Origin of the sequence: Rhizobium sp. SL42, from assembly GCF_021729845.1 — a bacterium.
Classification (GTDB): Bacteria; Pseudomonadota; Alphaproteobacteria; order Rhizobiales; family Rhizobiaceae; genus Allorhizobium.
Genome location: NZ_CP063397.1, coordinates 2,530,751 through 2,588,421, shown reverse-complemented (window position 1 = coordinate 2,588,421; position 57,671 = coordinate 2,530,751). Strand labels below are relative to the sequence as shown.

The 57,671-nt window shown below is 59.9% G+C and carries 53 protein-coding genes (2 of these 53 running past the window's edge); 25 read left to right on the top strand and 28 right to left on the bottom strand.

The annotated features are described in order from the left end of the window. From eno to IM739_RS12230, 6 genes are all read right to left on the bottom strand, one after another. On the bottom strand, nucleotides 1–398 hold the 5' end (the start) of the coding sequence (gene eno, locus IM739_RS12255; protein ID WP_237368011.1) for a phosphopyruvate hydratase. It extends 877 nt beyond the left edge of the window; only the first 398 of its 1,275 coding nucleotides appear in the window; its start codon is at nucleotides 396–398; its stop codon lies beyond the left edge, outside the window. Between the two features lie 203 nt (nucleotides 399–601). Then, on the bottom strand, nucleotides 602–1,450 hold the full coding sequence (kdsA, locus tag IM739_RS12250; RefSeq protein ID WP_237368010.1) for a 3-deoxy-8-phosphooctulonate synthase: 849 nt from the start codon (nucleotides 1,448–1,450) through the stop codon (nucleotides 602–604). Beyond that, nucleotides 1,447–2,340 carry a VOC family protein gene (locus IM739_RS12245; RefSeq protein WP_237368009.1) on the bottom strand — a complete coding sequence of 298 codons (894 nt, stop codon included), beginning with the start codon at nucleotides 2,338–2,340 and terminating at the stop codon, nucleotides 1,447–1,449. Before IM739_RS12245 ends, kdsA begins: the two co-directional genes overlap by 4 nt. A 33-nt stretch (nucleotides 2,341–2,373) precedes the next feature. Then, nucleotides 2,374–2,916, bottom strand: coding sequence for a DUF1003 domain-containing protein (locus IM739_RS12240; protein ID WP_237368008.1), 543 nt, complete (start codon nucleotides 2,914–2,916; stop codon nucleotides 2,374–2,376). A gap of 158 nt (nucleotides 2,917–3,074) precedes the next feature. After that, nucleotides 3,075–3,557, bottom strand: coding sequence for a hypothetical protein (locus tag IM739_RS12235; RefSeq protein ID WP_007603983.1), 483 nt, complete (start codon nucleotides 3,555–3,557; stop codon nucleotides 3,075–3,077). Continuing rightward, entirely contained in the window at nucleotides 3,550–4,371 is an 822-nt protein-coding gene (locus IM739_RS12230; protein ID WP_237368007.1) for a helix-turn-helix transcriptional regulator, read from the bottom strand. Before IM739_RS12230 ends, IM739_RS12235 begins: the two co-directional genes overlap by 8 nt. Nucleotides 4,372–5,178: 807 nt before the next feature. Between IM739_RS12230 and IM739_RS12225 the strand changes: the two genes are divergently transcribed. From IM739_RS12225 to lexA, 5 genes are all read left to right on the top strand, one after another. Continuing rightward, nucleotides 5,179–6,882 (top strand): hypothetical protein, encoded by a 1,704-nt coding sequence (locus IM739_RS12225; protein ID WP_237368006.1) that lies wholly within the window; start codon nucleotides 5,179–5,181, stop codon nucleotides 6,880–6,882. Between the two features lie 131 nt (nucleotides 6,883–7,013). Then, a complete protein-coding gene (locus IM739_RS12220; RefSeq protein ID WP_237371057.1) occupies nucleotides 7,014–9,056 on the top strand; it encodes a hypothetical protein in 2,043 nt (680 codons plus the stop codon). Nucleotides 9,057–9,067: 11 nt separating this feature from the next. After that, nucleotides 9,068–11,269 (top strand): type I secretion system permease/ATPase, encoded by a 2,202-nt coding sequence (locus IM739_RS12215; RefSeq protein ID WP_237368005.1) that lies wholly within the window; start codon nucleotides 9,068–9,070, stop codon nucleotides 11,267–11,269. A 12-nt stretch (nucleotides 11,270–11,281) separates the two neighbouring features. Continuing rightward, complete coding sequence (locus IM739_RS12210; protein WP_237368004.1) at nucleotides 11,282–12,625, top strand: HlyD family type I secretion periplasmic adaptor subunit; 1,344 nt, start codon at nucleotides 11,282–11,284, stop codon at nucleotides 12,623–12,625. 324 nt (nucleotides 12,626–12,949) lie between these two features. Continuing rightward, complete coding sequence (lexA, locus tag IM739_RS12205; RefSeq protein ID WP_237368003.1) at nucleotides 12,950–13,669, top strand: transcriptional repressor LexA; 720 nt, start codon at nucleotides 12,950–12,952, stop codon at nucleotides 13,667–13,669. 80 nt (nucleotides 13,670–13,749) lie between these two features. Here the strand turns inward: lexA and IM739_RS12200 are convergent, their stop codons facing one another. Beyond that, nucleotides 13,750–16,236 carry a ComEC/Rec2 family competence protein gene (locus tag IM739_RS12200; RefSeq protein ID WP_237368002.1) on the bottom strand — a complete coding sequence of 829 codons (2,487 nt, stop codon included), beginning with the start codon at nucleotides 16,234–16,236 and terminating at the stop codon, nucleotides 13,750–13,752. Nucleotides 16,237–16,546: 310 nt separating this feature from the next. Here IM739_RS12200 and gltA point away from each other — a divergent pair, with 310 nt between their 5' ends. Next, the gene (gene gltA, locus IM739_RS12195; protein WP_113141305.1) at nucleotides 16,547–17,836 is read left to right on the top strand and encodes a citrate synthase; all 1,290 of its coding nucleotides are present in this window, start codon (nucleotides 16,547–16,549) and stop codon (nucleotides 17,834–17,836) included. Nucleotides 17,837–17,907: 71 nt separating this feature from the next. Here gltA and IM739_RS12190 read toward each other — a convergent pair whose 3' ends face one another. Continuing rightward, complete coding sequence (locus tag IM739_RS12190; protein WP_237368001.1) at nucleotides 17,908–20,520, bottom strand: cation-translocating P-type ATPase; 2,613 nt, start codon at nucleotides 20,518–20,520, stop codon at nucleotides 17,908–17,910. Between the two features lie 261 nt (nucleotides 20,521–20,781). Between IM739_RS12190 and IM739_RS12185 the strand changes: the two genes are divergently transcribed. Genes IM739_RS12185 through IM739_RS12165 form a run of 5 tightly spaced genes read left to right on the top strand, consistent with a single transcriptional unit; the run spans nucleotide 20,782 to nucleotide 26,259 of the window. Beyond that, on the top strand, nucleotides 20,782–22,671 hold the full coding sequence (locus tag IM739_RS12185) for a peptidylprolyl isomerase (protein ID WP_237368000.1): 1,890 nt from the start codon (nucleotides 20,782–20,784) through the stop codon (nucleotides 22,669–22,671). Between the two features lie 22 nt (nucleotides 22,672–22,693). Further along, the gene (trpD, locus tag IM739_RS12180; protein ID WP_237367999.1) at nucleotides 22,694–23,716 is read left to right on the top strand and encodes an anthranilate phosphoribosyltransferase; all 1,023 of its coding nucleotides are present in this window, start codon (nucleotides 22,694–22,696) and stop codon (nucleotides 23,714–23,716) included. A 9-nt stretch (nucleotides 23,717–23,725) separates the two neighbouring features. Then, nucleotides 23,726–24,541 carry an indole-3-glycerol phosphate synthase TrpC gene (trpC, locus tag IM739_RS12175; protein WP_237367998.1) on the top strand — a complete coding sequence of 272 codons (816 nt, stop codon included), beginning with the start codon at nucleotides 23,726–23,728 and terminating at the stop codon, nucleotides 24,539–24,541. Then, on the top strand, nucleotides 24,538–25,035 hold the full coding sequence (gene moaC, locus IM739_RS12170) for a cyclic pyranopterin monophosphate synthase MoaC (protein ID WP_237367997.1): 498 nt from the start codon (nucleotides 24,538–24,540) through the stop codon (nucleotides 25,033–25,035). Before trpC ends, moaC begins: the two co-directional genes overlap by 4 nt. Further along, nucleotides 25,036–26,259 carry a molybdopterin molybdotransferase MoeA gene (locus IM739_RS12165; RefSeq protein ID WP_237367996.1) on the top strand — a complete coding sequence of 408 codons (1,224 nt, stop codon included), beginning with the start codon at nucleotides 25,036–25,038 and terminating at the stop codon, nucleotides 26,257–26,259. Between the two features lie 6 nt (nucleotides 26,260–26,265). Here IM739_RS12165 and IM739_RS12160 read toward each other — a convergent pair whose 3' ends face one another. The 5 genes from IM739_RS12160 to tpiA form a co-directional block, all read right to left on the bottom strand. Next, nucleotides 26,266–26,871 (bottom strand): class I SAM-dependent methyltransferase, encoded by a 606-nt coding sequence (locus IM739_RS12160; protein ID WP_237371056.1) that lies wholly within the window; start codon nucleotides 26,869–26,871, stop codon nucleotides 26,266–26,268. After that, on the bottom strand, nucleotides 26,852–27,289 hold the full coding sequence (locus tag IM739_RS12155; protein ID WP_237367995.1) for a hypothetical protein: 438 nt from the start codon (nucleotides 27,287–27,289) through the stop codon (nucleotides 26,852–26,854). The genes IM739_RS12160 and IM739_RS12155 overlap by 20 nt, the downstream gene beginning before the upstream one ends. Nucleotides 27,290–27,404: 115 nt before the next feature. After that, nucleotides 27,405–29,042, bottom strand: coding sequence for a CTP synthase (locus IM739_RS12150; RefSeq protein ID WP_272911309.1), 1,638 nt, complete (start codon nucleotides 29,040–29,042; stop codon nucleotides 27,405–27,407). Between the two features lie 134 nt (nucleotides 29,043–29,176). Next, nucleotides 29,177–29,563, bottom strand: coding sequence for a preprotein translocase subunit SecG (gene secG / locus IM739_RS12145; RefSeq protein ID WP_237367993.1), 387 nt, complete (start codon nucleotides 29,561–29,563; stop codon nucleotides 29,177–29,179). Between the two features lie 104 nt (nucleotides 29,564–29,667). Continuing rightward, entirely contained in the window at nucleotides 29,668–30,438 is a 771-nt protein-coding gene (tpiA, locus tag IM739_RS12140; RefSeq protein WP_237367992.1) for a triose-phosphate isomerase, read from the bottom strand. Between the two features lie 256 nt (nucleotides 30,439–30,694). Between tpiA and IM739_RS12135 the strand changes: the two genes are divergently transcribed. Continuing rightward, a complete protein-coding gene (locus IM739_RS12135; protein WP_237367991.1) occupies nucleotides 30,695–31,870 on the top strand; it encodes a GGDEF domain-containing protein in 1,176 nt (391 codons plus the stop codon). Nucleotides 31,871–31,884: 14 nt separating this feature from the next. Here IM739_RS12135 and IM739_RS12130 read toward each other — a convergent pair whose 3' ends face one another. Next, nucleotides 31,885–32,760, bottom strand: coding sequence for an alpha/beta hydrolase (locus IM739_RS12130; protein WP_442981131.1), 876 nt, complete (start codon nucleotides 32,758–32,760; stop codon nucleotides 31,885–31,887). A gap of 225 nt (nucleotides 32,761–32,985) precedes the next feature. Here IM739_RS12130 and parE point away from each other — a divergent pair, with 225 nt between their 5' ends. Together parE and IM739_RS12120 are read left to right on the top strand one after the other, a co-directional pair. Beyond that, complete coding sequence (gene parE, locus IM739_RS12125; RefSeq protein ID WP_237371054.1) at nucleotides 32,986–35,064, top strand: DNA topoisomerase IV subunit B; 2,079 nt, start codon at nucleotides 32,986–32,988, stop codon at nucleotides 35,062–35,064. Nucleotides 35,065–35,285: 221 nt separating this feature from the next. Next, nucleotides 35,286–36,491 (top strand): AI-2E family transporter, encoded by a 1,206-nt coding sequence (locus tag IM739_RS12120; protein ID WP_237367990.1) that lies wholly within the window; start codon nucleotides 35,286–35,288, stop codon nucleotides 36,489–36,491. Between the two features lie 88 nt (nucleotides 36,492–36,579). On the opposite strand, the gene IM739_RS12115 is transcribed toward IM739_RS12120, so the two are convergent. Beyond that, nucleotides 36,580–38,307, bottom strand: coding sequence for an ABC transporter ATP-binding protein (locus tag IM739_RS12115; protein WP_237367989.1), 1,728 nt, complete (start codon nucleotides 38,305–38,307; stop codon nucleotides 36,580–36,582). Nucleotides 38,308–38,509: 202 nt separating this feature from the next. Further along, nucleotides 38,510–38,962 (bottom strand): GNAT family N-acetyltransferase, encoded by a 453-nt coding sequence (locus IM739_RS12110; protein ID WP_237371053.1) that lies wholly within the window; start codon nucleotides 38,960–38,962, stop codon nucleotides 38,510–38,512. 110 nt (nucleotides 38,963–39,072) lie between these two features. Here IM739_RS12110 and IM739_RS12105 point away from each other — a divergent pair, with 110 nt between their 5' ends. Next, nucleotides 39,073–39,480 (top strand): hypothetical protein, encoded by a 408-nt coding sequence (locus tag IM739_RS12105; RefSeq protein ID WP_237367988.1) that lies wholly within the window; start codon nucleotides 39,073–39,075, stop codon nucleotides 39,478–39,480. Nucleotides 39,481–39,484: 4 nt separating this feature from the next. Here IM739_RS12105 and IM739_RS12100 read toward each other — a convergent pair whose 3' ends face one another. From IM739_RS12100 to IM739_RS12090, 3 genes are all read right to left on the bottom strand, one after another. Next, nucleotides 39,485–40,624, bottom strand: coding sequence for a DUF2336 domain-containing protein (locus IM739_RS12100; protein WP_237367987.1), 1,140 nt, complete (start codon nucleotides 40,622–40,624; stop codon nucleotides 39,485–39,487). Between the two features lie 218 nt (nucleotides 40,625–40,842). Further along, nucleotides 40,843–41,457, bottom strand: a complete 615-nt coding sequence (locus IM739_RS12095) for a flavin reductase family protein (RefSeq protein ID WP_237367986.1) — start codon at nucleotides 41,455–41,457, stop codon at nucleotides 40,843–40,845. Next, complete coding sequence (locus IM739_RS12090) at nucleotides 41,457–42,038, bottom strand: nitroreductase family protein (RefSeq protein WP_237367985.1); 582 nt, start codon at nucleotides 42,036–42,038, stop codon at nucleotides 41,457–41,459. The genes IM739_RS12095 and IM739_RS12090 overlap by 1 nt, the downstream gene beginning before the upstream one ends. A 109-nt stretch (nucleotides 42,039–42,147) precedes the next feature. Here IM739_RS12090 and IM739_RS12085 point away from each other — a divergent pair, with 109 nt between their 5' ends. Next, a complete protein-coding gene (locus IM739_RS12085) occupies nucleotides 42,148–43,098 on the top strand; it encodes a hypothetical protein (protein WP_237367984.1) in 951 nt (316 codons plus the stop codon). Between the two features lie 3 nt (nucleotides 43,099–43,101). Here the strand turns inward: IM739_RS12085 and IM739_RS12080 are convergent, their stop codons facing one another. The 5 genes from IM739_RS12080 to IM739_RS12060 all read right to left on the bottom strand — a co-directional run bounded on the left by IM739_RS12080 (nucleotide 43,102) and on the right by IM739_RS12060 (nucleotide 47,500). Further along, on the bottom strand, nucleotides 43,102–43,941 hold the full coding sequence (locus IM739_RS12080) for a lysophospholipid acyltransferase family protein (protein WP_237367983.1): 840 nt from the start codon (nucleotides 43,939–43,941) through the stop codon (nucleotides 43,102–43,104). 123 nt (nucleotides 43,942–44,064) lie between these two features. Further along, on the bottom strand, nucleotides 44,065–46,065 hold the full coding sequence (gene thrS / locus IM739_RS12075; protein ID WP_237367982.1) for a threonine--tRNA ligase: 2,001 nt from the start codon (nucleotides 46,063–46,065) through the stop codon (nucleotides 44,065–44,067). A 116-nt stretch (nucleotides 46,066–46,181) separates the two neighbouring features. Continuing rightward, complete coding sequence (locus tag IM739_RS12070) at nucleotides 46,182–46,622, bottom strand: DUF2267 domain-containing protein (protein WP_237367981.1); 441 nt, start codon at nucleotides 46,620–46,622, stop codon at nucleotides 46,182–46,184. Between the two features lie 60 nt (nucleotides 46,623–46,682). Further along, a complete protein-coding gene (gene yidD, locus IM739_RS12065; protein WP_237367980.1) occupies nucleotides 46,683–47,051 on the bottom strand; it encodes a membrane protein insertion efficiency factor YidD in 369 nt (122 codons plus the stop codon). 2 nt (nucleotides 47,052–47,053) lie between these two features. Then, nucleotides 47,054–47,500: an iron-sulfur cluster assembly scaffold protein gene (locus IM739_RS12060; protein WP_237367979.1), complete on the bottom strand. Its 447-nt coding sequence runs from the start codon at nucleotides 47,498–47,500 to the stop codon at nucleotides 47,054–47,056. Between the two features lie 289 nt (nucleotides 47,501–47,789). Between IM739_RS12060 and folE the strand changes: the two genes are divergently transcribed. The 3 genes from folE (at nucleotide 47,790) to IM739_RS12045 (ending at nucleotide 49,915) form a co-directional block, all read left to right on the top strand. Further along, nucleotides 47,790–48,395: a GTP cyclohydrolase I FolE gene (folE, locus tag IM739_RS12055; RefSeq protein WP_237367978.1), complete on the top strand. Its 606-nt coding sequence runs from the start codon at nucleotides 47,790–47,792 to the stop codon at nucleotides 48,393–48,395. A gap of 23 nt (nucleotides 48,396–48,418) precedes the next feature. After that, nucleotides 48,419–48,871, top strand: coding sequence for a phosphoribosyl-AMP cyclohydrolase (hisI, locus tag IM739_RS12050; RefSeq protein ID WP_237367977.1), 453 nt, complete (start codon nucleotides 48,419–48,421; stop codon nucleotides 48,869–48,871). 84 nt (nucleotides 48,872–48,955) lie between these two features. Beyond that, nucleotides 48,956–49,915 carry a patatin-like phospholipase family protein gene (locus IM739_RS12045; protein ID WP_237367976.1) on the top strand — a complete coding sequence of 320 codons (960 nt, stop codon included), beginning with the start codon at nucleotides 48,956–48,958 and terminating at the stop codon, nucleotides 49,913–49,915. Nucleotides 49,916–49,999: 84 nt separating this feature from the next. Here the strand turns inward: IM739_RS12045 and IM739_RS12040 are convergent, their stop codons facing one another. Next, on the bottom strand, nucleotides 50,000–50,434 hold the full coding sequence (locus IM739_RS12040; RefSeq protein ID WP_237367975.1) for a CBS domain-containing protein: 435 nt from the start codon (nucleotides 50,432–50,434) through the stop codon (nucleotides 50,000–50,002). 98 nt (nucleotides 50,435–50,532) lie between these two features. After that, nucleotides 50,533–51,303, bottom strand: coding sequence for a rhomboid family intramembrane serine protease (locus tag IM739_RS12035; protein ID WP_237367974.1), 771 nt, complete (start codon nucleotides 51,301–51,303; stop codon nucleotides 50,533–50,535). A gap of 325 nt (nucleotides 51,304–51,628) precedes the next feature. On the opposite strand from IM739_RS12035, the gene IM739_RS12030 reads away from it, so the two are divergent. The 6 genes from IM739_RS12030 (at nucleotide 51,629) to IM739_RS12005 (ending at nucleotide 56,839) form a co-directional block, all read left to right on the top strand. Beyond that, complete coding sequence (locus tag IM739_RS12030) at nucleotides 51,629–52,240, top strand: PilZ domain-containing protein (RefSeq protein ID WP_237371052.1); 612 nt, start codon at nucleotides 51,629–51,631, stop codon at nucleotides 52,238–52,240. Nucleotides 52,241–52,755: 515 nt separating this feature from the next. Beyond that, nucleotides 52,756–53,367, top strand: a complete 612-nt coding sequence (locus IM739_RS12025) for a transglutaminase-like cysteine peptidase (protein ID WP_237367973.1) — start codon at nucleotides 52,756–52,758, stop codon at nucleotides 53,365–53,367. Between the two features lie 236 nt (nucleotides 53,368–53,603). Further along, complete coding sequence (locus IM739_RS12020; protein WP_237367972.1) at nucleotides 53,604–54,395, top strand: hypothetical protein; 792 nt, start codon at nucleotides 53,604–53,606, stop codon at nucleotides 54,393–54,395. 169 nt (nucleotides 54,396–54,564) lie between these two features. Next, nucleotides 54,565–55,968 (top strand): D-alanyl-D-alanine carboxypeptidase, encoded by a 1,404-nt coding sequence (locus IM739_RS12015; protein ID WP_237371051.1) that lies wholly within the window; start codon nucleotides 54,565–54,567, stop codon nucleotides 55,966–55,968. Nucleotides 55,969–56,017: 49 nt separating this feature from the next. After that, a complete protein-coding gene (locus IM739_RS12010) occupies nucleotides 56,018–56,290 on the top strand; it encodes a hypothetical protein (protein WP_007603904.1) in 273 nt (90 codons plus the stop codon). 18 nt (nucleotides 56,291–56,308) lie between these two features. Continuing rightward, entirely contained in the window at nucleotides 56,309–56,839 is a 531-nt protein-coding gene (locus IM739_RS12005) for a gamma carbonic anhydrase family protein (RefSeq protein WP_237367971.1), read from the top strand. Here IM739_RS12005 and IM739_RS12000 read toward each other — a convergent pair whose 3' ends face one another. Continuing rightward, nucleotides 56,840–57,235, bottom strand: a complete 396-nt coding sequence (locus IM739_RS12000) for a Fur family transcriptional regulator (RefSeq protein WP_007603842.1) — start codon at nucleotides 57,233–57,235, stop codon at nucleotides 56,840–56,842. Nucleotides 57,236–57,237: 2 nt separating this feature from the next. After that, nucleotides 57,238–57,671, bottom strand: partial view of an iron chelate uptake ABC transporter family permease subunit gene (locus IM739_RS11995; protein WP_237367970.1) — the 3' portion only. 382 nt of this gene lie beyond the right edge of the window; only the last 434 of its 816 coding nucleotides appear in the window; the start codon falls outside the window, past its right edge; its stop codon occupies nucleotides 57,238–57,240.

The window sequence follows — 57,671 nt, the reverse complement described above, 5'->3', positions numbered from 1 at the left end:
ACATAGCGGTAGAGCGGCAGGCCGGATGCCTGGGCGGCAGCCTTGGCGACGGCGAGCGAAACGCCGAGGATAGCGTTGGCACCGAGGCGCGACTTGTTGGCCGTGCCGTCAAGTTCGATCATCAGATTGTCGATCTGGATCTGGTTCTCGGCATCATGGCCGCCGATCGCATCGTAGATTTCGCCGTTGACGGCTTCGACAGCCTTCTCGACGCCCTTGCCGAGATAACGCTTGCCACCGTCACGCAGTTCGACGGCTTCGTGCGCGCCGGTCGAAGCGCCCGATGGAACGGCCGCACGACCCATGCTGCCGTCTTCGAGATAGACGTCGACCTCAACGGTCGGGTTGCCACGGCTGTCGAGAATCTCGCGGCCGATGATGTCGGTAATGGCAGTCATGTTCGCTCCCTGTAGAATGAAAGGACAAGGCTCCGGGGCAGATGCTCGGGCGTCAGTCGCGCCCGGCCCAGCCTGTGAGTCTTCCTCTCTTAGCCTATGATCCAGAAATTACAATGACAGGCTCCGGCCTAGAATTCCGAAAACCTAATCGATTTAAAAGAATTGAATCGATAGCCGAAGCCCAGCAATCGATTGAATGGAACTCAAGCCGCCTTGGCGATATCATCAAAGGCGATCAGCTTTTCCAGCAGACGGCGCATATCTCCGATGCGAACCATATTCGGCCCGTCGGACGGCGCATTGTCAGGATCCTCGTGAGTCTCGATGAAAAGTCCGCCGACGCCAACCGCAACAGCCGCGCGCGCCAGCGTTTCGACAAACTCCCGCTGCCCGCCGGAGGAACCGCCCTGCCCGCCGGGTTGCTGTACGGAATGCGTGGCATCGAACACGACCGGCGCACCCATGGCAGCCATGATCGGCAACGAACGCATGTCGGAGACCAGCGTGTTGTAGCCAAAGGATGCGCCACGTTCGCAGAGCAGCACATTCGGGTTGCCGCTGGCGTTGAGCTTGTTGAGGACGTTTTTCATGTCCCACGGCGCCAGGAACTGGCCTTTCTTCACGTTGACCACGCGGCCGGTCTTTGCGGCAGCGACAAGAAGGTCGGTCTGGCGGCAGAGAAAGGCCGGGATCTGCAGCACATCGACCGTCGGAGCCACGGCGGCGCACTGTTCCTCTGTGTGGATATCGGTCAGCACCGGAATGCCGTATTCCTTCTTGATGTCGGCAAAAACCTCCATGGCCTTTTCCAGGCCGATGCCGCGTTCGGCCGAAAGCGAAGTACGGTTCGCCTTGTCGAAGGAGGATTTGTACACAAGACCGAGGCCAAGCTCGCGGCAAAGCTCGACAAGCTTTCCGGCGATCATGAAGGCATGGTCGCGGCTTTCCATCTGGCAGGGGCCGGCAATCAGGGCGAAGCGACCCTTTTGCGAGAAAACAGCCTTTCCGGCGCCTTCGCCGACGATGACTTCGGAATTGGTCGGATTGCTCATGCTTGCTCCTCGAAGACGAATAGGACGCCCTGCCCCGGGGCCGGCGCCACGATCAGGCGCGCGCCCAGTTTTTGATAGGCGATGGCATTACCAGCGAGACAGGCTTCTGTCACGCCGATATCGCGGCAGTGAAACACGACGGCTGCACCTTCAAGGCCCCGCCCCTTGCGGCTCGAGACACCACCGAAATGCGCAGTGAACCCTTCCGGCGTCAGCGCATCAACGGTGGCATTTGCGGCGACAAGCGAGATGCCAAACGAATGGGCCATGACATCTCTCTGGCAAAGGCCGATTTCGAGAAGGTACTGGAAATCGCTGGGATTGTCCTCGACCAGCACGATGCGCGAAATGCCGACAACACCATTGTCATGCACCAGCAATGCGCCCCGATCGGTTGGCAGGGCATTGATCCTCTGGCAGGCGAACAGGAAGAAATCGGGACCGCGCAAATCTGCGGCGAAGGCAAGCGTGAAGGCCGCATTGATCTCGCGACCATCGGGAAAGCGCATGGGCCTGGCAAATTCCAGAATGTCACCTGCGCCGAAACCGTCGCGCCGAAAGCGACGATCATCTGCCGAAGCATCATCTGATTTCACGACAATGGCAGACAGCCCCTCACCCTTTCGGAACCGGAAGGCCTGATCTCGCGCCACAAAGACATTGCCTGCCTTGGCCGCGGCCTCGCAGTCCTCGCGACCGGCGACAGCCAGAGGCTCCAAATAGGTGTCATCCGCGAAAAACACGCAGGCGTTTTCGGTTCCGAACGGATGGACCGCATCAGCGGAGACAGTGAAGCCGAGCGCCGACAACCGCGCTCTTGCCACGTCCAGCGACCCTACCGGCAGGACAAGATGATCGATCGCCCTCGGCGCCTGATGTTGCGTCTCCATATCGATCTCTCCCGTTATCAGCATCCGCCCTACCTAGTGCTTGTGACGCCCTTGCGAAAGGGCGTCGATGCTTGCCTTCAGCTCGGCGATCTCCTGCCGGGTCTCCTGCAACTCCTTCAGAACATGCAGATCGATCTTGCGGTGCAGACCGAGCACCTCGATCTCCGCCTTCAGATTGATCTCATAATCCTTGGCGGCCATGAACCGGTCGCGCTCTGCCTGGCGGTTCTGGCTCATCATGATGATCGGCGCCTGGATGGCGGCGAGCATGGAGAGAATCAGGTTGAGAAAGATGAATGGATAGGGATCCAGCGCTTCCGTTGCCAGGACGACGGTATTGAGGACGACCCAGACCGCCAGGAACAGCAGAAACCCGATGATGAAGTTCCACGAGCCGCCGATACGGGCGATCGCATCGGCCAGACGCTGGCCCGTTGTGGACACAGCCAGGAAGTCCTGCCCGGCATCGGTCGAAAGGGTGCGTTGTTCACGCGCGTGGCGCAGCACCTTCTTTTCCGCCGGATTCAGTTCATGCACAGCCTTGCCGAACAGCGTCTTTTCCGTGTCCACCGACATCAATCACGATCTCCATTGCGATTCGCGGTCAGTTCTTGCGCCAATAATCGGCAAAAACAATGGGCGACGCCGTCACATACAGCCAGTCACAGGATTTCGGAGCGATTCGGCCGAACTCTGTCGGCCGGTGACCTGCAGCCGTTCAGATCAAGAGATGTCTATTTGGGAAATCCATACTTCTCGGTGATGCTCCAGAAAGACTGGTTGATCCTGATCAGTGACCGGATGCTCTCACGGATCCGCTCGATTTCCTGATCGTCGAGTTCTTCGATCTTGCCGTATTTGATGTCGTCCCGGCCTTCGAAGATTCGCATGGACTGGGTCAAGCCGCGACCGCTGTCGGGATCAAACGAATAGATACAATGGTTGTATTTGTTGCGAAGCTTTGCCTCTTCCGACAAGCGTCTCGTTGAATCCAGCACATCGGCGCGACAATCGGCCGGTGTCTTTTGCATCTTGGCCAGACGCTCTACGAGATCAATGCGCGCCCGTGGCGTATTCAGCGTCAGAAAGATGACGATCGCCGTCTCCTTGTCCGATTGGGCAAGGCCGGCAATCATATGGATCAAGAGGCTTTCGGTGTTGGTCCACGTGTAGTTCAGCTGCCCGATCAGCAGCAGCACATCCTGGAATCTACGCATCTCCGCCTGAGACGGGATTGCTGCCCGGCCGTTGGAACTCGCCGGAGCCTGATCCGCCTCCCTCCCTGTCCCTGTGTTCGAAATAGAGCGCGACCGCTTCGGTTCGATTGTGGACGCCAAGCTTGGTGATGATGTTGTGGATATGGATCTTGACCGTGTGTTCGGACAAGCCGAGTGCCGCGGCGATGATCTTGTTCTGGTTGCCCAAGGCTATCCTGGCCAGGATCTCGTTTTCACGTTTGGTCAACTGGTGCATGATCTTGCCTTGGATTTCTTGCACAGGGTGCGGTTTCGCCTCGTCGTATGAGCCTTGCTCCTCGTTTCGCCAGCTGAAGCTTTCTTGATTTCGATAGGCGATCGACGGGAAGTACGTTCCTCCCCTCAGGATGATCCGCAGCATTGAAAGCAGAACATCGAGGCTGACATTGAGAGGCAAAACGCCTTTGACGTGGCTGGTATCGACGAGGTGAAAGCGCTCCACGCTGCCACGCAGATCACTGTCCGTGACGATGGCGATAGCGGCGTTGGGATGCTGTGCAAGCAGTTCGCCGGCACAATCACTCAGTTCGTGTGCATGCAGCAGATCGACAAGCACGAGCCGTAGCGGAATATCGAACTCCCCCAAAGCCGATAACAGGCTGACGCTGTGCGAAACCCTGATGAAGGGAAATTCTCGTTGAATGGCCGCAGCCATTGCCCCCGAAATAACATCCGGCGGACCAACATACAGAAGTGTTCGAAGATTTGGCATCGCCTCCAGAGAAGCCGCCAAATCCGCGCCACCGCTTCCGACGTGAGGCGCAAGTTGTTTCATGCAGCATGCCTCCCCGAAAATACAATCACAGAGTGCACAAGCCGGTGCCACCTCCGTTCCTTTAGAAAACGGTAAACCAAACGGCAACGGTTGGGAATAGTCCGAACGATCTACTGGGCGCGCCACTAGACATCATGAGCGACAACATTGGCGCAGCATATTGCAAACGAAGCGGATTCCAGCGCGCGTCGACAAGTACAAGTCTAGATCATCTACACAAAACGAGGGGGATTCGGACCGCAGCCTACCTCTTTTGATCCTGATCCACGACCAAATGCCAGAGTCGCGCGACACAATCCGCACAGCGCGCTTTCTAGGTATGTCAGGTTTTTCCCGCGGGTATCAACAAAATTGCTCAACTCTGAGAAGAGTATCGATCAAGTCTGTTTCATTGTGAACCACAGACAAGATTAGACTGACAATCGCGCAAAGCATGTCAGCAACGATCGATTGCACGGATTGTCTAGACCTCCGCAAACAATTGCTGCACTGCACATTACTAGCTCCATGTATCAGCTTATCTTCTGGCGCCAACAGGCACAGACTTGAGTTGAGGCGGCGACTTGGTTGTTCGCGTTGGGCATGCCTTTCCAAGAGACGGCCCGAACAGAGATCGGCACCTCACAACCACAGGCAGGAGGAGAACTTCACCAACATCGACAATCGTCGCACAGGCGACAGTGAAAATGGCCTCGTGAGGCAAATCGTCTTTCAACCGCAGATCAATCCGGAATTCGCATGTGAAGACCGTATAGAAGATGAATAACGGTCAAACAGTCGCGGAATCCGATGACGGAGGATACGACTATGGGTAAGCCGAAGAATAACTACTACGATCATGACGACGACAGTCAGGATCAGGAACAGTCCGAAGCGCAGGCACAGGCCCAACTTGAAGCGCAAGCTCAGTTTGAGGCTCAAGCGCAAGGACAGGGCCAAGGTCAGGGACAGGGGCAAGGTCAGTACCAGTCCAGTGAGTCCGAAAACCTCAATGGCAACGGCAATGGCAACCTGAATGGCAATGGCAATGGGAACCTCAACGGTAACCTGAACGCCAATCTCAACCTCAACGAAAACGTCAGCACCACGACCGTTACTGTCGGCGTGACCGTCGATGCCGGGCTTGAAGGCTATGTGCCCAGCGACGATGACTTCGCCGATATCGACGTTTCCAAAGGCTCCTCGGTGGAGGGCCTGTTCAACGTCCAGTTCAAGGACATCATGAACGATGCCCTTGACGGCGCCGGCAATGACGTCGGCAATGTCATGAACCAGATCGCCAATCTCCAGGACAATGACAAGCTGGAGGAAGCCGAAGTCAAGAATGATGCCGCCTTCACGGTGAACGCCAAAGCCAATGGCGGGATTGCCAAGGCCGAAGACGGCATCAATGGCGGCGGTGAAGGCGGAAACGGCGGAGGCAATGCAGACGCGGACGGCGGCAACGGCGGCGACGGCGGCAACGCTCTCGGCGGCACTGCTCTCGGCGGCATCGGTCTCGGCGGTCTGGCGCTCAGTGGCGCTGAAGGCGGCGAAGGCGACGGCGGCGATGCAGACGGCGGCGAAGGCGATTCCGGCAGCGCGGACTCAGGGGCCGCACTTGGCGGCATCGGTGTCGGCGGCAAGGGCGGCAACGGCGCTGAAGGCGTTGGTGTCGGTCTGGGCCTCGGTCTTGGTCTGGGTGCCGGCCTGGCATTGGCTGGCGACGGCGCCAGCGGTAGCAACACCACGGGTGACGGCGGTGAAGGCGGCAACGGCGGTGACGCCGATGGCGGCGACGCGGACGATGCCGGCGACAGCGAAGCAACGGGCGGCGAAGGCGGCAACGGCCTCGGTCTGTCGCTTGGCCTGATCAATCCGATCCTCATCGACAACGAAGGTGGTGGTGCCGGTAGCGGAGCCGGTGGCAGCAATACCGGTGGCGCAGGTGGCGGCGGCGGTGCCGGCGGTGCCGGTGGCGGCTCTGGTGCAGCAACCGATTCCGGTAATGGTGGCGGTGGCGGCGATGCCGGTGGACTGGGCCTTGGCCTCGGTGCCGGTACAGGCGCTGGCCTTGGCGTCGGTGGTGACGGCGGTGCCGGTGCAGCTGGTACCGGCGGCGGCGGGACTTCTGGCAGTGCGACCAGCGGAGATGCTTGGGGCGGGGATGCCTGGGCAGAAGGTGGTGACGGCGGCAGCGCTCTGAGCGGCGCCTGGACAGCCGGCACCGGTGGCGGAGCAGTCGGTGGCTGGGCTCTCGGCGGCAACGGCGCTCTTGGCGGCGACGGTGGCACTGCGACTACCGGTTATGGCGGCGCAGGCGACGGCGGTTCTTGGGGATCGGGCAATTCCGATGACGGCTATGTCACCGGAACCAGTTCGGCAAGTGCTGACGCTGGCATCGACACCAGTGCCTTCAACCAGGAAATCGTGATGGGTGCCAACCTGCAGCAGAATGCAATCGACATGACAATCGTCGGCGGCAGCCTGACCAGTACGGTTGTTGGCGAGGACGGCGACGACGGGGTGTAAGGGCCGGGATCGCATTTAGCCAATTATAGCAAAACGTCACGGGGCTGCGCAGGCTTCCTGCGCAGCTCGCTTGTGCCTCATGACAGGCGGTCATTGAGGCACCTCAGGAACAAGGAGTTACGGCCTTGACGATGATGGACAAATTCACCGAAGAGATCAGCCACTTTATCGGCTTCTTCCATATCAGCGTCGAGAATGCTCGGGCTCGGGAGGCTTATAACGAATTCGCCTTTACCAAGGCCGATGTCGATGTGGAGAAGCTGCCGGTCCATACGAGCGATTTTGCGGCGCCCTTCGATCTTCTGGGGTTTGAGCCTGATTTCGGCTATCGTGCCCCGGCACCAGACCACTGGTATGTCCTGACCAAACCGGTCCAATCACAGTCGTTTTCCGATGCCAGAACCTTCGGCCATCACATTGACGGCCGGGTCCTGCCGGATACGCCAAACTACGGTTTCAATACACCGATCGACTCGGTGCACTATCTCTATCCAACCCCGGAAATTCTAGCGCCCGGCTCGGTCGTCAACCATTTCAACCAGGCCATCTCGCTGTCCGACGACGATTACTTCAGCGTTGGCGGGCACGGACTGGCGTTCAATCCGGAACCCGTCGGTGACGCTGCCGTGCTCGAAGGCTTCGAAGAGGCGGCTGCGCTATCGCCTCTGGGCGACCTCGAACGGCCCGGATCAAGCGCGGACATGATCGGCGTTATCCAGACAGTCATTGACCAGCTGGAAGACGTGCCCGCAGACAGTGACGCGGTTCAGATTAACCTCAGCGCGACGTCGATCGACGGCATCTATGTCAACGGCGAACTTGTCGAGGAGGCTCCGAATCTCGACGACTATCATTCCTTCGACAAGGATGAGAGCGACGGAGACGATAGCGCAGAGGATGACAGCGAGGGAGAAGAGGGCGCAGACGGCGAAAGCACCAATACCTGGACCCAGGACGATGGCACGGTCGCCATCGAGGTGTCGGTGGAAGTCCATACCGGCGGCAACACCCTAATCAACAATGTCGTGCTACAGAATTTCTGGACCGGTGCGACCATTACCATCGTTGCCGAAGATCATGTCGAAGTGAACGCGATCGTTCAAATCAACGCGCTGTGGGACACCGACGCGATCACGTCAGCGGTCAGCGACTGGACCCATGACGCCGCCACGAACGAGATGTTCAATATCGCAACGTTCGATCATCTCGACACGTCGAACGGATCCGAGCCTGGCGCGAGCGGCAACGACGACTATCCGGCTTTTTGGGCGGTTACCGAGATCCATGGCGATCTGATGATCGTCAACTGGCTCGAGCAGATCATCTTCATGAGCGACGACGATGTCGGCATTCTCTCCTCGTCGGGCGTCACAACAAGCGTGATCGCCGGCGACAATTTCGGCGTCAACCACGCTTCAGTCTTCGAACTGGGTTTTTCCTACGATCTGATCATCATTGGCGGTTCGATCTTCGACGCGAACATCATCCACCAGATGAACGTGCTGTTCGACAATGACTATGTCGGCGCGACGGCTGATTTCCAGACATCAGGCGAAGGCTCCGTTTCCTCATCCGGCAACCTGCTCTGGAACCAGGCTCGCATCGGCACGATCGGCGATGCCGACCGGTTCGACAGCCTGTCGCAGGACCAACTCGGCACATTGGCCTCGTTTGCAAATGGCGATGGCAGCATCTCGCCGGATCTAATGTCCGATGAGGCCTTTGCGGGACTGCAGGGGTTGCGGGTCCTCTATATCAGCGGCGACCTGATCAACCTTCAATATATTCGCCAGACGAACATCCTTGGCGACAGCGACCAGATCGCGCTGGCGATGGATGCCATTGCACCCAATCTCGATGCGAACTGGACAATCGAAACCGGATCCAATGCACTGCTGAACAACGCCACGATCATCGACCTGGATTCCGTGGGGAAGACCTATGTCGGCGGTGAGCAATATTCGCAGGAAACGCTCTTCCAAGCCGAGTTGATCTCCGGGCAACCGGACTTCGGCAACCCGGATCCCGATGCGCTGGTCAACGAAGCCATACTTTTTCTCGACGATTCCATGCTCGCTCCAGACGATCACTCGACGGCATCCGATGCCTCCTGCATGCCGTCCGACTATGACGGCCACACGGGTGATGGCGTGAACGGCATGATTGGACATTAAAGGGGACATAAATGTCGGAAATCCGCAAACGCCTGGAGCCACCGATTGAACCAACAGAAAACAGGGCGGGACCGAGATCGCCACGGCTGGAAGCATCGAATGATACGGATGGAACCTATGCAAGGCTCGAACGGGCCGTCGAAGATTATCTGAAAGCAGAGGTCGGCAATCCCAAGCCGCAATCGGCGACGTCGGCCCAGCCGATCCGCCCCCCGCAAAACCTGCGGGTCGCCTACAGCCAGACAGATACGCCAGAAACGCCCTCGCCAGAAACTCCCTCGCCCGAGCCGACCACCGAGATCAGGCAGGAACCGCAGCCCGAACCTGATGCACCGCAGAGCCGCCCGCTCGAATCGAGAGCCCCGGACGGCATGAAGGTGATCGATGGAGATTGCGGCCCGGTGAAGGCCGAAACAACCACCACGGACAATCCGGCATCCCCCCGGGGCGGCAAGGGATCGGGTGGCGGTGGCGGTGCGTTCCACAAGCGGCTCGGCCAGGTCGATTTCAATGCCAGCCTGAAGGCCGGCATCCATGCGGTCAAGCGCAACCTGTTGATCGTCATGGTATTCACTGTTGCGAGCAATGTGCTGGTGCTGGCCATACCGATCTATCTGTTCCAGATTTCGGACCGGGTGCTGACCAGCCGCTCGACCGATACGCTGATCATGCTGACGATCGTGATCGTCGGTGCCATCATTCTCCAGTCGGCCTTCGATGCATTGCGCCGTTTCATACTGATGCGAACCGCCGTGGAGGTTGCAGCCCAGCTCGGGGCGCCGATCCTGAGCGCGGCAGCGCGGGCGTCCCTGCAGGGCAATGGTCGTGAATACCAGACGCTCGGAGACCTGCAGCAGGTCCGCTCGTTCCTCGTCTCGCGGACGCTGCTCGCCTTTCTCGATGCCCCGATCGCACCGCTTTTCCTGCTCGCGGTTTTCCTGATTCACCCGCATCTCGGCTACATCGTCGTGGTCACGGCGATCCTGCTGCTGATCTTCACCCAGATAAACCAGCGCATCACGGCCGTGCCATTTGCGGACGCCAACACCGCACAGATCAAGGCCAACCTGCATCTTGATTCGATGACCCGCAATTCGCAGATCATCAATGCACTGGCGATGATACCGGAGGCGGTGCACATCTGGGGCAAGGATACGGCCGCATCGCTGAAGGCGCAGGTGATTGCGCAGGACAGGAACATCGCAATCGCTGCGGTCTCCAAAGGAATCCGTCTTCTGACGCAGGTCACGATGCTCGGCTGGGGTGCCTACCTTTCGATCCAAGGTGAACTCACCGGTGGCATGGTCATCGCGTCCTCGATCATTGCCGGGCGTGCGCTGGCGCCGATCGAAGGTGCGATCGAAGGATGGAACCAGTTCAGCCAGTCGCGCGCCGCCTATGGGCGGATCGCTGCGCTGCTGAAAGCCTCACCGCTCAATTTCGAGCGCCTCAACCTGCCGAAGCCCGAGGGGCGGCTGGACGTGGAGCGGCTGCTCTATGTGCCTCAGGGCACCAAGCGGGTCGTGCTGAACGGGATTTCGTTTGCTCTCCAGCCAGGCGATTCGCTTGCCGTCATCGGCAATTCCGGTGCGGGAAAGACCACGCTCGGCAAGATGCTGGTCGGCTCGATCCTGCCGACATCCGGAAATGTACGGCTGGACCTGATGGACCTTCGCAACTGGGACCAGCGGCAGTTCGGCGAAAACATCGGCTACCTGCCGCAGGACGTGCAGCTCTTCCCCGGAACCATCAAGGCCAATATTGCCCGGATGCGCTCCGATGCCGATGACGAGCAGATCTACCGCGCCGCCATGCTGGCCGATGTGCACGAAATGATCGCGGGCCTGCCGCATGGCTATGAAACGATGGTGGCTGCCGACGGCTCACCCCTGTCGGGCGGCCAGAAGCAGCGCATTGCACTGGCCCGGGCCTTTTTCGGCGACCCGCATCTGGTGGTTCTCGACGAGCCCAATTCCAACCTCGACAGCGCCGGCGACGTGGCCCTGATGCGCGCGCTTCAGCATGCCAAGGAGCAAAAGATCACCATGATCACCGTGACCCAGCGCCCTGCCCTGCTCAACAGCGTCGACAAGATCCTGCTCTTGGTCAACGGCACCGTCGCCTTGTTCGGCATGCGCATGGATGTGCTGAAGGCATTGCAAGCCCGCGGCATCGACATCGAAGGCGGTTCATTCGGCCATCAACTGCAATAGGAGGCGACGTGCATGGTAGACATCGCCAAAGTCCACGATATCGAGTGGTATTCCGACGTGCCACGGTCGATCAGCAAGCAGACGATTATCGGCCTCGTTCTGATGGCCATCGCCTTCGGCGGGTTCGGCACTTGGGCATCGACCGCGCCGCTTGCCGCTGCGGTCATTGCCCAAGGCAGCTTCGTCGCGACCGGCCAGAACAAGATCCTCCAGCATCTGGAGGGTGGCATTATCGAGCAAATCCTCGTCAGCGAAGGCGATCAGGTGGTCGAAGGACAGGCTCTCGTGCAACTGGACGAGACTGCGGCCCAGGCGAAAAAACGTGAACTGTTCCTACGCCGCATGCGACTGGATGTGACGGCGGCGCGGCTGACCGCGCAGTTCGAGACCGTCGAGAAACTGGATCTTTCCTCGTTGCTGAAAGAACACCGCGGCGATCCCGACGTCTGGGCGATCCTGGTCAGCCAGCAGCTGAATTTCAGGGCGCAGCGGCAAAAGCTCTCCAGCGAGAGCGCCTTGCTGCAACAAAACATCCGGGCACTCGAATTCCGCGAAATTGGCTATACAAGGCAACGCGATGCGTCCATCCGCCAGCTCGAACTGCTGAAGGATGAATATGCCGCAAAGCAGATCCTGCTGGAAAAGGGCGTGGCCCGGGCCAACGAGGTCAAGGCTCTGCTGCGGGCCATCGCCGAGGCGGACGGCCAGATCGGACGGCTTGAGGCGGAAATCGCCGAGACCCAGGCACAACGGACGAAGGGCGAGCAGGAAGTGTTGCGCGCGGAAAGTGCCTATCGCGAAGATGCACTCGAGCGGCTGCAGGCCATTCAGAGCGAGCGCGACATGGTGCGGGAGCAGTTGCGGGAAGCGGCCAATATCCTCGAGCGCGCGACAATCAATGCGCCGGTTTCCGGCACCGTCGTCCGGATCCACTATCACACCAACGGCGGTGTCATCGAAAGCGGCAAGGCAATCCTCGAAATCCTGCCCGCCGGCGTGCCGCTGATCATCGAAGCTCAGATCCCGCGCAACGACATCGACAGCGTCAAGCTGGGCCAGTCGGCCACCATTCGGCTGGTTGCCCTGAACCAGAGAACGACGCCCGTGCTCAAGGGCGATGTCTTCTACCTGTCGGCGGACGCGCTGCAGCAATCCGGCAATACGTCGACCGCCCCGCATGACGTCTATCTCGCCCGGATCAACATTCCACCAACGGAACTGGCACGGGTTCATGGCTTCACGCCGACACCCGGCATGCCGGCCGAAGTGATGATCCAGACCAACGAGCGCACCTTCTTCAACTATATCGCCAGACCGATTACCGACAGCATGTCGCGCGCCTTTTCCGAACAGTGACCCATCAGCGACCGGGGGCTACACCAACCCCGGTCCAATACTTGCGCCACAGGACAGACCGCTGCCGTGAGCCCTGTCCGCACGGACTTATCAACGCACGATGCCATCGACCCGGAACACCGCACCGTCGCTACGATTGAAGACGGTGTCTATGCCGACGGCTTTGGTGCGCCGCGGCCACCCGAGTAAATTGGCATTGGCGATTTTTTTCGCAGTCGGTCAGCAAATCACATGCAAAGTTCACGGAAATTTATCCCCTTGCGGAACACATATGGAACATATAGTGTCTGTTCTGTATTTGTTTCACCAATTGGGGCATCGCATATGCTGACGCGCAAGCAACAGGAACTGCTTCTATTCATCCATGAACGGATGAAGGAATCCGGCGTGCCTCCCTCTTTCGACGAAATGAAGGACGCACTCGATCTGGCGTCGAAATCCGGGATTCACCGGTTGATCACGGCACTGGAGGAGCGCGGCTTCATCCGCCGCCTGCCGAACAGGGCTCGAGCGCTTGAAGTCATCAAGCTGCCGGAAGCCTATACGCCGAGCCTGCAGCCACGGCGCGGCTTTGCGCCCAGCGTGATAGAAGGCAGCCTTGGCAAGACACCGCCGGCACCAGCTGCGCCGAGCAAGTCGTCCCCTGACGGCGGATCCGCATCGGTGAGCGTTCCGGTCATGGGCCGGATCGCCGCAGGTGTTCCAATCTCTGCCATCCAGAACAATACCCATGACATCACCGTACCGGCCGAGATGATCGGCTCGGGCGAGCACTATGCGCTGGAGGTCAAGGGCGATTCGATGATCGATGCCGGCATTCTCGACGGCGACACCGTGATCATCCGCAATGCATCCAACGCCAATCCCGGCGACATCGTCGTGGCCCTGGTTGACGACGAAGAGGCTACGCTGAAGCGCTTTCGCCGGCGTGGGGCATCGATCGCGCTGGAGGCGGCCAATCCGGCCTACGAGACGCGCATTTTCGGGCCAGACCGGGTGAAGATCCAGGGCAAGCTCGTCGGCCTCATCCGCCGCTATCACTGACGGGTCGTGCCGGCGTCTGCTCGTCTTTTCGGTCGCGCCATTTGGCCTGCTCTCCCCCGGTTCCGCTCCATGTTGCCAGACTACTGCTGGGAAAGCAGGTCGGCCGAATGGCTTTCGGCTTGCGAACCGTTTTGCCAATCATACAGGCGGTGACGCGTCCAGGGACGCGACGGACCGGCAAAGGAAGGGACGATCGTCAGCGTGCGGCTGGAGCGATCACGAAGGAAGATTTCGAGGGTTCCGCTACTGCGCAGACTGTCAGCCGAAATCAGCCGCGCGCCGGACCGGCAGTCGTCAAAACCCGGGCGCTGGGAAACGATGACAAGATCGGCTAGATCACAGGCGATGCCCGTCACCTCGTGGCGGTCGAGCGTGATGATGCGCCAACCGTCAAGCACGGCGGCGCAGGCGCTCTTGGTGCAGGTGAAATACCGGTTGCCGGCTGAGGCGAGAAGATCTTCGAGCCGTTGACGGGCCACAGAGATTTCCATTTCCGACAGAGGCGTGCGCCTTGGCCTGTCCGGCGAAACAGCGTCGACTGCAGGACCGGACATTGTCTGTGGCGCAATCGCGGCGGTAACGCCGAGCGCGGGCTGCCATTGATCGAAGATGAAAGCGGGCGGGCGGATGCGGTTGGTGGCGATCCGATCACCCTCCGTCGGCGTTGCTGTCGTGCCCGGCCAGAATCCTACCAACCGCCCGTCTTCACTGACGACCAGATCGGCCCTCGGCTTCTGGTTCGAAAGGGCCGCCGCCAGCAAGGTGACGGCCATCACGACGGTCCCCGCATGACGCAAAGGACTGCGCAAAAGCGTCAACAGCAGAAAACCGGCAACGGTCAGCGGCAGGAGCCAGTCCGGTTGACGCGTGAACGCGTAACCGTCACCCCATCCTGCAATCTCCCGGGCGACAAGCAGGACCCATTCGAGGCCGTAGCCCATGACAATTAGGAATGGGGCGTCGAGCCCGAGCGGCATGAGAATCATCGCAACAAAGCCTGCCGGCATCACAATCAGAGATATCAACGGCATGGCAATCAGATTGGCCTCGAGGCTGTGGGTCGAAAGCCGATGAAAATGGTTGATTGCAAATATCGCCGTCGCCAGTCCGCCGATCAGGGAGGTCGCCAACGTCCCGCCGAAAAAGCGCCCCAAGGTCGCAAGCACGACGTATTTGCGCGCGCGAAAGCGTGGAAGCAGGTGTCTGGGTCTCGATCGCCAGCCAGCGTAACCGGCGATCAGCGCCGCGGTGGCCGCAAACGACATCTGGAAACTGGGGCCCAGCACGGCAGAGGGCTGGACGATCAGGATGATGGTCGCGGCCAGAGCAAGGTTGCGCAGGCTGATCGCGGGACGGTCAACAAGCACAGCCACCAGCATGATCGAAGTCATCAGATAGGCCCTCACTGCCGAGACCTGATAACCGGAAATCAGCACATAGCCGGTTACCGCCAGAAGTGCGCCAGCCGCAGCGATCTTCTTCACCGGATAGGCCTGGGCCAAGACCGGAAACAGGCTGAGGCTGGCGCGCAGGCCGACAAAGAAGATCCCGGCAGCGAGCGCCATATTGAGGCCGGAGATCGCCGTGATATGGGCAAGGCCGGACAGACGCAGCGCTTCAGTTGCACCCTTGGACATCGACCGCCTCTCACCGGTGATGATCGATGCGGCAAATGCGCCGGGATCGCCTGGCACAACGGTTCGAATGCGGGTGGAGATCTGGTCGCGCAGCGCAAACAACTGCCGATCCAACACCTGCCAGAATTCACCCCAGTATTCGTAGCCGGTTTGCGGTCCCGATTCAGTCCATGGCGGCCCCGAAAGCGAGGGCGTGAGCCGCGGCGGAGTGACCGCCGCGGGTGGGCCGAGAAAGAAGCCAACGGCACCGATACCGGAAAAATAGCTGGCAAATGCGAAATCGTTCATTCCGGGCAGCGCGGGGCCTGACGGCGGCGACAGGCGGGCACGTCCGGTTGCCGTAGCACCAATCGGCAGCGGCTCATGGCGGCTGCGGGCAAGGATGGAGATGCGCTCGGGCGGGCGGCGCAGTTGCGGCTCAAGTGTACCCGTTAGCCGCATGACATAGCGCCATTCCCCGGCGGCTCCCGCCTCCCGACGTTCGACCACCCCGGTAACGATCGTCACCACCGGCTGGTCGAGCACAGTGGTTGCGACGCTCCGCGTCTGCCATTCCGCAAGCAGCATGCCGGCACAGAACAATGCTGCAGCGCAAAACATGGCATGTGCTGCCGATGCAGGCGCATTCTTCACCCCGATGCCGGACAACAGCACTGCAAAAATGCAGACTGTAACGGCTGCCGGTGGTGGCGCAGGGAGGACGAACCAGAGCGCGGCCCCCGTCCCGAGGCATACCGGTACGAAGTGAAAAAAATGGCCGTGGCGCGCTTCAAGCGCGAGGGCGGCCGTGCATACCGCGGGAAGCCTTTCACAGCGTGCGCGCCAGTAGATCAGAGGCGAGTTGGTCCGTCTTGCAGCGACTGCCTGCCGTTCGACCGCAGGCGACCTATCGGGCAGCGCCGCACCGCCTTGCGCGACTGCGTCGGCCATTGCGGTCTCGCTCTGCGCCAAGTCAGACACGTGCAACCCGTCCCTCGCCACTGCCGGGAAAAAGCCCCGTTAAAGCCCAGAGACTAAAGGTTTTTCATCAACAATCAATGCGTGCATAAAGGCCAGGTCGGAAAGCCTTTGCAACTTCAAACGATTAGAACCGATCGGTTCGATTGTTGCCGATTTCGCGATGCACAATTTGCCCTTTGGATAGCTTGGCATTAACTTCCGTATCATATAGCTACATCCATACGCTTAACCGATGGCGCCTTTTATCGAGACGCCGTCCCGCCAATTCCGGAGGATTAGCATGACGGACAAGAGCGCTTCTTTGAAACTCGGCGAACAGACGGTTGACCTGACCGTCAAGGGTGGAACCATCGGCCCTGACGTGATCGATATCGCTGCCCTGTACAAGCACACCGGCGCCTTCACCTACGACCCGGGCTTCACCTCGACGGCGTCGTGCGAATCCAAGATCACCTATATCGACGGCGACGAAGGCGTTCTCCTGCATCGCGGCTATCCAATCGAGCAACTGGCCGAGAAGGGCGACTTCCTGGAAGTCTGCTACCTGCTTCTCTATGGCGAACTGCCGACAGCCGCCCAGAAGAAGGACTTCGACCATCGTGTCACGCATCACACCATGGTGCATGAACAGATGAGCCGTTTCTTTACCGGCTTTCGTCGCGACGCCCATCCGATGGCGGTCATGGTCGGCACGGTCGGCGCGCTCTCGGCCTTCTACCACGACTCGACCGACATCACCGATCCGCACCAGCGCATGGTCGCTTCGCTGCGCATGATCGCCAAGATGCCGACGATCGCCGCCATGGCCTACAAGTACCATATCGGCCAGCCCTTTGTTTACCCGAAGAACGACCTGGACTATGCGTCGAACTTCCTGCGCATGTGCTTTGCCGTTCCTTGCGAGGAATACCAGGTGAACCCGGTTCTCGCCCGCGCCATGGACCGCATCTTCATCCTGCACGCCGACCATGAGCAGAACGCATCGACCTCGACCGTTCGCCTGGCAGGCTCCTCGGGTGCCAACCCGTTCGCCTGCATCGCGGCCGGAATCGCCTGCCTCTGGGGCCCTGCACATGGCGGAGCCAACGAAGCGGCACTCAACATGCTGATGGAAATCGGCACCGTTGATCGCATTCCGGAATACATCGCCCGCGCCAAGGACAAGAACGACCCGTTCCGCCTGATGGGCTTTGGCCACCGCGTCTACAAGAACTACGATCCGCGCGCCAAGATCATGCAGAAGACCATGTACGAAGTGCTGGAAGCGACCGGTCATGGCGACGATCCGCTGATGCAGGTCGCTCTGGAGCTCGAAAAGATCGCGCTCAGCGACCCGTATTTCAAGGAAAAGAAGCTCTACCCGAATGTCGACTTCTATTCCGGCATCACGCTTCGCGCGCTTGGCTTCCCCACGACCATGTTCACCGTTCTGTTCGCGCTCGCCCGCACCGTCGGCTGGATCGCCCAGTGGAACGAAATGATCGAGGATCCGCAGCAGCGCATCGGCCGCCCGCGCCAGCTCTATACCGGCTCGCCGCAGCGCGACTACCTGCCGGTGCCCAAGCGCTGATCGTCAGCAATTCTGGACTTCAATGCACGAAGGCCGGCGGAGATGATCCGCCGGCCTTTTCCATTTTCCAGTCAGTGGTTGGAGCGGCGGCATTCGAAGGCCTTGTCCATTTCGCTGACGGCGAGAACAAGCAGGGAGATGCCGAAAAGTAGAAGCCAGTCGGTTGCCGCGATCGGGGCTATGCCGAGCACATCGCTCAATCCGGGCAGATACATGGCCGCAAGGTGCAGCGCCTGTGAGCCAATGATGCCGAGCAGCAAATACGGATTGGTAAAGGGCGACTGGCCGAAGACAGAGCGCCGTTCGGAGCGGCTGGCTAAGCACTGGACATTCTCGAAGAGGATAAACAGGACGAGCAGGAGATTGCTTGCCTGGATCGGTGCCATGCCGGTATTCAGAAGGGTATAAAACACGGCAAAGCCGCCGAGGCCCATGACCAAGGTCGCCACGACCAGACGGCGCAGCATCAGACGGTCGAAGAGTGCCTCATCCGGCCGGCGAGCCGGGCGGGTAAGCTCATCGCCTTCCGCGGGCTCTGTCACCAGTGCCACGTCCTGGACGCCATTGGTGACAAGGTTCAACCACAGAAGTTGTACCGCACTGAGCGGCATGGGCAGACCGAGCACCATGGCAAGCAGGAATAGCAGGACCTCTGCTGCACCGGTCGCAACGAGCATGAAGACGACCTTGCGGATATTGCCATAGGCTACCCTGCCCTCGACAATGCCGGCAACGATGGAGGCAAAATTGTCATCCGTCAGGATGATGTCGGCACTCTCCTTGGCGACATCCGTACCCTTCATGCCCATTGCCACACCCACATGCGCATGCTTGAGCGCCGGGGCATCGTTGACCCCATCCCCGGTGACCGCAACAAAGTGACCGTTGCGGGCCAGCGAGCGAACGATGGAAAGCTTCTGCTCGGGCTTCACACGGGCGAAGACACGGATGCGGCGTGTCAGCTGATCCAGCACACTTTCCGCCTCTGCCAAAGCATCCGCCACCTCGTCGCCCGTTGCCACGGAACGATCATCGACCGGGATACCTGCCCTGCCGGCGATCACCCTTGCCGTGCGCGGATCGTCACCGGTCACCACGACGACACCAATTCCGGCGGTCTCGCAGGCGGCGATAGCGGTTGGAACCTCGGGCCGGATCGGGTCCTGCATGCCGGCCAGTCCGAGGAAAGTCAGATCCACCAGCAGATGGCCGCCGAGACCATCGCGACCGACATGCTCCATCTCGCCTTCGGCAAAGGCGAGCACGCGCAGACCATCGCAGGCCATTTCGGCGATCTGACGCTCCAGCAGATGCGGATCGAGTGCGACCACCTCATCGCCGAGTTGCATGCTGGAACACATGGCGATCAACCGCTCCGGCGCCCCCTTGGCAAAGATGCGAAGCCGGTCTTCTGAATGATGAAAGGAAGCTGCATATTTCTGCTCCGGCTCGTAAGGCAGGCGCCGATGCAACGGAAATTCTTCTAACAGACTGGCTTTCGACATGCCGGCCTTGTGGGCGGCGGTCAGCAGGGCGATATCGACCGTGTCACCGCTCGGACCCCACAAGCCGTCACGGCCCGCGAGCTCGGCTTCATTGGGCAGACTTGCAGCCCGCAACAACAGCGATACGGCTTCGCTTGCCTTGACATGGTTGCCATCCCGGCTGCGGATCGCGCCATCGGGAGCATGAGCACCGGCATCGATCACCCAATGGGTTTCATCGGGCAGTCGGATGTCGGTGACGGTGAGTTCGTTCAGCGTCAACGTTCCCGTCTTGTCGGTCGCGATCATCGTGCAGGAACCGAGTGCCTCCACGGCCGGCAAATGACGGACTATGACATGGGCTTTCGCCATGCGACGCATGCTGATGGCCAGCGCCACGGTGATCGCGATCGGTAGCCCCTCGGGTATGGCACTGACGGCCAGGCCGACGGACATGGTCAACAGGTCCACCAGGGGCATCCCCCGCCAAAGGCCGCCCAAGACCAGAACGACGATCGCCACACCGACCGCATAGGCGATATGGCGGGTAAACTGCTCCATCCTGATCATCAGAGGCGGCCTGACACTGGCGGGAGCCTGAACGGCCCCGGCAATGCGGCCAAGTTCGGTGCGGCTGCCTGTCGACCGAACACAGCCCGTCGCCCGCCCGCGTGTTATCATGGTCCCGGCATAGGCGAATTCGCCGACAGATTTGGACACCGGTCTTGATTCGCCCGTTAGCGAGGCCTCGTCACATTGCAGCCCTTCCGCCGCAAGCAGTTCGATGTCGGCCGGCGTCCTCTCGCCGCTCTCCACGAGCGCGATGTCTCCCGGCACCAGTTCAACGGCATCCAGCCTTTGGCGCACGCCATCCCGCATAACGGTCGCCTGTGGTTGCTCCAAGGCTCTCAACGCATCCGCCGATTTTCCTGCAGAATACTCCTGAAAGGCGCCGATCATGCCGTTTATCACAAGCACGATCGCAATGAAGCCGGCGTCTGTCGCCTTGCCAAGCACAAGAGAAAGACCTGCGGCGGCAAGCAGGATATAGATCAGCGGACTTAAGAACTGACGCAACAAGACGGTGAAAAATACTGGCGGCGGCGCAACGGGAAGACTGTTTACGCCCCACCTTGCTCGCGCATCGGCCACCTGAGCGTCATTCAGGCCGCGGGAGACATGCGGGGCGACCTCACGCATTCGTGTGTCCGTCACGGCATTCCAACCCCGGTTTCGACCATCTATCCTCGCAGTATAAATGCGCCACGCGCCGGCCGCTTTGCGCGATGTCAAGCGGTTGGAACTTGCCGGTGTCGGAGACGGGCCGGCCGCGCCGCTGGCCCTTCGCCAGAGGTTGCAGGCTTTTCGCCAAACGAGCCTTCATTTCCTCGACGGTTTGATTTAAGGAAGTCCACCCGCTTCGCCCGATGCGAAGATTTGTCATGAGGTAATTGCGTTCCGATGCTCGTCATTTTGAGAAAAGCTTCCCAAACCCTGGTCGCCAAAGTGCTTATGTCGATGCTTGTCATCTCATTCGCAGTCTGGGGCGTTTCCGCCTCCCTGTTCAGCACAACCTCGAATTCCGTGGTTACCGTTGGCGACCAGACAGTATCGGCAAGCGACTTCGCATTTGCCTATCAACGGCAGGTCACCGAACTCAGCCGACGCTTCGGCACACAGCTGACCACGGAACAGGCACGCGCGCTCGGCATCGAAAGCCAGGTATTCTCGCAGCTTGCAGCCGGCGCAGCACTTGACCAACTGGCATCCGACATGAATCTCGGACTGTCACAGGATCGCCTGGCGCAGCTGATTGCCGAAGATCCGGCATTCAAGAACGCTGCCGGTGCTTTCGATCGCCAGCTGTTTGCCTCGCGTCTCGCCAATGCCGGCCTTCGGCAGGACGACTATATCGAGGAGCGCTCGAAAGTGGCGATCCGCAGCCAGATCGTCGACGCGACGGCAGATGGCTTCACCGCACCGAAGGTCCTGGTCGACGCGCTGAAGGCCTACCGCTACGAAAACCGCGACATCAATTACGTCCTCCTGACCAATGCCAATATCGATCCTGTCAAGGCACCAGACGATGCAACACTTTCGGCATGGTTCCAGACGGCCAAAGCAGGATACCGCGCGCCCGAATATCGCAGCTTCACGTACGTGAAGCTGGAGCCTGCCGACATTGCCGACAAGGCTGCAATCACTGACGACGCGATCCGCGCCGACTACGAAAAGCGCAAGGCCAGCTATGAGATTGCTGGCACGCGCACGATCGAGCAACTCACGTTCGAGACGCGCGAGCTTGCAGACGCCGCTGCCGCTGAACTCGCGTCCGGCACTCCGTTCGACCAGCTTGTGTCCGACCAGGGCAAGACCGCAGGCGATGTCCTGCTCGGCGACTTCTCGCGCGACAAGCTGCCGGATGTCACGCTGGCCAACGCCGCCTTCGCTGTCGCCAAGGAAGGCGGCACGACGCCTGTGGTCGAGGGGGCACTGGGTCCGGTGATCCTGCGCGTTACCAATATCAAGGAAGGCCGTACCCGGACGCTGGACGAAGTGAAGGAAGAAATCCGCGAGGCGCTGGCGGAATCTGCCGCGATCGCCGATATCACCACGGTTCACGATCAGTTCGAAGACCTGCGCGCCGGCGGCACGACGCTCAAGGAAGCGGCCGAACAGCTGAAGCTCAAGCCGATCACGGTCGATATGATCGACCGTCGCGGTCTGGACGCTCGTGATACGGAAGTTGCAGGCATTCCGGAACGGGATGCGCTGCTTGCCGAAGTCTTCCGGACCGATATCGGGGTCGAGGCTTTGCCGGTCAATGTCGGCAATAGCGGCTACATCTGGTTCGACGTGACAGACATCAAGACGGAACGCGATCGCGAGCTGGCCGAAGTGCGTGAAAAGGCCGTTGCCGACTGGACCGCGGAACAGCAGAAGATTGCACTTGGCGCCAAGGCCGAGAGCCTGCGCAAGCGGGTCGCCGATGGTGGAAAGCTGGAAGATGTCGCCGCTGAACTTGGCCTTGCGGTTGAAAGCAAGGCCGGCCTGACACGCCGCAGCGAAGACGCCGTTCTCGGTTCAGCCGCCATCGTTGCCGCCTTTGGCGGCCCGGTTGGCACCGTTGCAAGCGCTGCGGGCGCCGACCCGACGACGCAGATCCTGCTTACGGTTACCGCCGTACGCGATCAACCGAGCGGTAGCGTGCTGAACAATGAGGACGAACAGATCGTGTCCATGGCCAATGCCGCTGGCGACGACATTCTCGACCAGATGGTGACCCAGTTGCAGTCCGACTACGGCGTGACCTTCAATCAGGCGCTGGCCCAGCAGGCCATGGTCCGCTAACAGCAGCCCGGGGGGAGCAAAAATGTCCGGCTTGAAGCCCTTCATCGCGAAGATCGCCACCCGTCAGTCGCTGACACGCCAGGAAGCGAGTGATGCCTTCGAGATCCTGATGTCCGGCGAAGCCAGCGCGGCTCAGATCGGCGGCTTCCTGATGGGGCTTCGCGTGCGTGGAGAAACCGTCGACGAAATCGCCGGCGCCATCTCCATCATGCGCCAGAAGATGGTGACAGTGGAAGCGCCGGCGGACGCAATCGACATTGTCGGGACCGGTGGCGACGGCACCAATACCTACAATATCTCGACGCTTGCAGCCCTGATCGTTGCCGGTGCGGGCGTCCCCGTTGCCAAACATGGAAACAGGGCCCTGAGCTCGAAATCAGGAACGGCCGACGCCCTTTCGCAACTTGGCGTCAAGCTGGACATCGATCCCGACACGATCGCTCGCTGCATCCGGGAAGCGGGCATCGGGTTCATGTTCGCACAACTGCACCATCCGGCCATGCGCCATGTCAGCCCGACACGGGTTGAGCTTGGAACTCGGACGATTTTCAACATCATCGGACCGCTTTCCAGCCCGGCCAATGTCAAGCGGCAGCTGTTCGGCGTCTATTCGCCGGAATGGCTGATACCGGGGGCGGAAGCGTTGCGCGATCTCGGACTGACGAGCGCGTGGGTCGTCCATGGCAGTGGCCTCGATGAAATCACCACCACCGGCCCGTCGCAAGTGGCAGCGCTGAAAGATGGCGAGATCACCACGTTCGAACTGACGCCTGCGGACTTCGGCGTGCCCACAGTGGGGCTGGACGCCATTCGCGGCGGTGATGGTGCCGTCAATGCGGCAGCGCTGCTCGATGTGCTGAACGGTGCAAAGACCGCCTATCGCGACGTGGCTTTGTGCAATGCTGCAGCCTCGCTGATCGTGGCCGGCAAGGCCGCCGACATCACCGAGGGCATGCATCTCGCCAGCCAGTCGCTCGACACCGGTAGCGCTCGCGCAGCGCTTGACAAGCTGATTGCCATTTCCAATTCCGCCGTGTCGAGCTAAGCTTCAATCATGACCGACATTCTCAAACGCATCGAAATCTACAAGCGCGAAGAAATTGCAGCGGCCAAGGCTGTTCGCCCAATCGACACTCTCAGGGCGGCCATCGAGACACAGAGCGCACCCCGCGGCTTCTACCGATCTCTGGTGAAGGCACAGGCCGAAGGGCGTTTTGGCCTGATTGCCGAAATCAAGAAGGCAAGCCCCTCAAAGGGTCTGATCCGCCCCGATTTCGATCCGCCATCCCTGGCCGCGGCCTACGAGGCCGGCGGTGCCGCCTGCCTGTCGGTGCTGACCGATACGCCGAGCTTTCAAGGCGCGCCGGAATTTCTTGGTGCGGCCCGCGATGCCTGCTCGTTGCCGGCGCTGCGCAAGGATTTCATGTTCGAGCCATACCAGGTCCTGGAAGCTCGCGCCTGGGGCGCTGACTGCATCCTGCTGATCATGGCATCGCTGTCGGATGACCAAGCCGCCGAGCTCGAGGCTGAAGCTGTGGCACTGGGCATGGACGTGCTGGTCGAAGTGCACGACGCCGAGGAAATGGAACGGGCCCTGAAGCTCGCCTCACCGCTGATCGGCATCAACAATCGCAATCTTCGCACGTTCGACGTCAGCCTGACGGTCAGCGAAGAGCTCGCGCCAATGGTTCCGGCCGAAAGGCTGCTGGTCGGCGAAAGTGGCATATTCACCCATGCAGACTGCAAGCGCATGCAGGCGGTCGGCATCACGACGTTCCTTGTCGGCGAAAGCCTGATGCGCCAGGATGACGTCGCGGCAGCGACACGGGCCCTGCTGACCGGCACGTCCGGAGCGCTGGCCGCCGAATGAGCAGCGACCGGCCGGGCCTCACCCATATCGGCGCATCCGGCGAAGCGCATATGGTCGATGTCGGAGACAAGGCCGAGACGGTTCGCGTGGCGATGGCCGAGGGCCAGATACGCATGGCAGCCGAGACGCTGCAAATCATCCGGGACGGCAATGCCAAGAAAGGCGACGTGATCGCCACGGCGCGCATTGCCGGTATCATGGCGGCAAAACAGACCTCAAACCTCATTCCGCTGTGTCACCCGCTGATGCTGTCGAAGATCACCCTCGACATCAGCGAACTGCCACTGCTGCCGGGCCTGCGGGTCGTTGCAACCGTCAAGTTGACCGGCAAGACCGGTGTCGAGATGGAAGCGCTCACGGCCGTTTCCGTGGCATGCCTGACGATCTATGACATGGCAAAGGCCGTCGACAAGACAATGGAAATCGGCAGCATCCGCGTGCTGGAAAAGACAGGCGGAAAATCAGGCCCATTCCGCCACCCGGAGGCTGAATAGATGTCACTTCTCCCGGTCGAGCAGGCGCAGGCTCGACTGCTGTCCACGGCCAGACCGATCATCGATGTCGAACATCTCCCTCTGCATGCCTGTGATGGCCGTGTGCTCGCGAGCGATCTGGAAGCGCGGCTGACACAGCCTCCCTTCGATGCGTCCGCCATGGATGGCTATGCGCTCAAGGCAGCGAATGCGGCTGACCCCGGCGCTGTTTTGCGCGTTGTCGGCGGCTCCGCTGCCGGTCATGCCTTTGCCGGCGTGGTGAGTGATGGGGAAGCGGTGCGGATCTTCACCGGCGCCCCCGTACCCGAAGGGACGGATGCCGTTCTGCTACAGGAAGATGCTGAAAAGCTGGATGGGGGTCTGATCCGGACCACCTTTCCGGTTACCGTTGGACGTCATATCCGGCCACGTGGTCAGGACTTCCGGCAAGGCGATATCGCTCTGACCGCGAATACTGCTGTCGATTTCACCCGCATCACGCTCGCCGCTGCAATGAACCACGCATCGCTGCCTGTCTACCGCAGGCCACGCGTGGCGATCATTGCGACGGGCGACGAACTTGTCTCGCCGGGCAACCAACCGGGCCCGAGCCAGATTATCGGCTCCAACACCTTCGGCATTGCCGCACTGGCGAGGGCGATCGGTGCAGACATAATTGATCTTGGCATTGTCGCCGATGATCGCGACATGATCACCGATGCCATTGTAAAGGCACAGACGGCTAAGGCCGATGTCGTGGTTACGCTGGGTGGTGCATCGGTCGGTGATCACGATCTCGTCCAGTCGACCTTTCTGGCGGCCGGTATGACGCTCGATTTCTGGAAGATCGCCATGCGACCGGGCAAGCCATTGATGGTCGGCAGTCTGGGGGAGACACACGTACTCGGACTGCCTGGAAACCCAGTGTCGAGCATGGTCTGCGGATTGCTTTTTCTCGAGCCGCTTCTGGCCAAGCTCGGCCATCGACCAGCGCACAATCGCATGACGATGGCCCGTCTTGCCGCTCCGCTCGCCGCAAACGACCAGAGACAGGACTATCTTCGTGCAAGTCTCTGCCGCGGCCCCGCAGGTGAATTGCAGGTAAAGAGCTTCGGCAAGCAGGATTCGTCGATGATGAATATCTTCGCGCAGTCGGACTGCCTGATCGTGCGCCCGCCGCATGCACCGGAATTGGCCTCCGGCGAACTCTGCCCTATCCTGACGCTCCGGCCGTTTTCCGGCTAGGCCCGCTCATGATTTGATGGCCGTCACATGGAGCCATGTGGTGCTTTCTCCATCATAGCCGCTACCAGAGTTCGAGGTTAGATCAAGATTGCTCCACGGCGACCTGCGGTAGATGCCTCCGAGTTCCATCGCAGAAGGATTATTGTAGTAGCGACCGAAACGATCCCTGCCCTCAGCCTCACCCGATTTAAAACTGGCATAGAAGCGACCCTGCGGTTTCAGAGCGGTGTTGATGCGGGCGATGACATCGGCAAGATCCGGCAGCGGGACATGCAGCAGGCAGGCGCTTGCCCATATCGCGTCAAACTCCGAAACTGCGGACAGGTCTCCGGCCGCCAGGACCGTAACCGTACGAGCAAGGCGGCTTGCAGCGCGTGCTGCTATTTCAGGAGAAGCGTCGGTCGGGGTCACGTCGAAACCGCGTGCAATCATGGCGGCGCTATCGTTGCCGGCACCACAGCCGAGTTCGAGAATGCGCGCATTCGGCTTGAGACGCGACAGGAACAGATCAAGGCGACGGCTTGGCTCCGTACCGGACCATTGGACGTAGGTTGTCGCCTCCCGCGAGTAAAACTCCAGCGTCTCAGGATCCTCAGGCACGCGCCGAGCCATCCTCAGCATCGGCATTCTCATCGAATCCCAGCTGGCGCTTGATCGCCTGTTCGATCTCCGCCTCGATCGCCTTGCGCTCTTCCTCCGGCAGTGCCGCAAGATCCTCTTCCGTCATGCCGTGGCTCTCAAGATAGTCCTGTCGTATTTTTTCGGCCACGGTCATATCCGAAAGTTCGCGAAACTCGTTCGCAAGATCGTCTTTGCCTGCAGCTGCCTTTTCGGCATCCTTCGAATAATAGATATCTGTTTGAAGCAGCCAGAGGTTGCTGCTCAGGCTTTTTGCCGAGGCATCCGTCTCAACCCCCACCGTAGGCGCTGTCGCCGCTGGCGCTGCCGTGGGAAGTGCCGCATCGGCGGAACTCTTCTTCGTCTGTACGGCGTATGAACTGGAATAGATCGAATTTTCACCGATTCGCATGGCAATCTCCTTGAATATCGGCGGAGATTGCGGCGCAGAACTTGTGCGGAGCTTGGACCGAGCAACAAAAAACCCGGCACAAAGGCCGGGTTTGTCGAATTCTGTCGGTTGCGCCTCAGACGAGGCGGCTCTGGTCGACCGCCGCACCAATGAAGCTTGCGAACAGCGGATGCGGGTCAAGCGGCCGCGACTTCAGTTCCGGGTGGTACTGAACGCCGATGAACCACGGGTGATCCGGATATTCCACCGTTTCCGGCAGAAGTCCGTCCGGCGACATGCCGGAGAAGACCAGGCCGCAGCTCTCCAGCCGGTCCTTGTAGTCAACATTGACTTCGTAGCGGTGACGATGACGCTCGGAGATATCGGTCGAGCCGTAAATCTCGGCAATCTTGGTGCCCTTCTTCAAAGCCGCCTTGTAGGCGCCGAGACGCATCGTCCCGCCGAGATCGCCGGATGAGGCACGCTTCTCGAGCTGATTGCCCTTCATCCATTCCGTCATCAGGCCCACGACCGGCTCATCGGTCTTGCCGAACTCGGTCGACGAGGCTTTTTCGATGCCCGCCAGATGACGCGCTGCCTCGACGACCGCCATCTGCATGCCGAAGCAGATACCGAAATACGGGACCTTGCGTTCGCGGGCAAACTGGGCCGCCAGGATCTTGCCTTCGGAGCCACGTTCGCCGAAACCGCCGGGCACGAGAATGCCGTTGACCTTTTCCAGCCACGGCGCCGGATCTTCTTTTTCGAAGATCTCCGACTCGATCCACTCGAGCTTGACCTTCACACGGTTGGCAAAGCCCCCATGGTAAAGCGCCTCGATCAGGGATTTGTAGGCATCCTTCAGGCCGGTATACTTGCCGACGATCGCGATCGTGACTTCGCCTTCCGGTGTATGGATGCGATTGCAGACCTCTTCCCACTGGTCGAGACGCGGCTTGGGCGCAGGCTCGATACCGAAGGCGGCCAGAACCTCGTTGTCGAGGCCTTCCTTGTGATAGGCCATCGGAACGTCGTAGATATTGGCGACGTCGAGTGCCTGAATGACGGCGGTTTCGCGCACATTGCAAAACAGCGACAGCTTGCGGCGTTCGGCCTGGGGGATTTCCCGGTCGGCACGCACCAGCAGGATGTCTGGATGGATGCCGAGCGCCTGCAGTTCCTTGACGGAATGCTGGGTCGGCTTGGTCTTCAGCTCGCCGGCCGCCGGGATATAGGGCATCAGGGTTAGGTGCACGTAGACGGCGGTGCCGCGCGGCAGATCGTTACCGAGCTGGCGGATCGCCTCCATGAACGGCATGGCCTCGATGTCGCCGACGGTGCCGCCGATCTCGCAGATGACGAAATCATAATCGTCATTGCCTTCGATGACGAAATCCTTGATCTCGTTGGTCACGTGCGGAATGACCTGCACGGTCGCGCCGAGATAGTCACCGCGACGTTCTTTGTCGATGATGTTCTTGTAGATGCGTCCAGTGGTGATGTTGTCGGTCTTGGTGGCCGAGCGACCGGTAAACCGCTCGTAGTGGCCAAGGTCGAGGTCGGTTTCGGCACCGTCATCGGTGACGAAGACTTCGCCGTGCTGAGTCGGGCTCATGGTGCCCGGGTCAACGTTGAGATAAGGGTCCAGCTTGCGCAGACGCACACGGTAACCACGTGCCTGCAACAATGCCCCGAGAGCCGCGGCCGCAATTCCTTTACCAAGAGAGGAAACCACGCCGCCAGTGATGAATACATATCGCGCCATGGGCTTCACCGGATACCGTTTCGAATTCGATTCCGCCAGTCCTTAATGACTCTGTCCCACATATTTTTATGAGATCGGCGGAATTCAGACAAAATAAAACCGGCGGACCCTAGAGCCCGCCGGAGCGATGGGATGCGTTCCGATCAGTTATTCGGAACAGCGTTAGGGTCGACAGGCGCCGGAGCAGCCGGCGTGGTGGCCGGTGCCTGGGTTGCCGGAGCAGCACCCGGAAGCTGGTCAAGAACGCTGCCGCCGCCCTGAGTCGTGCCATTGCCCGCCGGGATCCGGTCGAGAATATCGGTCGGCTTTGCCTCGTAGCGGGCAAGAATGCCAAGCGCCAGGGAGATGACGAAGAACAGCGTCGCCAGGATCGCGGTGGTACGGGTCAAAGCATTGGCCGTGCCGCGAGCGGACATGAAGCCCGAGCCGCCGCCGATGCCGAGACCACCGCCTTCAGAACGCTGAATCAACACGACGCCGATCAATGCGACGACGACCATGAGGTAGATAACAAGCAATACGGTCTGCATGGAATGTCCATCCTGCCCGAAAAGGCAAAATCAATAGGGTTGGCGGCTCTTTACATGAGAGATGCAGGCAAAGAAAGCCCCTTGCCTGCTTTTCCGGCCCGCTTTCAGGCGGTCAGCTCTTCATAGACGCGGTATATGGCGAGGAAGTCGCTCGCCTTCAAGCTCGCACCACCAATCAGAGCGCCATCGACATTGGCGACGCCCATCAGCTCCTTGGCGTTCGATGGCTTGACCGAGCCGCCATAGAGCAACCGCATGATCTTTCCTTCTGCGCCGAAGCGCTTGACCAGTTCGGCGCGCAGGAAGGCATGCGCCTCGGCGACATCCGCCGTTGTCGGCGTCACGCCCGTGCCGATAGCCCAGACCGGCTCGTAGGCGATCACCGTGCGATCAGCCTTGGCGCCATCGGGAACCGAGGCCGCCAGCTGGCGCTTGAGAATGTCGAGCGTCTGGCCGGCCTGGCGCTCATTGGCTGTTTCACCGATGCAGATGACGGCTGTCAGGTCAGCCGCATAGGCGGCTTCCGCCTTGGCACGCACGAGATGATCCGTCTCGGCGTGATCGGTACGGCGTTCCGAGTGCCCAACGATCACATGGGTGCCGAAACAATCGGCAATCATCTCGGCTGCGATATCGCCCGTATGGGCGCCAGAGGCATTCTGATGGCAGTCCTGCGCACCGATCTGCAGGGGGCTGTCGGTGCACAGCGCGGTGGCGACATAAAGCAGTGTGGCCGGAGGGCAAATGAGCGTTTCGACCTTTTGCGACAGCGGGCCTTCTACACCTTGTGCAATCGCCTTGATCTGGTCGAGCGAATCCCTCGTCCCGTTCATTTTCCAATTGCCTGCGACCAGCGGTCGAACATCTGGCGTCATATCTTCACCCACCTCTATCCAATCAAGCGGAACTAGCAAATTGCTGCTTCAAAAGAAAGATTGGCCTTCGCTTTTGGCCCGATTTTCGGGCTGTATGGTGAAAATGTGAACCAGAAATGCAAGAATTCACGGCAGAAGTCCGAGTATTAGTAATTTCAACTTTAGGTTTTACACCAGACGCGAGAACTCGACTTTTTACTTCCTTTCAGAATCATGCCTTAAAGTTGTGGATGTATCGTAGAAGCGGAGAGCAAGAATGCATGATGCTGTGCTTGACCAGGTGAACCGGCAACTGAAGTCGGGGTTCCGCTGGTTGCGCTTTTCGCCGGCGGTCGAAGCCGAGTTTCTCAAGGAATTTGCTGCGTCAAGGATCCGTATTGTCCATGTATGGGCAATTGTCGGTACATTGATCTACGACATGGTTTGGGTCGGCGATGCAACAATGATTCCGGATATGTTGCCTCAACTCATATTCGTGCGTCTTGCCATATTCACACCATTCGCCCTGTTCGCCACACTGGCAATCCGCAAATGGCCGTCACCACGAAACTACGACATCCTTTCCATTTGCGTCGTCGTACTTGGTGCGTTCTTGCCAATGTCCGTTGCCGTATTCACCACCAGCCCGCACCTCTTCATCTACCAGAATGCCAATGTTCTGGTGTTTCTCTTCCTTGTCATCGGGCTGCGTCCCCGCTTCCGCGCAACGCTGCTCGGTCTGCTCCTGCTGACCTGCATTCAATTGACCACCACCAAGCTCAACGGTTCGCTGGATGACGTCACCTATGAGGCGCTGGTCTCGTTCTATGGCACCGTCTCGGTGTTCCTGGCACTCGGCGCCTACTTCCAGGAACATTCCGAGCGGCTCAACTTCCTCAATCAGCTTCGCGGCACCCTCCTTCATCGCGTGGTCACCGCACAATCTGAGCAAGACGAACTGACCGGGCTTCTCAACCGGCGCTCCCTCACCCGTATCGCCGACGATATTTGGAAGAACCCCGGCAAGAATGCGTCTGTCTCCGCAATCATGCTCGATATCGACAATTTCAAGCTGTTCAACGATGTGCATGGCCATATCGAGGGTGACACCTGCATTCGTTCGGTCAGTCGTTGCATATCCGACGCTGTAGGCGACCAAGGGGTGACCTTCCGCTTTGGTGGAGAAGAGGTTCTTGTTCTCTTGCCAAACGTTCAACCAGCCCAGGCATTGGCAATGGCGGAGACGATCAGAAGCGCGATCGAGGCGCAGAACATTCTGCATCGGGGCACTTCAGGTATCGTAACGGCAAGCCTGGGGATTGCTGGCGGCCCGACCCTCGATATCGGGCTGGAGGATCTGCTCAAACATGCCGATACGGCGCTCTACGAGGCCAAACGCCTGGGGCGCAACCGGGTTGCCTGGTTGGGTGACGCGTTGCAGCAGACGGCCTGACACCGGTCTGTGGCCTATCGGATCAGCCAGGACAGGATTGCGCGCCAGTCGCTCATGCGCACCGGCGTGCCATGAGCACCGGTCTCAAACAGTGTGAAACGGGCCGGATAGCCTGACGTGTGCAAGCGGTCGTAGAGCGCAATCTGATCCGTTGCAGCATAAACGCTATCGCGACTGCCATGTGTGAACCAGAGTGGCAGCTTGCGCTTGGCGGCAATGCTCTTGGTGAAATTCGCATCCGTCGCGCCCCCAAGGATGGCCATGCCGGACAATTGCGCTGCGGCCTTCGGATCGCGGGTGATCCCCCAGCAGATGAAGCTGCCCATCGAAGCACAGGCAAGCACGACCGGGCGGCCGCCGGAAGCTACATAGGCATGATCGATCAACGCCGCGACGGTGGACACGCCATCATCCGCAAAACTCTGGACGGAGGGCGCATAATATGTGCCGCCGCTGGCGACGACGAGGTTTTTCAGCCGATTGAAATTGCCGCCAAAGGTGATGTCGTTGACACCCAGTCTCCTGTCGCCACCCCGCCCGTGAATGAAGATGACGGTAAAGGCCTGGCCCGTATCCTTGCCGACACGGGCAACCTCCAGAGGTCCACTCGCCAATTGAAGCGTCTGATTTTCCTGTACCCGACGGACGGCCAACGACACATAACGATCCTTGACCCGGCGTTCGGGAATGCTGTCGCGACCGTTGATGTCACGTAGCTCTTGATAGTCAACGATGGTAAAATCGCCACCATCACGGCTATCCAGCACAGTCTGGCTTGAGAACAGATCGTCCTTGAACGGCTTCAGCGGCTCTGTTGCAAAGGCTTGAACCAAGAGAAACGGAAAGAGAACGCACGAAATCGCCGCGGTGCGGAAATGAGTTGTGGACATCTGCATCGAAGAGGAGCTTCCCTTTGGCTCGCGCCTTGCCATCGGCAAGTCAGGCACGCAAAGCTTGACCGATTTCACCATGTACCGGCCGCCAAGCCCTTCGCGCATGCGCTGCTTTTCTGGCACATTCCCGGTGATTCGCAAGAGCGACCGGGCAAGCAGATGCGGCAGTTCGAAGCGAGCAGGCTGATCCGGCACAGCAAAGACAAAGTATCGAACGACGCCATGGACGACAACGATCTCTTTTCCGCCCTGCCCGCGGCGCAGAAGGTTGAGGCCGATCCGGCCCCTGCCACCACTGCTGCGGCCCAACCGCGCAAGACAACGGTGCGGGCCCCGGCCGCCACACCATCCGCACCACCGTCGACCAGTGGTGGCGACGAATACGGCGCGTCCTCCATTCGCGTGCTCGAAGGGCTGGAGCCGGTGCGCATGCGCCCGGGCATGTATATCGGCGGCACCGACGAAAAGGCGCTGCACCACCTGTTTGCCGAAGTCATCGACAACTCGATGGACGAAGCCGTTGCGGGACATGCCAACTTCATCGACGTACATCTCGACGCCGAAGGCTTTCTTACCGTGACCGACAACGGACGCGGCATCCCGGTCGAGCTGCATCCGCAGGTTCCCGGCAAGTCGACGCTCGAAGTGATCATGACCAAGCTGCATGCCGGCGGCAAATTCGACGGCAAGGCCTATGAGACCTCGGGTGGTCTGCACGGCGTCGGCGTTTCGGTTGTCAACGCGCTCTCGGACCTGCTCGAAGTCGAAGTTGCCCGCAATCGCAAGCTCTACCGCCAGCGCTTTTCCCGCGGCGTGCCGATCGGCGGTCTGGAAGAACTGGGTGAAGTCCACAATCGTCGCGGAACGCGCGTGCGTTTCCATCCCGATCCGCAGATCTTCGGCGACCATGCGAAATTCGATCCGGGCCGGATCTTCCGCATGGCCCGCTCCAAGGCCTATCTGTTCGGCGGCGTCGAGATCCGCTGGTCCTGCGATCCCGGCATGGTGGCGGAAGGCGGCGACATTCCGGAAAAGGCGGTCTTCCACTTCCCGGGCGGCCTGAAGGACTATCTGGCGGCGACGCTCGGCAAGGAATTCACCGTCACGCGTGAAATCTTTTCCGGCAAGACGGAGAAGACGGGCGGCCATGGCGCGATGGAATGGGCAGTCACCTGGTATGGTGGCGACCCTGCCCTGCATTCCTATTGCAACACGATCCCGACGCCCGAGGGCGGCACGCACGAGGCCGGCCTGCGCATCGCGCTGACCAAGGGCCTGAAGAACTACGCGGAGCTCACGCAGAACAAGCGGGCCCGTGAAATCACCACCGACGACGTGATGATCTCGGCCGTCGGCATGCTCTCGGTTTTCATTCGCGAGCCAGAATTCGTCGGCCAAACAAAAGACAAGCTGGCAACGGTCGAAGCTCAGCGGCTTGTCGAAAACGCGCTGCGCGATCCGTTCGACCACTATCTTGCGGACAATCCCAACGAGGCGGCAAAGCTGCTGGACTGGGTGATCGAGCGCTGCGAGGAACGTCTGCGCCGCCGCAAGGAAAAGGAAGTCAACCGCAAGACTGCCGTGCGCAAGCTGCGCCTGCCGGGCAAGCTGGCGGACTGCGCACAGAACACGGCCGAAGGCGCGGAACTGTTCATCGTCGAAGGGGATTCGGCCGGCGGCTCGGCCAAGCAGGCGCGCAACCGTGCCAACCAGGCGATCCTGCCGCTGCGCGGCAAAATCCTCAACGTCGGCTCCGCCAGCCGTGAAAAGCTGATGGCCAACCAGCAGATCGCCGACCTGATCCAGGCGCTGGGTTGCGGGACGCGGACGAAGTATCGCGAGGAAGACCTGCGCTACGAGCGCATTGTCGTGATGACCGATGCGGACGTCGACGGCGCGCATATCGCATCCCTGCTGATCACATTCTTCTATCAGGAAATGCCGGAACTCATCCGTGGCAACCACCTGTATCTGGCCGTTCCGCCGCTCTATGTCATCCGCCAGGGTGCCAAGACCGTCTATGCGCGCGACGACGCACATCGCGCCGAACTGATGGAGACCACCTTCAAGGGCAAGAAGGTGGAAATCGGCCGCTTCAAAGGCCTCGGCGAAATGATGCCGGCGCAGTTGAAAGAAACCACCATGGATCCGGCCAAGCGCACCCTGCTCAAGGTCGAGATCGACGATGTGGATTTCGAAGGCACACGTGATGCGGTCGATGCCCTGATGGGAACCAAGCCGGAAGCCCGTTTCAGGTTCATCCAGGATCGTGCCGCGTTTGCGGAGAATCTGGATATCTGACGATCAAGCCTCCTTGCGAGCGCCCCAGGCCAGCCGAGCGGGCATAGTCCCGCGTCTGGCCGGTTTTCGCATGCGGTGACACAGCTGCGACATTATCGAACACTATGGTGGATTTGCGCTGGTGTACGATGCACACTATGTGAGAGCAACCATGGTCGGGCTTGCATGGCGTTGCCCCAATCGCCCATAGTGTGAGACTGAAACAACCGGAAAGTGTGAACGTGCGTAAGAAAGAGGATCGCAAGCTGCAGGATGCGCCACGCTGGCTTGGACCCGTGGCCCCAAGCAGAACGGCACTCGTTACGCCGATTTCGGCCGCGCGCTGGCTTCTTGTGCTGATTGCGATCGCGGCCATCTATTTCTTCCACGGTTTCATCGTGCCGGTACTCGCCTCGCTGGTCATCGCCTTTGCCAGTTGGCCGGTCTATCGCAAGATCCTCAATCGCGTCGGCGGCAACACAACGATCGGCGCGACCATCGCGATCATTCTCATCCTCGCTTTCCTGATCGTTCCGATCGGCATTGCCGCCACCTATGCTGTGGGCGAGTTGCGGGACTGGATCGGCTGGGCCCTCGAGGTCAACAAGCATGGTGCTCCGCCGCCGGAATGGATCCTCGCATTGCCGGGTGTCGGCGAATGGCTCGCCGACCAGTGGATCCATCGCATCGGTTCGCCCGGCGCGATCGGCGAACTGGTCCAGATCGTCAGCGGCGCCAATATCGGCAATATCTACCGGGCACTGATTGCGCTCGGCGACGGCGCGTTCCACCTGCTGCTCACCATGCTGTTCATGCTGATCGCGCTGTTCTTCGTGTTCCGCGATGGAGCGTCCTTCACGCGCCAGCTGGACCTGCTCGGCGAGCGCATTCTACCGGCACGTTGGGAGCGCATCTCGCGCGTTGTCCCGGCGACGATCAGCTCGACAGTCACCGGCATGACGCTGATCGCGATCGGCGAAGGCATCGTGCTCGGCATCGCCTACTGGCTGGCAGGCGTGCCCTCGCCCGTGACACTTGGCGTGCTCACCGGTGTGATGGCTCTGATTCCCGGCGGGGCACCGCTGTCCTTCACCCTGGTCAGCGTCTATCTGGTGGCAAGCGGATCGGTTTTCGCCGGTATCGCCCTGTTCATCTGGGGAACGGTCGAACTCTTCATCGTCGACAAGACGGTGCGGCCGAAACTGGTCGGCGGCCCGATCAAACTGCCCTTCCTGCCGACATTTTTCGGTCTGATCGGCGGCGTGAAGACGATGGGCTTTCTCGGCCTGTTCATCGGCCCGGTGCTGATGGCGCTGATCGTCTCTATCTGGCGGGAATGGATGCGGGAAGTGGAGCTATCGGACGTGCCGGATCCGATGACGCTTGAGACGCAGCCTATACAAAAGGCGCCGGACGTGATCGTGGCGAAACAGACCACATCCGTCTGATCCGGCTCCGCCGAGCGGGCAAATACCAAATCGGCCTGCCTTTGCCTTCATGTCCCGCAATGCTCGTCCGGGCCTTGTGCATGTTTGCCTATTCAGCAGCCTCTGCGCCGAACTGTGCCTGGTAGAGGCGCGCATAAGCCCCACGGCGACCAAGAAGCTCGTCGTGCGTCCCGGTTTCGGCAATTCCGTTCTGATCGACGACGACGATGCGCGCAGCGTCGCGGATCGTGGCCAGCCGGTGGGCGATCACCAGTGTCGTGCGGCCTTCGGCCAGTTCCGACAGCGATTGCTGGATCGCCCGTTCGGTTTCCGTGTCGAGTGCTGAAGTCGCCTCGTCAAGGATCAGGATCGGCGGGTTCTTGAGGAACATGCGTGCGATGGCAAGGCGCTGCTTCTGGCCGCCTGACAGCTTGACGCCGCGTTCCCCGATCACCGTATCAAGACCATCCGGCATCGCGGCGATCACGCCATCCAGTCTTGCCCGACGGGCCGCTTCCAGAATGTCGAAATCGGAAGCGTCCAGCCGGCCATAGGCAATGTTCTCACGCACGGTACCGCCGAACAGGAAGACGTCCTGCTGGACGATACCGATCTGGCCACGCAGGGAGGCCAGGGAGAGCCTGCGGATGTCGATACCGTCCACAGTGATCGCACCGCCGGATACCTCGTAGAAACGCGGCAGAAGCGAACACAGTGTGGTCTTTCCGGCTCCCGACGGCCCGACGAAGGCGACAGTCTCGCCGGCACGGATCGTGAGATCAATGTCATGCAGCACGGACTTGTCGGCAGAATAACCGAAGGACACCTTGTCGAAGACGATATCCCCCTTCAGTGCCGGTGCCTCGATCGCGTCCGGGGCATCCTCGATATCCGGCTCGGTTTCCATCAGTTCCGTGAACCTGCGAAAGCCGGCAATGCCCTTGGGATAGGTTTCAATCACCGAATTGATCTTCTCGACCGGACGGAAGAAGACGCCGACCAAAAGCAGGAAACTGACAAAACCGCCATTGGTCAGTTCGCCGCGTAGGACCAGATAGGCGCCGACGATCATCACGATCATCTGGATCAGCCGCATGCTCATGTAGGACATCGAGGTGCTGGCCGCCATGATGCGATAGGCTTCGAGCTTGGTGGTGCGGTAGTTCTGGTTGTCGCGCTCGAACAGGGCGCGCTCATGGGCCTCGTTGGCAAAGGCCTGGACAACACGGATGCCGCCGACATTCTCCTCGATGCGGGCGTTGAAATCACCGACACGGCCGAACAACGAACGGAAGTTATCGGTCATGCGGCGGCCGAATCGGCTGGTGACAAAGGCGGTCAGCGGGACGACAACAGCGGTCAGCAAAGCCAGTTGCACATTGATCGACAGCATCAGCGCAAAGGCGCCCAGGAATGTCATGACTGCGATGAACAGATCTTCCGGCCCGTGATGGGCGACCTCACCGATCTCTTCCAGGTCCTTGGTCAGGCGTCCCACCAGATGACCGGTCTTCTGGTTGTCGAAATAGCGGAACGACAGCTTCTGAATATGGCTGAAGGCGAGCCGGCGCATATCGGTCTCGATATTGATGCCAAGCATATGGCCCCAATAGGTGACGACCGCCATCAGGCCGGTATTGATGAGGTAGATCACAAGCAGGCCGATCGACGCCGCCAGAATGACACCCCATTGCGCACTGGGCAGCAGGATATCGACGAACAGCTTCACCGCCATCGGGAAACCAAGCTCCAGCAGGCCGGAGATGATCGCGCAGCCGAAGTCAATCAGGAACAGGCCCCGATACGGGCGGTAAAAGGCGAAGAATTTCTGGAGCATGGTCGTCCACTGCAAGGATAAAGACATAAGGGACCGCACGCGGCCAAAACCTGCGCGCTGATCTCATATTTTCATGACATGGCCAAGTCCGCTTGCATGCAAACACCGGGATTTTACCGAGGAACGGACTTGAAGGCGCCAGATTTGCACCAGAATAGCAGTAAAGGTCCCCTACCGCACCCTACCGACGGGTCGGTCGAATTCAGAGCCGCTTTTCCATGAACAGGCTGAGCGGATCCTCCCGGTAACCGTCAAAGGGTGCAATATCCACATAGCCAAGGCTGCGAAGCGCGATCGCTTCGGGTTGATGAATGCCGGTTTCCAGCCGAATCGCCGAAAGGTTCGCATATCGTGCCGCTTGCTCGACCGCCTGCATCAAGCACTTGCCGAGCGATAGACCACGCGCCTGCGGCGCAACAAACAGCCGTTTGATCTCACCTGTGCCATCGCGCTTGCGAACCAGGGCGCAGCATCCTGCAATTTCACTGTCCCTGCGCGCGACGAAGAATGATATTTCCGGTTTGTCGAGACTATCGAGGTCGGGCGCATGGTTGCTGTCTGCAGGATAAAGCATTGCCATGTAAGCATCGGACAGTTCCAGCAACCGGACAATGCCCGGCTGGCGAACAGGCTCACATGCGATTGTCACAGGCATACGATGCTCCTTAGGCGAGTTCCGATTTTCTGTCTTGCTTTGGCTGCAATCGTCTTGTTTCGTCAAGCCGACATTCGAATACACGCCGCCGCGCAAGGAGCCATGCCGCAATGAAGACAGCTTTGATCCTGATGACGATCCTGGGCTGCGACGACAGTGTCAACGAGTGCGAATATGTGGAAACAGCGCCGGAACGGTTCGTTTCGATCGCGCTCTGCGATGCGGCGGCCGAAACCGTGCTGGAACGCTATTCCAATATCAGCTACCCGACAGCGGTTGCCGTGTGCCAGGAACCGCATCCGGACGGCATAGCTGCTGCCGTGCCGGCACCCGCTGTCGAAACAGGGACACCGGAAGCCGAGCCGCCAGAGGCCGAAAAGAAGACGCTTGCTGCGCGCGCAATGGAGACGATCCGCGAAGTGCTGCCCGGCACGGCACAAATAAAGATGATTTTCGAGACACCCATTCATGTCGTTTCCGACAGCTATTCATGGGTCGCGAAGAAGATTGTCCGCTAGCGGCTCAGGCAGCCGCAAGCGCTATTCCGGACGCATAATCACGGGCAAGGCGGCGTTCTTCGGCAATTGCCAGCCGCTCGACGACATCGAGAAGGGCTCTTGCCGCATCGCTGAGATTTGTTTCATTGCGATAGCGGCGGATCAGGCGGTCGGCGATGTGGTCGAGGTCCAGCCCATGCGTCGATTGGATGAGGTCGCGCCATTGCATGATGGCATCGACGAACAGCGTGCTCAGGTCGCGGCCGAGCCCTGCTGCTTCCAGAAGGGCACGAACCGCATGAAAACGGCCGGTCGCCAGAATGGATCGAACCCGGCGCTCTTCCAGACCTGAAATCGAGACAATCGCCGATGCGAAGAAGTCGGTACGACCGGCGCAGAGCGCGTGCATGAGAAAGGCCGGCGTCAGGCGACCTGCCTCGCGCAACTGCTCGACAAGCGGCCCAAGTTCATCACCGAGTACCGTGCCGACGATCGCCATGGTCGCCGTATCGCTGGCTTCACGCGCCACGCGCTCGATGCGGCGCATTCCAACTGCGCCACGGACAAGATCGGAGCCCGCCAGGGCTTCAGCGACAAACTGGACCAGCAGCTGTCGCACACCGGCAGGAAGGTCTTCACGCTCCAGAAGAAGCGCACGGATATGTTCGTTGCGGCCGTGACGCTCGGCAATGCGGCGCAACGTGAAACGGGTAAAGCAGGCGCCGGGATTCTCCAGCAGAACTTCAAGCTCGGCCGCATCGCCGATCTCAGCAAGCGCTGCCGCCACGCCGACACTGACGGTCCGGCGCGCGGCCACCAGTGCGCGGGTCTCCACCGTGCCGCGCCCGGCGATATCGACAAGATCGGCATCGGCCAGAACCGGCGAAAGGAGAATAACGGCAGAGGCGATTTCCGGCTGATCCTCGGCCAAGGACATCATGATCGCGCGGGGTGCATTGGGCTCGCAAGCCAGAACCTCTGCCAGCGCCAGGCGAACCTGCGGAGACGGGTCGTCAAGAAGGTAAGTCATGGCCGCCTGGGCTGCCTGCCGCTCGCCGGGCGTGATTGCTGCACGCAGGTAAGCTCTCGCCAGCGTATTGGCTGCGCGGGCTCGATCCTGAGTCCTTGCCGTTTCAACCCAACGCAGAAAAGTTGCCACGATCACTGTCAAACCCACTCGCTACGAGAAATGCCACGCGGCCCGAAGACCTGGATTTCGACGCTAACGACAAAGTCTTTATGAATTGTTCACCACGTTCATTAACCGGCGGCATCTGTCGAAAATTGCGTTCCGACGGCAGGCTCGGACCCATTTCCGACCGACGGCACATGCAAAGGCACGGCCGCCAGCGAGCATTTTTCGATTCGGCTTCAGGCTGCCGATCACTCCGTCGTGGGAGGTTTCGGCCGACCAAGTTCAAAGATGGGACCAATCCCGGCATAGTCCATATAGCCAAGACGCATGATCGGCTGTGCGAGCGCCAGGTCGAAACGGCCCTCACGGATCACGCTTTCATCGATGTGAATGCCGACGACCTGACCAAACACAGCATGACTGTCGGTGTCGGCGCCGCCCATGTCCTTCAAAGTCGTGATTGTCGTCACCCGGCATTCGAGCACGGCGACAGCTTCGGCAACGTAAGGCGCGTTGACGAGACGACCATCGACCGGCGTCAAACCGGCAATTGCGAATTCGTCAACGCCGTAGGATACCGCCACCGAAGAGGCATTCATCGCATTGATCAAAGGGCGAGAGACGAAGTTTGCCGTGAATACGCCGGTCTCCTCGACATTTCGCAGCGAATCCTTGCGACCGCTCGACGAGAACATGACGATCTTCGGCCGGTCGCTGACGGCATTGAAGAACGAGTAGGGCGACAGGTTCCTGCTGCCGTCCCTCCCCTTGGAGCCGATCCAGCCGATCGGGCGCGGCGCCACGATAGCCTTGAACGGATCGTGGGCCATGCCGTGGGCGTTGCTTTGCGTGTCGTAGAACATCAGTCGCCGCCCTGCCAGGTCACAACATCGGCAAGTGCTGGACGCGGACGTTCGATGATCGGAAATGTCGTGGAGCCGATGTGAATGAAGCCGGCGACCTTTTCGCCCTGCTTTACGCCCAAAAGCGGATAGGCCTGCTGATCGAAGGCGAACCATTCACTCAGCCAATTGGCGACATATCCATGGGCATTGGCAGCCATTAACAGGTTGAGGCAGACTGCGCCGGCCGACATGATCTGTTCCCATTCCGGGATCTTGAAATGCGGCGCCGCGGTCGAGATCACCGAGATGACGACCGGTGCGCGGGTAAACCGGTTGCGCTCGACTTCGATCATTTCAGCCGACAGCTCGGGATTTTTCGCCAGGGCCATGGCCAGAAGCTCCTCGCCAATGCGAGCCCGCTCCGCGCCGCGATAGACCACGAAGCGCCAGGGCGCGATCTTGCCATGGTCAGGCACGCGCACGGCCAAAGTCAGAATCGCTTCGATTTCCTCGCGACTCGGGCCGGGTTCGCACATCTGAAATGCAGGGACAGAGCGCCGGACGCTCAAATAATCCACTAATTTGATATCATTTTTCATCTTGAAACACCTTAGAAAGCCTTCGGGTGGCAGACTTGTCTTGAAATTGCCACCACGTTCGGATTGAACTTGCTGGCATTGGACAGGAAGTCAACCAACAGTGCATCGCATGACAGGCCATCGAATTGTGACCCGGCTCGCTCTCGGGTTTTGCGTGACCCTTGTGGTCGCGGGTTCGAGTTATGGTCAGGAGGCTTTCGAGACTTTCAAACAGCTGAACGGCTCGACCAAGATGCCGAAGCTCAAGGCGTTCACGGCGCCCGATGCCAACGCGCTCGCTCCGGCGATCCAGAGCCGCAATGTCAAGCTTGAAGCCAAGCTCACCAATGATGCCGATCCGATGCAGCACGGTCTGTCCTGGCGCGTCTTCAGCCCGATCCCCGGCCCCGACGGTAAGTTGCCGCTTCTGGCAAGCGCCGAAGGCGGCTCCGCGGATTTCCAGCTCGCGCCTGGGGATTATTTCGTCAATGTCTCCTTCGGGCGCGCAGGTGCGACCAAAAAACTCTCGATACCGAATCAGGGAAATGTCGAAGACCAGGTGATGGTTCTGGATGCAGGCGGTCTCCTGCTCAGCGCAATTTCCGGGCCGGATACGCAGATCCCGGACAAGGATCTCAGCTTTGACATCTACTCTACCGAAGTGAAGGCAGATGGCGAGCGCGGTCTGGTTCTGGCGGACGTAAAGCCGAACACGATCATCAGGCTCAACGCCGGGACCTACCACGTGGTTTCGGAATACGGCACGATCAATGCTGCTGTGCGCGCCGATATCAAGGTCGAAGCCGGAAAATTGACAGAAGCGACGATCCAGCACCGCGCCTCCCAGATCGGTTTCAAGCTCGTCTCGGACGAAGGCGGCGAAGCGATTGCCGACACCGCATGGTCCGTCCTGACATCGGGCGGCGACGTGGTTGCGGAAAGCGTCAGCGCATTTCCGCTCATGGTCCTGTCGGAAGGCGACTATACCGCCATCGCCCGGAACAAGGACAAGATCTACCAACGTGACTTCAAGGTCGTGGCGGGGCGCAATACCGACGTCGAACTGCAACTGACCAAATAGGCCTCAGCCAGCCTTGCGGAACGCCCGGCGCGGCGGCGGCGCCATGCTGAACACGGCCCCAAAGAGCTTCGACAGAAGATCCTTGCGATCCGGCAGCGCGCTCAATTCGTCCCACGTGATCATCTGGCCGACACGCGCACGAATGGTCGAGCCGGACAGGCGGCGAAACTCCCGAATGAGCAACGAGACACGCAGGGTCAACGAGAGCTTGCTGGCCAGGTGAAAAAGTCGGCCGTTCTGGCCTTCGAAAAACACAGGAACGACATTGGCCTTGGCTGCCTGGATGAGCTTGGCCGGAAAGATCTTCCAAGGCAGATCTTCCGCTCGGCCAAAACCCTTTTTTGCGGTCGCGACGCCGCCAGCGGGGAAAATCACCACGGTGACACCGTCCTTCAACAGCCGCACGGCTTCGTGACGGGTCTGCATGTTGATCGCCAGGGCTTCCTTGGTCTCCTCGAAAGAGACCGGCAACGAGTACGGCGCCAGTTCCGGGACCTTGAGGAGCTCGTTGTTGATCAGCACGCGAAACGGACGGCCGAGCTGCTCGGCAAGCGCCAGAACAGCAATGCCGTCACCGATGCCGAACGGGTGGTTGGCAACGATCACGATCGGGCCATCCGGTATGCTGGCCGGAGGCCATTCGCCCTGAACCTTCATCTCGACATCGATCAGATCGAGCATCTTGCCAAAGACACGGTCGGTCTTGCCGACAATGTCGTGGCGCCAGATATCATAAAGGCGGGTGTATCGATCGCGTCCGGAAAGGCCTTCGATGGAACGGATGAACCATCGCTTCAGGCGCGGATCGCGTTCGTTGGCATAGGAGAGTTCTTTGAACTGCACTGGCCACCTCAATCGACCATCGGACTGTCTTGTCATCTGGCTTATCGCAATTCGATGACATATTTCTGACAGGACCGGTATCTCCCCGGCCCTGTCAGTGGTTGTTTTACCAGCGACCTAGCGTCAGCGCGCAGCCCGGGCCGCAAGCTTGCGCTTGATGTCCGGCGGGGTTGCCTCGCCGGCGAGCACGGCAACAGCTTCAGCCAGGCTCATCGACACCTGCTCCTGCGAGCCGAGACGACGGATGTTGACCGTCTTCTCCTCTGCCTCCCGCTTGCCGCAGACGATAATGACCGGAACCTTGGTCACGGAATGCTCGCGGACCTTGTAGTTGATCTTCTCGTTGCGGAAGTCGGTCTCGACCTGCAGACCGGCATCGCGCAGCTGTTCGGCAACCTCGCGACCATAGTCGTCGGCATCCGAGGTGATGGTTGCAACCACGACCTGCAGCGGTGCGAACCAGAGCGGCATATGGCCGGCAAAGTTCTCGATCAGGATGCCGAGGAATCGCTCCATCGAGCCGCAGATGGCGCGGTGGATCATCACCGGCTGCTTCTTTTCCGACTTGTCGTCGATATAGAAGGCGCCGAAGCGTTCCGGCAGGTTGAAGTCGACCTGGGTCGTGCCGCACTGCCATTCGCGGCCGATGGCATCACGCAGGGTATATTCGAACTTCGGGCCGTAGAAGGCGCCCTCGCCCGGCATGATGCCGGTCTTGATGCGCCCACCCGACTGCTCCTCGATGGTCTTCAAAACATCCAGCATGACGCTTTCGGCGCGATCCCAGAGATCGTCCGAGCCGACGCGCTTTTCAGGACGGGTCGAGAGCTTCACCACGATTTCGCTGAAGCCGAAGTCCTCGTAGACCGACAGGATCAGGTCGTTGATGCGCAGGCATTCTGCCGCCATCTGCTCTTCCGTGCAGAAGACGTGCGCATCGTCCTGGGTGAAGCCGCGCACGCGCATCAGGCCATGCAGGGCGCCGGAGGCCTCGTAGCGATGGACATTGCCGAACTCGGCAAGGCGCACCGGAAGTTCACGGTAGGATTTCAGGCCGTGCTTGAAGATCTGCACGTGACCCGGGCAGTTCATCGGCTTCAGCGCGAAGATCTTCTGGTCGGCCTCTTCATCGTCGGGATGGGTGAAGGCATGGGCGGATTTCACCGCGAACATGTTCTCCTGATACCAGCCCCAGTGACCGGAGGTTTCCCAGAGCGACTTGTCGAGCACCTGCGGCGCGTTGACTTCCTGATAGGTGCCCTCGAGACGACGGCGCATGTAAGAGGTCAGGGTCTGGAACATGCGCCAGCCCTTGCCGTGCCAGAAGACAACGCCCGGGCCTTCTTCTTGGAAATGGAAGAGATCCATTTCACGGCCGAGTTTGCGGTGATCGCGCTTTTCGGCTTCCGCCAGGATATGGAGGTAACGATCAAGGTCTTCCTGCTCGGCGAAGGCGGTGCCGTATATACGGCTCAGCATGGCGTTGTTGCTGTCACCACGCCAATAGGCACCAGCCACCTTCATCAGCTTGAAGGCCATGCCGATCTGGCCGGTCGAGGCCATGTGCGGACCGCGGCAGAGATCGAACCAGTCGCCCTGATAATAGATCTTCAGGTCTTGATCTTCCGGGATCGCGTCAACCAGTTCGACCTTGTAGGCCTCGCCTTTGGCCGCGAAGACTTCGCGCGCCTTGTTGCGCGGCCAGATTTCCTTGGTGAACGGCTTGTTGCGCTGGATGATCTCCTTCATCCGCTTTTCGATCTTCGGCAGATCTTCGGGCGTGAAGGGCTCGTTCTTGGCAAAGTCGTAATAGAAGCCGTTCTCGATCACCGGGCCGATGGTAACCTGGGTGCCGGGCCAGAGTTCCTGCACGGCCTCGGCCATGACATGGGCCGCATCGTGGCGGATCAGTTCCAGCGCGCGTGGATCGGTGCGGGTGACGATTTCGATCAGGCCGTCGACGACCGGATCGGACAGGTCGCGCAAGGTGCCGTCCAGCGCAATCGCGACAGCCTTCTTTGCAAGCGACTTGGAAATGGCTTCGGCTACTTCGCGACCGGTTGTGCCTGCGGCATACTCACGGACGGAACCATCGGGGAATTTCAGGGAAATGGTATCAGACATGGTAGTCTCCTTATCCAGTCCCGCCAACGAATGCGGGTGGTGAAAGTTGCCGGGTGATTTGCCCGCGATTTACCGGCGCTGCATAGGACGAAAGCGCTAGTGAGTAAAGGATCTTGCTAGGACGTCGACCCCATCGACCAGAAGTCCCGGGCCTTCTCAGGCAGCGCGCACAACACCCGCTCGAAAGTGGCCGGATCGACATGACGGCGGATCGTGGCCGTGACCTCCTCGATCGCCGTATCCGTCGAGAGATTGTGGTCGTGGCGGAAGGCGCGGACTTCCTTCATCAGCTCATCTCGGCCGAAAAACGGCTTCAGTGGTGCTTCGACATCCCAGTCACTGACGAAGATCGCGCGCAGGACGGGCGGCAGGACATTGGCAAAGGTGATGGCCTGAGCCACCGTCAAGCGGTGGCGAAAGACCTGCAGCACCGCCTGAAGCATAGTGTAGGCCTGATGCGAGGAGGTCAGCATCGACGTCGTCACAAGGTCTTTCATAAATCTATCGAAATCGGCTGAAGCCTGGCGGTATTCAAGCGGCATTGGCATGCGTTTCATCTCTCGATCCGATTCGGTCCGATCATGTTATGCCGGAGCCCTGCCCCGCTCAAACGACACTCAGGTGCTCGGCTTGCGGCCAAAGGTCCAGAGCCGCCAAGGGGCATACCACGTAAAACGGTCCCCAAGCACTTGCGGCACGGGATCTAGGCCCCACGTCCCTCCAGGCCCGCAGCGACCGACGCGAAACAGTGTCAGCCAGCCGCCCGACCAGATGCCATGGCGCGCGACCGCCTCATAACCATATTCCGAACAGGTCGGCATGTGGCGGCACGAACTGCCGACGATGCTGGACAAGGTCAGTTGATAAATGCGGATCAGCCCCATGCCGAGCAGTCTGCCCGGTGTCTTGCGAAAAGGGCCCTGCCAGTTTCGGCTTTTGGGCGCCCCACCTGCCGGCCGATGCCCGCAATCGGGGCCGTCGCACATGATCAGCTGGCCTGGGCCGGCATGGCCGAATGCTCGATCTGATCGAGACAGTCGACCACGGCATCAAAGGTCAGCATGGTCGAAGCATGACGGGCCTTGTAGTCGCGCACGGGCTTGAGGAAACGCATGTCTTCAAAACGTCCGGTCGGCCCCTCGCCGCCCTCCTTGAGCATCGCCAGCATATCGGCACGGGCCTGGCGTATTTCTGCCGGTGTTGCACCGATGACATGCAGTGCCATGATACCGGACGAGGCCTGGCCGAGCGCACAGGCTTTCACTTCATGGGAGAATTCGCTGACCACGTCGTTATCGACCGACAGATGAACGCGTACCCGTGATCCGCAAAGCTTGGAGTGCTTCTCCGCCGTTGCCTGCGCATTGGGCAGGATACCGACATGGCTGATATTGCCGGCAAATTCGAGGATTTTGGTGTTGTAGATGTCGTCCATTGTCGATCCGTGCAGCCCATAGATATTTTATATTGCGCGGTATGGATGCCGCCAGACTGTCCGCTCTTTTGCTACAGCCTGTCGCAATCCATTCCCTTTTCAGGGCCTTTGGTGAAACTATATTGCATGTGTGTCCCGGCGCCAAATGTTACAAGAGTGCTGGCCGCAGATGATGTGTCGCAGATGTTAATTGGCAGAACGGACTTGCAATATGAACCGCATTGCGCATTTACAGTCTGAAAAAGCGAAACAGGCGGTCCGCGACAGTCAGGACCGGGAGATCAAAGGCATGGATGCCATCGTCAAGAAGTTGACCGCGGAAGCGCCCCGTCCGACGCGCGAGGAAGCCGAACAGGCCGTTCGCACCCTGCTGCTGTGGGCCGGCGACGATCCGGAGCGCGAAGGCCTGCAGGATACGCCGGCGCGCGTCGCCAAAGCCTATGGCGAGCTGTTTTCGGGCTATGGCGCGGATATCGAAGAGGTTCTTGGACGGACGTTCGAAGAGGTCGGCGGCTATGACGACATGGTTCTCGTGCGCGACATTCCGTTCTTCTCGCATTGCGAGCACCATATGCTGCCGGTGATCGGCAAGGCTCATGTGGCCTATCTGCCCAAGGGCCGTGTTCTCGGCCTCTCCAAGATTGCCCGTGTCGTCGACGTCTTCGGACGGCGCCTGCAGACGCAGGAAAACATGACCGCGCAGATCGCCCATGCGATCGAGGATACGCTGAAGCCACGCGGGGTTGCGGTTTTCATCGAGGCCGAGCATATGTGCATGGCCATGCGGGGAGTCCAGAAATCAGGCTCCACGACACTGACCACAACCTTCACCGGCGCTTTCAAGGACAATGCTGCCGATCAGGCACGCTTCATGTCCATGGTGCGCAGCCGGTGAGCCTCTAAGGGTTACCCCTGCTAATGACCAGCATCGACTTCGACGCGCCCTCCTCCGACAAAACGGTTCTCGAGGAGGGGCTGGCCTTCACTCCAAAATTTGACGCTCATGGATTGGTGACTGCAGTCGTCACAGACGCGCGCGACGGCACGCTGCTGATGGTGGCACACATGAACGCCGAAGCGATCGCGCTAACGCTCGAAACCGGCATTGGTCACTACTACAGCCGTTCGCGGGGCAAGATCTGGAAGAAGGGCGAAAGCTCAGGAAACCTGCAATCGGTCAAGGAAATCCGTGTCGACTGCGACCAGGATGCGCTGTGGCTGAAGGTCGAAGTGGCAGGGCATGATGCCACCTGCCACACCGGCAGGCGTTCCTGCTTCTATCGGCAGGCTCTGATCGTCGATGGCGCACCAGCGCTGACGATCGCCGACGATCACCGGCACTTTGACCCGGATTCTGTCTACAAGGCTTAGTCCGGTCACCTTGAACTAAACGAAATCGTAAGCATAGAGTGTCCTAATACGAGCCGGAGTGTTCAGCTTGTGAGGAATACGGAGATGCTGAACTGGAGTTTGAGATCCAGCGGAGCCGGGCGTGAAGCGCCTTCGGTCGGGGAAGCGAGCGGCATGGGATCCGGTCTGCCGGCCCAAATTCAACCGCCCAAGAAACCAAAGGTTGCCCTTGCGCTTGGCGGCGGAGCTGCCCGAGGATGGGCCCATATCGGTGTGCTGCGTGCCCTTGACGAAGAGGGCATCGAGGTCGGTATGATTGCCGGCACGTCGATCGGGGCGCTTGTCGGCGGCTGCTATCTTGCCGGCAAATTGGACGAGCTCGAGGTTTTCGCCCGCTCGCTGACCATGCGCCGCATTGCCTCCCTGCTCGACCTGACGATCGGCGGCGGCGGCCTGCTTGGCGGCATGCGCCTGACAAAGCGGATGCAGGAGCATCTGCAAGGGCTGATGATCGAGGACTTGCCAAAGCCGTTCGTGGCCGTCGCATCGGAGCTCAACAGCGGCCATGAAGTATGGATCGATGGCGGGCACCTGATCACCGCATTGCGGGCGTCCTACGCCCTGCCCGGTATCTTCGAGCCGGTACGCTGCAACAACCGGACGCTGATCGATGGCGCGCTGGTCAATCCCGTTCCTGTTTCCGTGTGCAGGGCGCTCGAGCAGCCGATCGTCATGGCCGTCAACCTCAACTACGACCTGTTCGGCCGATCCGCTGTCGTCAAACACCGCGCCGGCGAACTGGTGGAAACCACCAGCGAACCGGTCCGGGACCCGAATCGCATGGGGCTGACTGGCGTCATGGTCCAAGCTTTCAATATCATCCAGGACCGCATCTCGCGGGCGCGACTTGCCGGAGATCCACCGGATCTGGCGCTTCATCCACGTGTCAATGATATCGGACTGTCGGAATTCCACCGGGCTGGTGAAGCTATCGAGCGCGGATATGCGGAAGCCAAGTCGCGCATCACCGAAATTCGACGCATGCAGGAAGCAGTCTCCCGCTGACCCGACCGATCGGGTAAGCGGGGTGTCGTTGCGTCAGGCAGTTACGCTAGGCCGGCAAAAGCTGCGGTAACGTGCCAGGCCTATTTATCCCGCGATATAAGCCTTGATCTGCTCCGCCTCGGTCTCAATTTCGCGGATACGAGACTTCACCACGTCGCCGATCGAGATGATCCCAGACAGTTTGCCATTGTCTTCCACCGGAACGTGGCGAAAACGTCTGGCTGACATCATTTCCATCAGTTCATTGACGCTGGTGTCCTCGTGACAACGATAGACGTTGGCGGTCATCAAGGTGGAGATCGGCTGATCAAAGGCATCACGACCATTCTGTCCGATTGCACGCACGACATCACGTTCCGTGAAAATCCCGACGATCCGGTTCTCCATGCCGACAACCACGACCGCACCGATCTTGTTTTCTTCCAGGATATGGGCGGCTTCACCCAGTGTGACGCTCGGACCGACAGTTACGACGTCACGGCCCTTCTGTTCGAGTATGCTTCTGGCAGATGCTGTCATGCTTTCCTCCTCACATTCATCACGTCTGAACTCACCGCTTACCCGTCCCAAAGCGGCGACCTACAAATGGTGCATGTTATTCAAGAGGAATGCAATATTTAGATGTTTCTAGTGGCTCGCACCGATCTGCTATAGGGATCGAAGGGGCGGAAGCAAAGGAATCCGAACAGGAAACCACCGATATGCGCGTCCCAGGCAATCATGCCCGCATATTCCCCGAAAAGGGGCAAGCCAACGGCCACGGCGACATTGCCCAGAAACCAGACAATGATGAAGACCCGCACCGTGCGATCGGCGAGCGCCGCCGGCACAGAAAACAACGGCGGTTCGATGCCGAACGCCTGCAGGTAACCACGCTGGCGTCCACCGAAGGCGAAGCGGCAAGCTGCCCCCATCAGGGCCGAGATCACACCTGAGGCGCCAACCATCAATGACGGCGAGCCCCAGTTGACGATAGCGTGCAGGCCGGCGCCCGCCACGGATGAAATCACCCAGAAGATGACAAAACGAACCGCGCCGATCCGGCGGTAGACCGGGGTACCGAACGCTGCAAGCCAGAGGCCATTGAAAGCCAGATGCTCAAAACTGCCATGCAGCAGCGAATAGCTCACCGGCGTCCAGATCCAGGCCAATGTCTGGTCCGCCAACGGATAGACATAGCGCAGCGGCGAGAACCCGAATTCAAACGTGATCCAGGCATTCGTATCGTCGCTGAAGACCAGCGCCTGCAGCGTATAGATGATACCGATCAATGCGAGCGACAGAAGGACGCCACCCGGCAGATTGAAGATCGGCACATTTTCCTTTTGATGCGCGGCGTCGGTCGGGCCCGCTTGAGGCTCTTCGGGCGGCCCTGAATTTTCCTGCATCTCTGGCTCCTTGCCGCATTGCTAACCAACCTGTTAGCCCAGACGAGCGCCAAAAAAAAGCCACCCGGGATATCCGAGTGGCTGTGGAGGCAAGCTGCGGAATGTTCGCGCGGCCTCGAGTTGGTGCCGAAAGCGAAGAACCTTCGGGAACTGATGACTGTTTTTTGCCACAGCCTCACGGCATCCGCAACGTCAACCCTCTCTTAACCTTAACCGCCGGACACAAACTGGAAAAGACGGAACAAAACCAAGGGTCACAGCAAACGTTATGTTAACAGCTTGCCGATAATCATTTCGTAACCGCGAAATAGACAGATCGCCCATGATGTATTCCTCGCAGACCAGCCAGAGCACCACGATCGCCTCGCCGGGACAGCAGCGCGCCTTTCAGCGTGTCGCCGTCAGCCTGCAGGGTCGACTGATGATGGCCGACTACGAGGAATATGTATGCAAGGTGATCGACATGTCGCCGGGCGATGTGCGCTTCGCCTGCGCCGGTCGGCCGCGGCCAAGTGAGCGTATCATCGCTTATATCGATCATCTCGGCCGTATCGAGGGTACAGTCGTCAAGCTGACCGAGGACGGTTTTGTCATCTCGATCAACGCGACCGTGCGAAAGCGCGAGAAGCTTGCGGCGCAGCTGACCTGGATCGCCAACAAACATGAACTCGGCCTTCCGGAAGATCGTCGCCACGATCGTCTGACGCCGCGCAATACGCGGACGGAGTTGACGCTGGAAGATGGCAAGCGCTATCCCTGCCGTCTCATGGACCTTTCCCTGTCGGGTGCCGCCGTCGATATCGACATTCGCCCGCCGCTGGGAACTGCCGTTCGACTTGGCAATATGCGCGGCCGCGTCGTTCGCCATTTTGCGGAAGGTGTGGCGGTGGAATTTCTTTCGCTGCAATCACGCGAAGCGCTCACCGAGTTTCTCTGATTTCATCTGGCCATCTCTGATTTTGGCGCCAGCGGTCCGTCCGCCGGCGCCTTTTGCCGTTTCAGCACGATCCTGGGGCTCGATGCTTCGGCAAATATTTTTTTGAAGCGTCAAAAATAAATTTCTGCTTCAAAATAGAACATCGTCTCGCCAACCGGGTCAAATCAGCGCCGAAGCACCGACGCTTCGAAGTGTGCACCACCATCTGATGTGCGAATCTGCAGCGCCAGGGACGGTCCATCCTTAATGCCAGAGCTGGACACCGCGAAATAAATTACATGATCTCAATGTGATAGCCGGAGCACATCGCGAACAAACCGCATGCAGAATGAGAAATTGGCTGCAATTTGAGTGAATTTTTATTCTTATTTTCGTCAAACAATACTCAAACAATAATCAAATACATATAAATATAAAACTGCATTTGCCTCATCTTTACTTCGATTTTTACTCCGCATTTTCGCGAGAGATCAAAAACTAGATGTCATGTTGGCTCCATCACGGGGAGACAACCAATGACAACAAAGAAAAATCTGGGTATTGGACTTCTGACCGCCGCAATCGTCGGCAGCCTGGCTATACCGGCCGCCGCCACATCTGCGAACATGCGCGTCATCGGCAAAGCCAATCCGCCGATCGGCCACTACGAATTCTGCAAAACCTATAGCGGCGAATGTTCGGGCACCGGTCGCGACAGCGGTCCAATGGAGCTGACGGAACCGCTCTGGAAGGAGATCCTTGAGATCAACTACACGGTCAACAGCCAGATCACGCCGCTGACCGATATGGAGATCTACGGGGTAGAAGAGCGCTGGGCCTATCCGCGCACCGTCGGCGATTGCGAAGACTACGCGCTTTTGAAGCGCAGGATGCTGATGGACAAGGGAGTCGATCCGGCCGACCTTCTGCTCACCGTCGTTCTTCAGCCGAATGGCGAAGGCCATGCCGTACTAACGATCCGAACCGATCACGGCGACTTCGTGCTGGATAACATGCGCAACAAAGTGCTGCTCTGGTCCGACACGGAATATACCTACCTGAAGCGCCAGTCGTCGGAAGATCCCGCGCGCTGGGTCAAGCTCCAGGACGGACGCGCGAGCGTTGTCGGTAGCGTCTCCTCCAACTAGCGCGCCTGCCGACGGCAGCCTCAACCATTTGGCCCGGTCTGTCCCCCGCATACCCGTCCCCGACCGGAGCCACTGAGCCGGTCCCGTCCAACCGGGACCGGCTCTTCTTTTCTAACCCACCCTCTCCGACGACGATCCTTTACGCAACATTAACCACAATCGCAGAACGTCGAGCCTCACGATATGGAATCGACGACTGCGTATCTTGGTGTCGTCCATCGAAGGGGAGGTCTGGCATGCGAAGCGATACAGCCGAAACCGCTCCCCACGATCACGCGCCGCTGATATCGACACGGTTTCTGGTCGCAGCTACATGCCTGGTGCTTTTTCTCGCCATCGCCTCAAGCGCCATCAGCTATGCAGGACGCATCTACGGCGAACGGCTTTCCCTCGCCGGCCATAGCGAAAGCCGCGAAATCCTCTCAATAACGATCGGCCGCGACTTGTTGAGACTTCCCACAAATACGATCAGGTTTGAACAGCAGCGTGTCAGCGGCCCCGCCGAACAGATCGACCTTTATCTGCTCTGGCCGGAAATGACCGGATACGAAAAAGGTCTGCGCCGACGTTTCGACGACCTGACCCAGGAACAATCACTGATTTTCCTTCAGATTTCCCAGAGCACAATGTCTCGGGACATGTCGGGGCGCGTGAGCGCAATATACGCGCATCTTCTGCAACCCAGATCAGAAAGTGGGCCGGCCGGTCTCACACTCAGGCGATTTGAGCCGGGTACGGGTTACGACGGCGAGACATTGCTCACCGCCAGCCGGATCGGAGAAGACGACTATGCGGTCCGCTGCCTGCTGCCGGCGAAAGCCTCGCAAGCCACTGATGGTGACTGCCAGCGTGACATCCATGTCGGCGAAGACCTGACCGTCCTGTACCGGTTCTCAAGCCGCAGGCTCGGCGACTGGGCAGAAATCGATCAGGCGGTACGCGACTATGTTGGCAAGCGCGCTGCGCCCGCACCCAGCGAAACCTCGCATAAAATGCGTCCGATCCCGTCAACTAAAAGTTCATCATAAACCTCTTGGTAAGGCTAAGACCCTACCCTGTACGGAAGTGGTCGCGATGGGGGAGCGTCCGGTCCGCAATGGTCATAGCTTGAAGAGTCTCGTGGTGCATAAATTTTACGGAAACCTCTATTTCGCCTCTCGTATCCGCAGGCTGGCTGTTGCTACCCTGACGCTTGTGATGATGACGAGCTTCAGTGTCTCCGTCGCGCAAGCGGCGCCTAAATATGCGGGCGTGGTCATCGACGCCAAGACGGGCAAGGTGCTTTACAGCGAGGATGCGGACAGTCTGCGCTATCCTGCGTCCCTGACCAAGATGATGACCCTTTACATGGTTTTCGAGGCGCTTGAAGCCGGGCGGATCTCGCTGAGCACGAAGGTGCCTGTCTCCAAGAATGCTGCCGCCGAACCTCCATCGAAGCTCGGCGTCGGCGCCGGACGCAGCCTGACGGTCGAGCAGGCCATCCAGGCGCTGGTCACCCGCTCCGCCAATGACGTGGCAACCGCGCTTGGCGAATTTCTCGGTGGCTCGGAGCAGCGTTTCGGCCAGATGATGACGGCCAAGGCCCGCAACCTCGGCATGACGAAGACGACCTATCGCAATGCCCATGGGTTGCCGAATACAGCGCAGATGACAACGGCTCGTGATCAGGCTCGTCTTGGCATCGCTTTGCGTCAGCACTTCCCGCAATATTACGGATACTTTTCGACCCGCAGCTTCAAGTTCGGCAAGCAGGTGATCGGCAATCACAACCGTCTGCTCGGCAATGTCCGCGGTGTCGATGGCATCAAGACCGGCTATACCCGCGCTGCGGGTTTCAATCTGGCAACCTCCGCCGAAGCTGACGGTCGCTCGATCGTTGCCGTCGTCCTTGGTGGCAAGTCCGGCGCCAGCCGCGATGCGACGATGCGCAAGCTTGTCGCAGCCTATCTGCCCAAGGCCTCGGGTTCGCGTGGCGGCAGCAATCTGATTGCCGAGACCAATACGTCCGTTGCGCCGAGCGCAGCGGCAACCGCGTCGCTCGCACCGTCGGCCCACAGCCTGCCGGCCACTGGCCCGATGCCGGAAACCCGTTATGATACCGTGCCCGAGACGGCATTTGCGGCTCCGCAGCTCGGCAATGCCGCCAGCGCGGCGCTCACCAAAGCGACGACAGCACAGGCAAACTCCCAGGCAAGCTCATCAGCGGTCGCCGTACCAGTGCCGCAGCCGGCTCCAGCCTATATGCCCGATAGCGGCGCGTCGATCGCGCCGGCTACGCCGACACAATCAATTGCCGAATCTGCAGCTACACCGCAGGGCATAGACACCACAACCACTGCCTCCACCGCGCCGTCTGCCGGCTGGGTCGTCCAGATTGGCACCTCACCGGACAAGGACATGGCAATGACCCTTCTGCGCGATGCGCAGGAAAAAGGCGGAAAGGTATTGCGTTCCGCCACCCCCTTCACGATCGCCTATGATGCGGGTTCTCAGCAGCTTTACCGGGCTCGGTTCGGCGGCTTCGACGACCAGAAGACAGCGGTCAATGCATGCAAGGCACTGAAGAAAAAAGGGATCGGTTGCTGGGCCGCCGCCCAGTAAACAATCCTGCCGGTAGCCCTCGATTTGTATTGCGTACGAGGTAGTCAATATGGCGTTGAACGAGAACCACTTCGGTCGCACGGGCGACCAGGATAACCACGGCACCCTGGCAGCGAGCCACGGGCTTCATCCGCTGCATCAGGCAGCCTTCGGCCTTGCCGAGCTCGGGTTGAAGCCGAAGCGCTCGAAGACCAAGGACCTGATCGGACTGTTGTTGTGTCACGGCGCCCGTGCCTGGCGCTACTCCCAGCCGGAGGCGAAGATCCATTTGCATGTGTCATCGCAAAGCGGACGGTTCCCGATTATCCTGCGCCTGCGTTAATTAGCGAAAGGCCTAACGATGCCCATCTATGCCCTCGGGGACCGTATGCCTCGCCTGCCCGCGCAGGAGCGTTTCTGGATCGCGCCGGATGCCCATGTCATCGGCGACGTGACGCTGGGTGAAGATGTCGGGATCTGGTTCGGGGTCGTGCTGCGCGGCGACAATGATCCTATCGTGATCGGCCCTGGCAGCAATATCCAGGAAGGCACCATGGTGCACACGGATATCGGCTTTCCCGCCACCATCGGCGAAGGCTGCACCATCGGCCACCACGCCATCATCCATGGCTGCACGATCGGCAACAACTCCCTGATCGGCATGGGCGCGACAGTGCTGAACGGTGCCCGGATCGGCGACAATTGCCTTGTTGGCGCCAATGCGCTGGTCACCGAGGGAAAACACTTTCCGGACAATTCCCTGATCGTCGGTTCGCCGGCCCGGGTTATCCGGACGCTGGACGATGACGCCATTGCCGGGCTCAGACGCTCGGCTGCAAACTATGTGCGCAACTGGCAACGCTTTGCGCGTGACCTGCGACGGCTCGACTGATCAGGCGCATTCGGCGCATAATCCTCGAATTTCGATCGTTGTCTTTTCCGCCTTGAACTTCATGCCCCTGGTAATGTCATCGAGGCGGTGATCGATGGCGTGATCGTGGAATTCTGTGACGCGACTGCATTTGTGGCAGATCACGAATGCCACGGTGCCATGACCGGAGCAGCCGTCATGCGGATGGGCACAGGCGACGAAGGCATTGATGCTTTCCAGACGGTGCACCATGCCAAACTCCACCAGCTTCTCGAGTGCCCGATAGACCTGCAAGGGCGCCCGGAAACCATGATCGCGCAAACGGTCGAGCAGCGTATAGGCAGACAATGGGCCGTCGGACGCCGACAGGGCGTCAAACACCAGAGACTGGTTCTTGGTCAGATCGGTCTTGGCCATCGTCATCCTCGTGAATTGGCATCAACAGCCTTCGAACCCGGACGGGGCAGAAGGCTGACAAGAAAAAGCAGCAAAGCGGCGACGACGATCGACGGGCCGGACGGCGTGTCATAGGTAAGCGAGCCGAACAGGCCGATGATCACGGCAAAGGCACCGATCACCGAGGCCATAACGGCCATCCATTCAGGCGTTGTGGCAAAGCGTCGGGCGGCCGCAGCCGGTATGATCAGCAAAGACGTGATCAGCATGATGCCGACGATCTTCATGGCGATCGCGATCACCAGCGCCATCAGCAGCATGAAGATGACCCGCGCCCGCTCGGGCTGCAGCCCCTCGGCCTCAGCAAGTTCGGCATTTACGGTCGCGGCAAGCAGCGGACGCCAGAGATAGGCGATGACGGCGACCACGACCACGCCGCCAATCCAGACAAAGGCAA

Bases quoted from the DNA above. Each gene is read 5' to 3' on its own strand.
- IM739_RS12135 (WP_237367991.1), top strand. From the start codon at position 30,695: ATGCATGATGCTGTGCTTGACCAGGTGAACCGGCAACTGAAGTCGGGG.
- IM739_RS12215 (WP_237368005.1), top strand. From the start codon at position 9,068: ATGTCGGAAATCCGCAAACGCCTGGAGCCACCGATTGAACCAACAGAA.
- IM739_RS12095 (WP_237367986.1), bottom strand. From the start codon at position 41,457: ATGTTCTACGACACGCAAAGCAACGCCCACGGCATGGCCCACGATCCG.
- IM739_RS12220 (WP_237371057.1), top strand. From the start codon at position 7,014: ATGATGGACAAATTCACCGAAGAGATCAGCCACTTTATCGGCTTCTTC.
- IM739_RS12030 (WP_237371052.1), top strand. From the start codon at position 51,629: ATGTATTCCTCGCAGACCAGCCAGAGCACCACGATCGCCTCGCCGGGA.
- IM739_RS12165 (WP_237367996.1), top strand. From the start codon at position 25,036: ATGTCACTTCTCCCGGTCGAGCAGGCGCAGGCTCGACTGCTGTCCACG.
- IM739_RS12040 (WP_237367975.1), bottom strand. From the start codon at position 50,434: ATGACAGCATCTGCCAGAAGCATACTCGAACAGAAGGGCCGTGACGTC.
- trpD (WP_237367999.1), top strand. From the start codon at position 22,694: ATGTCCGGCTTGAAGCCCTTCATCGCGAAGATCGCCACCCGTCAGTCG.
- IM739_RS12155 (WP_237367995.1), bottom strand. From the start codon at position 27,289: ATGCGAATCGGTGAAAATTCGATCTATTCCAGTTCATACGCCGTACAG.
- secG (WP_237367993.1), bottom strand. From the start codon at position 29,563: ATGCAGACCGTATTGCTTGTTATCTACCTCATGGTCGTCGTCGCATTG.
- folE (WP_237367978.1), top strand. From the start codon at position 47,790: ATGGATGCCATCGTCAAGAAGTTGACCGCGGAAGCGCCCCGTCCGACG.
- IM739_RS12020 (WP_237367972.1), top strand. From the start codon at position 53,604: ATGCGAAGCGATACAGCCGAAACCGCTCCCCACGATCACGCGCCGCTG.
- IM739_RS12025 (WP_237367973.1), top strand. From the start codon at position 52,756: ATGACAACAAAGAAAAATCTGGGTATTGGACTTCTGACCGCCGCAATC.
- IM739_RS12015 (WP_237371051.1), top strand. From the start codon at position 54,565: ATGATGACGAGCTTCAGTGTCTCCGTCGCGCAAGCGGCGCCTAAATAT.
- trpC (WP_237367998.1), top strand. From the start codon at position 23,726: ATGACCGACATTCTCAAACGCATCGAAATCTACAAGCGCGAAGAAATT.
- IM739_RS12225 (WP_237368006.1), top strand. From the start codon at position 5,179: ATGGGTAAGCCGAAGAATAACTACTACGATCATGACGACGACAGTCAG.
- IM739_RS12240 (WP_237368008.1), bottom strand. From the start codon at position 2,916: ATGTCGGTGGACACGGAAAAGACGCTGTTCGGCAAGGCTGTGCATGAA.
- IM739_RS12115 (WP_237367989.1), bottom strand. From the start codon at position 38,307: ATGCTCCAGAAATTCTTCGCCTTTTACCGCCCGTATCGGGGCCTGTTC.
- IM739_RS12190 (WP_237368001.1), bottom strand. From the start codon at position 20,520: ATGCGTGAGGTCGCCCCGCATGTCTCCCGCGGCCTGAATGACGCTCAG.
- IM739_RS12110 (WP_237371053.1), bottom strand. From the start codon at position 38,962: ATGCCTGTGACAATCGCATGTGAGCCTGTTCGCCAGCCGGGCATTGTC.
- IM739_RS12005 (WP_237367971.1), top strand. From the start codon at position 56,309: ATGCCCATCTATGCCCTCGGGGACCGTATGCCTCGCCTGCCCGCGCAG.
- IM739_RS12070 (WP_237367981.1), bottom strand. From the start codon at position 46,622: ATGAAACGCATGCCAATGCCGCTTGAATACCGCCAGGCTTCAGCCGAT.
- IM739_RS12090 (WP_237367985.1), bottom strand. From the start codon at position 42,038: ATGAAAAATGATATCAAATTAGTGGATTATTTGAGCGTCCGGCGCTCT.
- IM739_RS12160 (WP_237371056.1), bottom strand. From the start codon at position 26,871: ATGGCTCGGCGCGTGCCTGAGGATCCTGAGACGCTGGAGTTTTACTCG.
- IM739_RS12035 (WP_237367974.1), bottom strand. From the start codon at position 51,303: ATGCAGGAAAATTCAGGGCCGCCCGAAGAGCCTCAAGCGGGCCCGACC.
- IM739_RS12085 (WP_237367984.1), top strand. From the start codon at position 42,148: ATGACAGGCCATCGAATTGTGACCCGGCTCGCTCTCGGGTTTTGCGTG.
- IM739_RS12060 (WP_237367979.1), bottom strand. From the start codon at position 47,500: ATGGACGACATCTACAACACCAAAATCCTCGAATTTGCCGGCAATATC.
- IM739_RS12210 (WP_237368004.1), top strand. From the start codon at position 11,282: ATGGTAGACATCGCCAAAGTCCACGATATCGAGTGGTATTCCGACGTG.
- hisI (WP_237367977.1), top strand. From the start codon at position 48,419: ATGACCAGCATCGACTTCGACGCGCCCTCCTCCGACAAAACGGTTCTC.
- IM739_RS12235 (WP_007603983.1), bottom strand. From the start codon at position 3,557: ATGCGTAGATTCCAGGATGTGCTGCTGCTGATCGGGCAGCTGAACTAC.
- kdsA (WP_237368010.1), bottom strand. From the start codon at position 1,450: ATGAGCAATCCGACCAATTCCGAAGTCATCGTCGGCGAAGGCGCCGGA.
- lexA (WP_237368003.1), top strand. From the start codon at position 12,950: ATGCTGACGCGCAAGCAACAGGAACTGCTTCTATTCATCCATGAACGG.
- moaC (WP_237367997.1), top strand. From the start codon at position 24,538: ATGAGCAGCGACCGGCCGGGCCTCACCCATATCGGCGCATCCGGCGAA.
- IM739_RS12245 (WP_237368009.1), bottom strand. From the start codon at position 2,340: ATGGAGACGCAACATCAGGCGCCGAGGGCGATCGATCATCTTGTCCTG.
- IM739_RS12200 (WP_237368002.1), bottom strand. From the start codon at position 16,236: ATGGCCGACGCAGTCGCGCAAGGCGGTGCGGCGCTGCCCGATAGGTCG.
- gltA (WP_113141305.1), top strand. From the start codon at position 16,547: ATGACGGACAAGAGCGCTTCTTTGAAACTCGGCGAACAGACGGTTGAC.
- IM739_RS12105 (WP_237367988.1), top strand. From the start codon at position 39,073: ATGAAGACAGCTTTGATCCTGATGACGATCCTGGGCTGCGACGACAGT.
- tpiA (WP_237367992.1), bottom strand. From the start codon at position 30,438: ATGACGCCAGATGTTCGACCGCTGGTCGCAGGCAATTGGAAAATGAAC.
- IM739_RS12130 (WP_442981131.1), bottom strand. From the start codon at position 32,760: ATGTCCACAACTCATTTCCGCACCGCGGCGATTTCGTGCGTTCTCTTT.
- parE (WP_237371054.1), top strand. From the start codon at position 32,986: ATGGACGACAACGATCTCTTTTCCGCCCTGCCCGCGGCGCAGAAGGTT.
- yidD (WP_237367980.1), bottom strand. From the start codon at position 47,051: ATGTGCGACGGCCCCGATTGCGGGCATCGGCCGGCAGGTGGGGCGCCC.
- IM739_RS12010 (WP_007603904.1), top strand. From the start codon at position 56,018: ATGGCGTTGAACGAGAACCACTTCGGTCGCACGGGCGACCAGGATAAC.
- IM739_RS12045 (WP_237367976.1), top strand. From the start codon at position 48,956: ATGCTGAACTGGAGTTTGAGATCCAGCGGAGCCGGGCGTGAAGCGCCT.
- IM739_RS12230 (WP_237368007.1), bottom strand. From the start codon at position 4,371: ATGAAACAACTTGCGCCTCACGTCGGAAGCGGTGGCGCGGATTTGGCG.
- IM739_RS12000 (WP_007603842.1), bottom strand. From the start codon at position 57,235: ATGGCCAAGACCGATCTGACCAAGAACCAGTCTCTGGTGTTTGACGCC.
- IM739_RS12185 (WP_237368000.1), top strand. From the start codon at position 20,782: ATGCTCGTCATTTTGAGAAAAGCTTCCCAAACCCTGGTCGCCAAAGTG.
- thrS (WP_237367982.1), bottom strand. From the start codon at position 46,065: ATGTCTGATACCATTTCCCTGAAATTCCCCGATGGTTCCGTCCGTGAG.